Source organism: Mycolicibacterium stellerae (genome assembly GCF_003719305.1).
Classification (GTDB): Bacteria; Actinomycetota; Actinomycetes; order Mycobacteriales; family Mycobacteriaceae; genus Mycobacterium; species Mycobacterium stellerae.
On record NZ_RARC01000039.1, the window covers coordinates 1 to 56,746 of the forward strand.

The window sequence follows — 56,746 nt, forward strand, 5'->3', positions numbered from 1 at the left end:
AAAAGAGGAGAGAAAAGAAGAAAGAAGAGAAGAAGAAGGAAAAGGAGAGAAGAAGAGAGAAATGTGAAAGGAGAAGAAGGCAAACGAGGAGAGGCTGGGTATCGGGGGAAGGGAGATGTGTAAAAGAGGCAACCTCGCGGCATTCGGTTCGGATATTCCCCGAGGGACCCCGACGCCACCCACACCGTCGACGCCCACCGTCGCCGCCAGCGGCGCGGGCGGGGGCGCGGGCCTGCCTTCGGGCGCTGCTTCGGCGGCCATCTCCTCGACCGGCGTGCCACCGAGCGTGCTGGCCACATCCGGCATCGCCGCCACCGGCACCGGCGCAGCAATAGTCAGCTCCGAAACCCAGGACCAACATCTCGACGACGCCATCCAGCTCGCCTACGAACTCCTGCACGCCTCTCGGATGTATCCCGGCCTGCACTGGTGCGTCGGCATTTTCAAGGTCGCGACCGGTGTCGAGACCATCATTGTCAGTAACGACGGTGCGAGCTACATCCCGCCCGGTGTCTACGTACCGCGTTCTGCCCGAGTGCTTTTCGCCGATCCCGAACTGAGCTCCGGCTTCCAAGCCAAGTTTTTCGGCTGGGTCAACCCCACCGTGACAATGGTCGCCTACGCCGCCGAGCGTGCCGTGCTCGATCCCAACGTCGAGTTGTACGCGCTCGCCGCGACCACCGACCCAGGCGGCTCATCTGTGCTTCCCGCCCGCCGCGCCGGCGTGCCCCACTACCAGGACTGCGACTCGACGCGTTCGCCCATCGATCCCGCCACGCCCGCACCCGAACTCGACGAGTCACGACTGCACCGCTTGGCCGTGATGTCCCCTCAGAGTTACGAGCAACTCGTCGACGCCACCCTGCCTCCAACTGAACGGCGGTCGGCGGCATGGGAGGCGACCGCCGGTGCCGTAGCGACCGCCCTCGCAGGTGTCGAGCCGCTTCGTATCGAAGTGGCGCCCGTCATCCGTGAGGTTCTCGGCGGTCTCGCGAGCGGCTCGCCCATCTCAGACGAACAGTGGTCTGCCCTGGCCGAGGTGCGCCTCTACGGCAAGTCGCTGTTCATGCGCCCGGGATTCATCGAGGTCGAACCGTCCGGTGACCCGAACACCACCGTGCTCTACCGCGCCCATCACAACCTGGACCGTGCCGTGGAGGCACTTTCGCTGTGGCGTGGCGACAACCCGGACTATGCCGATATCGTCTATGCCACTGAGCAGGTCGCAAAGGAGGGACAGCTATGGCCGCTAAGGACATAAAGCTCAACCCTGAAGAGACGCTCGGCCACGTCAGCAAGATTGCTGCGACGATGGCCGAGGTCTCAGTGCCAGGCCCGGTGCCGCCGCTATCGCCGCCGACCAGTCCCATCGACGTGGCGCTGAACGCGGTAGCCGCCGCGGCCGCCGAGAAGGCGGCAGCCTCGTCGGAAGCACTGGCGACCCGCGGTACCGAGCACAGCGCCGCATCCACCCGGGCAGTGGCAGCCATGCAGGCGCAGGAAGAGAAAAACACCGGCAAGATCACCGAGATCCAAAGCCAGGTGCTGCAGGCGGGTATCACCAACCTCTAGGGCGCACAGCGGCCGTCGGTATGGTGAGCCGATGCGCACATTGGTGACGGGGGCAGCCGGATTCATCGGATCCACGCTGGTCGACCGCCTTCTCGCCGACGGACATGCTGTCATCGGCCTCGACGACCTCAGCTCAGGCAACAGCGTCAATCTCGGCGAGGCCGACCGGCACTCCGACTTCGAGTTCGTCAAGGCCGACATCGTCGAGGCCGACCTGATTGATCTTCTTGCCGACATTCGGCCCGAGGTCATCTTTCACCTCGCTGCCCAGATCTCCGTCAGTCATTCGGTCCAAGAGCCGCAATTCGACGCGGCCGTGAATGTCGTCGGCACAGTGCGTCTAGCCGAGGCCGCCCGCCGCGCCGGAGTCCGCAAGATCGTGCATACCTCGTCGGGCGGATCCGTGTACGGCACACCGCCGAGCTATCCGACGAGCGAGGACGCACCGATCAACCCGGCCTCGCCCTACGCCGCGAGCAAGGTGGCCGGTGAGGTGTACCTCAACACCTTCCGTAACCTCTACGGCATCGAGTGCTCACACATTGCACCCGCGAATGTCTATGGGCCGCGCCAAGATCCGCACGGTGAGGCCGGTGTGGTCGCCATCTTCTCGCGCGCACTCCTCGCCGACCGGCCGACGAAGATCTTCGGCGACGGCAGCGACACCCGTGACTATGTTTTCGTCGATGACGTCGTCGACGCCTTCGTCCGAGCGTCCGGTGACGACGGCGGCGGCCAGCGCTTCAACATCGGCACCGGCGTGGAAACGTCTACCCGGCAGCTACATTCGGCGATCGCAGCCGCGGCCGGTAAGCCCGACGAGCCAGAATTTCACCCGCCACGGCTCGGGGACTTGCGTCGCTCCTGCCTCGATATCAGCCGCGCTGAGCGGGTTCTCGGCTGGACGCCAAAGGTCAAACTCAACGACGGCATCGCTAGGACCGTAGCGTTCTTCGCTGAGGAACAGATCGCCCAATAGCCGTCGGTGTCACGGATCGGCACCCGCGACTAATCGAATCCGAGTTCGCGCAGTTCGCGTCTAGCGCGAATCGCGCACTCCCGGAGTTGTTCGTCGTCGAGGTCCGCCGGCTCTGTTCTGAGTTCCGGGTAGGCGACGTAGGTGTCGGCGTCTCCGAATAATCTTTGAATGACGGGAAAAATCGGAGCGCCAAAGACCCTTTGCTCTGATTTCATGGTCGACAGATAGGATTTCTGAAACTCAGGAGCACTGATAACGTTGGTGATGAAGTTGTCGATTAGGCCAACGTAGACTCGAAGGTCCGGCCGTTCATTTGGCCGCTTGCTCATTGAAGTCTCCCTCCCTCCCTCCAAGACGACGCCACCCGCCATCGCACCGGTATCACCCAAAATCTGGACATTGACCGCGAATGCGTCATACACGACGTTCTCATCGAAGTGCACTGCTCTCAAGTAGAATTCGCGCGTCGTCACCCGTGTAACGGCAGCTGACCGGCGGTGACATCGACGCGCAGTTCGTCCATGATCGACTCGACCCGGATCGTCAACCCGTCGACGCATAGCAGCACGCCGACGATTACCCCAAAATTTTCGATGTGGCCCTCGGCAACGGCTTCCGCCACAGGGAAGCCTTCTGCCTCCAGTTGCTCCTTCAGGTGAATCTCTGCGATGCGCGCAACGCGTCTACCACAGACGTCGGCGAACGGATGCTCGCCGGAAACGTCGAACAGGGACCACTTCCCGTGCTCTGCGACGTAAGCACGGTTTTCTTCGGATAGTTCACCAGCGAAAGGATCACGCCATGGCGTCGATCTGACGGTGAGGTCTCGTCCGTTGGCTCCCGACTGAAACAGAACGACGGATCCGTCGTTGAACTCGAGCTGCAATGGTCCTTCATTCCGCTCGACAACGTCACCGATGGCGTAGAACACGCGCTGTAATGAACGGATCGTTTTGCCAACCAGTCCTTCGAGATCACGGTGCACTTGTGCTGTGTCCTGCGTCGTCATCGAGGTGCTGCCTTTTTGAACCAGTCGCTATCGGCGCCGTTCTTGAAGATAGAGACGAAGTCGCCGTTCTCCTTGGTGATTACGATGTCGTCCCCTAGTCGATAGAACCAAAAGTTCGCGCCCCCGCCAGTCTGTGGATGGTATACACCTTGCCGGACCTCATCCGGGTTGTTAAAGATGTCTTCAATGTGTTGCCGCACCCAAGCGCGAGCATCTGGGTCGTTCGGTTTCAAGCCGTAATCTTCAGCGTGCTTGCCCACCTTGTGGCCGAATTGCGCGCTATCGACCTTCAGCTCCGGACCTACATCGCGCAGCAGCGGTTTCGGCTCCTCGGGTTGTTCCCTGCGCGCGAGGTTTTGATGCGTTCCAGGCGTTTGCGCACGCCGGCGATGTCGTGGGCCCTTTTGACGCCTTGGCTGATGTGTTTGGAGATCTTCCAGGCGCTGATGGCCGAGCGGATGGTGCCGGCGAATTTGGTGATGGTGTGGGCGGCTTTGGCGGTGCCTGCGGCGGCGCCGACTCCGAAGCTGACGCATGCGGCGAAGATGGAGATCACTGCGGTGGCGGCCAGTTCGACCGCCAGGTCGGTGAGGATGTCTCCCAACTGCTGGCGCAGGTCGTCGAGGGCGGCCTTGTAGTCCCGGCACGACTGCGCCAGCTCGCTGCAGCCGGCCAGAATCGCCGACGTCGCATCCCGCAACTCGCGCAGATCGCTGGTGAGGTATTCGACCTCGGGGGACTGGGTGTCGCTAAACGCGCGGGCGTTGACGTCGAGCGCCTCCACGACGGTAACGGTCTGATACACCGTGGCCAGCCGGTCCCAGGCGTGGGCGGCGGTGTCGACCTTGACGGTGTCGCCGTCGGGCACCGGCACGCCGACCTGCTCGACGAGGCCCAGCGCGTCATCCCACAAGCCCTGGCCGGGGCCGCCCGCCGACGGCGGCGCCGAAAGAACGCCGGCCACACTGGCTGGATCGGGTGGGCGCTGCGGCGGCGCGCCCCGCTGCCCTGGTGTGGCGTTGTATTCGGCGACGGCGTGGTTGTAGCCGGCTTGGATGATCACTCCGCCGTAGTTCTGCAGCGCCGTGGTCAAATCGTTGACCGAATCCAAGACTTCGCGTGCACGCCCGTCGTACGACTGCGCCCACGCGGTGCCGGCATCATCGGTGCCGGCCATCGCGCCGGTATCACCCAGAATCTGGACGTTGACGGCGAACGCGTCGTACACCTCACCGGCCAACTCGTACAACCGGTTGCCGACCGCGTAATAGGTATCGGTGTCGACGTCCTGGGTCATGTCAGCATTGCGACGTTCAGCCGGGCAGCCTCGGTGTAGTTGCTGTGTGCGGCGTGTGCCGCGTGTCGCAACTGTGACAACGCTTCACGCATCTGGTGTGCGGTGCTCATCCACTCCTGGTGCAGGGTGTAGTGCGCGACGGCGCCTTTGCCCTGCCACGACTCGTGCAGCGCGACGACTCGATCGTCGACCTGGGCAGCGATCATGTCGGCTCGCTCGTCGAAGGCGTGAAGCTTGTCGACGAAGGCCAGCAGTTCATCGAGTTCGACTCGGTAGCGCATTACCAGGCGACCTCAGTTGGCACGTTTCGCACCGACCCCGCAGAGGCGCTCTCCTGCTCGTCGTATCCAACCGCGGCCCGCTCGAGCTGCTGTGACGATCCAGCGAGCCTCTCGACGAGCGTGGCCGCAGCGTCGTGCCACTCCTCCCACAAAGCGCCATACGAGGCTGCGGCAGCACCCGACCAGCCCGACACGATGCTGTCCCATTCCCGCGACAGCCTCGCCAGTTCTGCTCGCAACTGCTCGGCATCACCGCCAACGGCGCTCGACGTCTTGAGTGCTTGCGGTACATCAACCCGGATATCGGCGACCACACATCAAGCCTATGGGCCGCGAAGACTCACTCCCGCACCAATTTTGCGGCGGCGGCGTCAGCGTCCGCATGATCGAATGTGCGGATTTGTACGCCTCCTCCGCGTGTCGCGTACGAAACCGCACAGTCGAACCGAGCGCTAGAACCCCCCTCTGGTTCGAGTGGAGTCATCCTCGTTGGCTTGTATCCATCGAATCGCGATCATTGCGTCTCCACTTGGGCGTGCGACGGCACGGTCGGCGCGGGCGCGACGACTGGTCGTCGGGTCTTGCGCTGGCACGCGATCTCCCACGTCTGCGCTCAACGCTGGAAAGAAGACCCGAAAGCTTTGTTTACGCGCACCTCGCTTGATCTTTGGTGCTGCCTTGGTCACGACTAGTTGTATCCGAGTTCTCGAAGTTCGCTTCGAGCGCGGATTGCGCACTCCCGGAGTTGTTCGTCGTCGAGGTCCTCTGGCTCCGTTCGAAGTTCCGGATAGGCGACATATGCGTCAGCATCTCCGAATAGTCTCTGAAGAACATCGAAGATTGGAACCTCGAGACCTCTGTTCTCCAATTTCAGAGCAGAGAGGTATGCCTTCTGAAAATCAGGCGCGCTCATGCGGTCGGCGATGAACTCTTCAATCAGATGGATGTACCAACTGAGATCCGGTAATTCGTCTGGCTGCTTACTCACCGGAGCTTCCCCCAATCTAGAACACCGCTGACCTGGTCGTCGCCTAGTCGCCACCCACTGACGAACTCGCCGTTCGGTTTCTGAATCACGGCGAGTCCAGTGTTCGGGTTGTAGTTAATGATCGCTGGATCCCCCCTGTAGGTGCCGTTGATGTGCAGGGTAGCTGGGTCATCGACCTGGTTCCTGACTGCGCGCTCAAAGGCATTAAACCCGGCTCTGCCGCGTGGCTCGGTCACTCCGAAATCGGCTGCGTGCAGGTCGAATTTCTTTTCGATCTGGGCCCGAGATGTCGTCAGGGGAGTGCTCGGAGTTGTGTGGACGGCGGGTCCGACCGGTTCCTCTGGTTTGCCCGTCCGCCCCAAGCTCTTGATGCGTTCCAGGCGTTTGCGCACGCCGGCGATGTCGTGGGCCCTTTTGACGCCTTGGCTGATGTGTTTGGAGATCTTCCAGGCGCTGATGGCCGAGCGGATGGTGCCGGCGAATTTGGTGATGGTGTGGGCGGCTTTGGCGGTGCCTGCGGCGGCGCCGACTCCGAAGCTGACGCATGCGGCGAAGATGGAGATCACTGCGGTGGCGGCCAGTTCGACCGCCAGGTCGGTGAGGATGTCTCCCAACTGCTGGCGCAGGTCGTCGAGGGCGGCCTTGTAGTCCCGGCACGACTGCGCCAGCTCGCTGCAGCCGGCCAGAATCGCCGACGTCGCATCCCGCAACTCGCGCAGATCGCTGGTGAGGTATTCGACCTCGGGGGACTGGGTGTCGCTAAACGCGCGGGCGTTGACGTCGAGCGCCTCCACGACGGTAACGGTCTGATACACCGTGGCCAGCCGGTCCCAGGCGTGGGCGGCGGTGTCGACCTTGACGGTGTCGCCGTCGGGCACCGGCACGCCGACCTGCTCGACGAGGCCCAGCGCGTCATCCCACAAGCCCTGGCCGGGGCCGCCCGCCGACGGCGGCGCCGAAAGAACGCCGGCCACACTGGCTGGATCGGGTGGGCGCTGCGGCGGCGCGCCCCGCTGCCCTGGTGTGGCGTTGTATTCGGCGACGGCGTGGTTGTAGCCGGCTTGGATGATCACTCCGCCGTAGTTCTGCAGCGCCGTGGTCAAATCGTTGACCGAATCCAAGACTTCGCGTGCACGCCCGTCGTACGACTGCGCCCACGCGGTGCCGGCATCATCGGTGCCGGCCATCGCGCCGGTCCCACCCAGAATCTGGACGTTGACGGCGAACGCGTCGTACACCTCACCGGCCAACTCGTACAACCGGTTGCCCACCGCGTAATACGTATCAGTGTCGACGTCCTGCGTCACCAATCAAGCGTATTGCCGGCTGACAACCCCTCCCGCGGCAATTCTCAACCCTCGTCGGGGACGCGGGCGCCTTGCAGCGCAACAGCTCTGGCCAGCCGCGCATATCGCAACTCTAGCTCCTTGAACCGCATATACGTGCTCAGCGTGGTGAACACGAACGCGATGATCAACACGTAGCCGATCAGGTCCGCACCGCGGTCCACGCCAAGCCAATTCGCGACGACAGTGGTGTCATCCGGCCGCAGGACCGCATACACCGCCGCGATCACGAACAGCACACCACCGACCTTCACCCACGCCTTGGTGCGCGCGCTCGTCCGCGACCGCAACAGGTAGACCAGCAGCGCGACGATCGACAGGATCAGAAGTGCCTGAATCCAATTCATCGGGACAACCTCCCTCGCAGCAGCCCGTCGAACACGATGTTCACCCCGTTGAGCAACGGCTGACCTTTGGACTTCGAGTAATCCGTGTAGAGGATCTCAACCGGCTCTTCGGCTACCCGCCAACGATTTTCGACGGCGAGCGCGATGAACTCGCTTGCGTGGCTCATCCCGCTCATCGTGATGTTGAGCTCGTCGGCCACCTTCTTGTTGAAGACCCGAAGCCCGTTGTGCGCGTCGGTCAACCGCAGTTGCCGGCTGTTCGGGCTCAACAACGCCGCCGCACGCAAGATGACCCGCTTCATGAAAGGCGGCTTGCTCACGTTCGGCTCGGCGAACCGTGTGCCGACCACCATGTCGACGTCGTCGGCGGACAACCGGTCGATCATGGCGACGACGTCTTTCAGCCGGTGCTGGCCGTCCGCATCGAACGTCGCGAACACCTGCGCTCCGGGCTGCCTCCGGGCGTACTCGACGCCGGTCTGAATCGCCGCGCCCTGCCCGAGATTGACCGGATGCGAGACGACGTGGGCCCCCGCGCGCAGCGCCAGATCGCCAGTACCGTCCTTGCTGCCGTCGTCGACGCAGACGACGTTGTCGAAGACCGAGCGAATGTCGCCGATGACGTCGCCGATGACGCTCGCCTCGTTATAGGCGGGGACGACGATCCAAACATCCTGGTAGCGCATATCGATGCGCACTAAAATACACGCTCAGCGTATCGATCCCCTGGCAAGCGCCACCAGGTGCACGGCGATTCCCACCATCGGCCCACACAGCAGTGCGATCACCGTGCGGGTCTGCAGGCCGAGCGGCAGCAGCAACAACAGCATCGACGCCAACGTCGCGCCGATCCAACCCGCCGAATACGCGCGGTGCAGCGCCGCCGCCACCGTCGCCGCCCCCGTCAGCGTCAGCAGTGCGATCGCGATCGCCGCCGCGGTCAGCCATGCGAGCAAGCTACCGCTGGCGCGGTAGTCCTCGCCGAACGCCACCCTCAGCAGCCACGGCCCGAAAGTCCCGGCCGCGGCCACCCCCACCGCGCCCAATCCGGCGACTACCGCGGCCGGTGCCAGCAGGGCCCGCAGTCGCTCCGTGCGCTGGTCGACGAAGTGTGCGATCAGATTGCCCTGCATGGCCGTCAGGGGCACCAGCAGCGGCGCACGGGTCAGCGTCACGGCCAGGATCACCACGCCGCCCGCCGCACCCAGATCACCCGACGTCGCCTTGAGCAGCACCGGAAAACCCATCACCAGGATCGCGCTGGCACCGGCCGCCGCGATCGAATGCGCCGCGCCGCGCAGGAAGGTCACCGTCCCGCCGGGCGTCATCAGCGCCGCCGCCGCCCGCGTCGACGGTGAGGCCATCAACATGATCAGCCACGCCACCGCTCCGCCAACGGTCGCCCACAGATAGCCGACGAGCCCCCAACCGATCACGAAGGTGGTCGCCGCGACCGCCACCCGGATGCCCGCGTCGGTGACCATGAGCGCCCCGTACTGCGTCCACCGCCCGACACCGGCCAGCATTCCCAGCAGGGTGGCGTGCAGACAGAACCCCGCGAGCCCCACACTCAACAGCGCGACGCTGAGCCACCGCGACTCGACGAAGACGTGTCCCGACCACAGCGGCGAACTGGCGGCGATCACCACCGCCGCGACCACACCGACCATCGCCGCCACCCGCATGGGGTGCGTGCGTGGGCCCGACGCGATCTCGACGTAGCCGGTCGCCCGCACTTCGCGCGTCGCTTCCTGCAACAGACCGTTGGCCGCCCCAGTCACCAACCCGAACGCACCCCAGAACACGCCGAACACCGAGAAGCCGGCCGGTTCGAGGTCGCGCGCGGCGAGGTACAACACCGCATACCCACACAGCGCGGTGATGGCGGTGGCGACGCCGACGCGGGCGACGCTGCCGCGGGTGATCGGGCCGGTGGGGGTGGCCGCGTCGGTCACAACGCCGGCACGTCCGTGGAGTACAGCCACGCATCCCACAGCGGGCGCAGTGACACATCTGCGTAATTGGCCGCCAGACCGGTGAAGTCGTCGGTCACTGCGGTCGAGTGGCGGTGCCGCGTCATCCAATCCTGCAGCAGCGCAAAGAAGTCATCGTCACCGATGGCCTGTCGCAGAGCATGAAGGGTGAGCGCGCCGCGCTTGTACACCCGGTCGTCGAACATGTCGCGCGGGCCGGGATCGGACAGCAGCAGATTCTGCGGCGAATCGACCAGCCGCTGGTAGTAGTGCTGCGCCCACTCGTCGGCGGTCTGGCCGCCCGATTCCTCCGACCACAGCCACTCGGCATAACAGGCGAAGCCCTCGTGCAGCCAGATGTCGCGCCACCGCCGGGCAGTCACCGAATTGCCGAACCATTGATGCGCCAACTCGTGGGCGATCAACCGCTCCGAGCCACCGCTGCCGTCGCAATGGTTGGCACCGAAAATCGAAATACCTTGCGCCTCAAGCGGTATCTCCAAATCGTCGTCGGTAACGACGACCGTGTAACCGGTCGACAGCGGATACGGCCCGAAGCGCTTGACGAACAGCTTCATCATCTGCGGCTGCCTGCCGAAGTCATGGTCGAAGTTCCGCTTCAGCCGAGCAGGCAACGCTGCGTGTATCGGCACAGGTGTTTTCTGCAGCCGGTACGACTCGTACACGCCGATCTGAAGGGTGGCCAGATAGGTGGACGTCGGCTCGGCGAGCTCGTAGGTCCATGTCGTCATCGCCGCCCGCGTGCGCCGGGACTTCAACTCGCCGTTGGCAATCGCCCGGTACGGATTCTCAGTGGCGATCTGGATGCGATAGCTGGCCTTCGAGCTGGGGTGGTCGTCACATGGAAACCACGACGCGGCGCCGTTGGGCTGCCCCGCAACCAGCACGCCTTCGGTCAATTCCTCGAAACCGACCTCGCCCCACAGGGACCGGACGGGTCGCGGCGTGCCGCCGTAGCGGACCTCGATGGTCATCGCCGCTCCCGCAGGCAATTTCGAGGACAACGTGATGCGCAGCTTGCCGCTCGAGCAGCTGAATGCGGCGGGCCGACGTCCGTTCACCGACACCTTCGTCACCGCGAGCGCACTGGAGAGATCCAGCGTGAAGGTTCGTAGTTCGGCAAGGGTGACGGCGGTGATCGTCGCCGAGCCCGCGAGCCGGTTGATCGCGACCTTGTACTCCAGATCGAGTTCGTAGCGTGACACCCGGTAGCCGAAGTTGCCGTTGTGGGGCAGATACGGGTCGATGACCGGAACTTTCTTCGCCGCCTTCTTCAATCGGCTCACGCGGCGGTGTCCTCGGGCGCCTTCTCCGGCACGTCGGCACCGCGCTTCTTGCCGAACGCATTCCACGGAGCGATCGGGTTGCCCTGCCACCGGGTCGACGGTGGAACCTCGTCACCGCGCATCACCAACGACGCCGGCCCGACGGTGGATCCGGCACCGAGGCGTGCCGCGGGCAGCGCCACACAATGCGGCCCCAACGTCGAACCCTCCTCGAGAACGACGGTGTCCATCCGCATCACCCGGTCGTGGAACAGGTGTGTCTGCACGACGCAGCCACGGTTGACGGTGGCACCCCGCTCGAGCGTGACGAGATCCGCCTCGGGCAGCCAGTAGGACTCACACCAGACACCCCGACCGATCTTCGCCCCCAGTGCCCGCAGCCACAGGTTCATCACCGGCGTTCCGGTGGCGGCCTTGGCGAACCAGGGTCCCGCGACGGTTTCGACGAAGGTGTCCGAGACCTCGTTGCGCCAGACGAACGCCGACCACAGCGGATGCTCGACAGCCCGGATACGGCCCACCACAACCCATTTCGCAATCACCGCGATGGTACCCGCAACCGCTCCTGCGACCAGCAGAACGACGCCGCTGCCAAGGGTCGCCCACAGGTAACCGAACTCGACGATCAGCGCCTGCAACGCGAAGAGCACGCCAACGCCGATCGCGAACGTCACGATCACCGGCACCAGCCGGCACGTCTCCACGAAGCCCCGCATGACCTTGAGGCGGGTCGGCGGATGGAAGGTGCGCAGCGCATCGGCGGCGGTTGGCTGGCGGCGCAACCGAATCGGTGGGCTGCCCAGCCACGACGACCCCGCCTTCGATTTGGGCGGGGCTGCAGACAACACCGCGACCAGGCCGTCGTCGGGCACCTTGCGCCCGGGCTGCGTGATCCCGGAATTGCCGAGGAACGCCCGCTTTCCGATCGTCGCCCCTGCGACGTGAATCCAGCCGCCGCCGAGCTCGTAGGACGCCACCATGGTGTCGTCGGCCAGGAATGCGCTGTCCTCGATCGTGGTGAACTTCGGCGTCAGCAAGGCCGTGGAGATCTCGGTGCCGCGGCCGACCTTCGCCCCGAGCACCCGCAACCAGGTCGGCGTGAGAAGGCTGGCGTACAGCGGGAACAGGTAGTGGCGGGCGGCATCCATCAGGCGTTCGGTCGCCCATATCTGCCAGCCCGACCGGCTGCGGACCGGGTGGTATCCCTCGTGCAGCCACAGCGAGAGCACCCGCACCCCGACGACTGTCAGCGTCGCGTAGACAACCAGCGCGACAAGCGTCGCGACCGGGATCCACACCAGTGCCCGCATCGCGGCGTCGGTCAGCGACGCGGAGTCTCTGATCGCCCAGCCGATCACGGCCAGCCCACAGCCAAGCGCAGCAAGGGGTAAGGCGCCCAACAGCATCGACGTCACTCCGTAGACCAGCACCCACAGTGGCGCCCTGCCGGGGCGTTCCTCCGGCCACGGATGGCGGGCCTTGCCGGACTTCACCGCGGGCGAACCCTTCCAGTACTGCCCCTTCTTCACCCGGTCGACCACGCCAGAGCCGGGGGCCACGTCGGCGTTCTTCCCGACCGTGGCGCCAGGCAGCAGCGTCGTACGCGCACCGATGGTGCAGTCATTGCCGATCGTGATGGTGCCGACATGGAAATGGTCGCCGTCGATCCAGTGCCCGGACAGGTCCACCTCCGGCTCGATCGAGCTTCGGTGGCCAAGGGTGAGCATCCCCGTCACCGGAGGCGCCGAATGCAGGTCGACGCCCTTGCCTACCTTGTTGCCCAAAGCCCGGGCGTAGTACACCATCCACGGCGCGCCTGCCAGGTTCTCCGCACCGCTGGCGTCGGCGAGCCGCTCGGCGATCCAGACCCGGAGGTGCACCGAACCGCCGCGACGGTACGTGCCCGGTCTCAGGGAGCCGACCAGTATTCGGGCGCACAGCACCGCGATGCCCATCCGCCCCAAAGGCGCGACGAACAATACAAACCCGCCGAGGATCCACCACCAGTTGATGGGGATTAACCACGACACCGGGCTGACGGCCGCTGCGACATTGTTGATCAGCGCCAGCCACACCACCCACTGCAGGCCGGTCAGCGTGGCCAACGGCAGCGACATCGCAACCTGAAAGGCCTGCGACAGCAACGGCATCGGCCGCACCCGCCTCGTCTCGACCTTCGGGGGCGGGGCCATCTCGTCGAGGAAACCGGCCAGCGAACCCAGCCGCGGGTGGTCGTAGAGGTCGGCGACCGTCACCTGCGGGTAGCGCTCGCGCAGCGCGGCGACCAGCTGCGCCGCCGACAACGAGCCACCACCGAGCGCGAAGAAGTCGGCCTCGGGACCGTCGACGGATGCCGCCAGCACGCCGCGCCACAGCCCAGCCAGCCAGCCCATCGTGCCGCCGAGATCAGGTGCCCCCTCGTCGGGACCGCCGGCGACTGGCCACGGCAACGCATCCCGGTCCACCTTTCCCGACGTGCGGGTCGGCAGCTCGTCGAGGAGCACCAGCCGGGGCACCAGCGCAGCGGGCAGGGACTCCGCCAGCGTCGTGCGGGCCGCGGCCAGGTCGAAGGCGGGGTCGGCGCTGGCGATGTAACCGACGAGCAGCGGGGTGCCGCTCGCCGTCCGCCGCACCGCGGCGGCGCCGCCGCTGACACCGGGCAGATGCACCAGCGCCGCGTCGACCTCGCCCAGCTCGATGCGCCGTCCGCCGACCTTCACCTGATCGTCGGCGCGGCCGCAGAAAAACAGGCCGTCACGCTCGAGGCGCACCAGATCGCCGCTGCGGTAGGCGCGGTTCCAGTCCAGCGTGGGCATCGGCGCGTACTTCTCGGCGTCCTTGTCGGGGTCCAGGTAGCGGGCCAGACCGACGCCGCCGATCACCAGCTCTCCGACTTCGCCGACCGCCACCGGCGCGCCGTCCTTGCCGACGACGGCCAGGTCCCAGCCCGGCAGCGGCAGCCCGATGCTGACGGGTCCGGTGCCGTCCAGCCTGGCCGCGCATGCGACGACGGTGGCCTCGGTCGGTCCGTAGGTGTTCCACACCTCGCGACCCGCGGAGTCCGGTCCCGCAGCCAACCGCTCCGCCAGCTCCGGCGGGCAGGCCTCGCCGCCGAAGATCAGCAGCCGCACCGCCTCCAGCGCCTCGGCAGGCCACAACGCGGCCAGCGTCGGCACCGTCGACACCACGGTGATGTCCTTGGATACCAGCCACGGCCCGAGATCCATCCCGCTGCGCACCAGCGAGCGCGGAGCAGGCACCAGGCATGCGCCGTTACGCCAGGCCAGCCACATCTCCTCGCAGGACGCGTCGAACGCCACCGACAACCCGGCCAGCACCCGGTCACCGGGTCCAATTGGATTGTCCTGCAAGAACATCCGCGCTTCGGCATCGACGAACGCGGCGGCGTTGCGATGGGTGACCGCGACGCCCTTTGGGGTTCCTGTCGAACCGGACGTGAAGATGATCCACGCGTCATCGCGACCCAGCGGCGCCGCTGCACGCCAGCCGCGGGACTCGCCCGCTCCTCGGGTCAAGCCCGCCTCGGTGATCACGCCGACGACGTTGGCCTCCCCGAACACCAGGGCGGCGCGTTCGTCGGGGTCGTCGGCGTCGACCGGCACATAGGCGGCACCGGTGGCGAGGGTGGCAAGGATCGCCACGTACAGGGCGTAACTGCCCGACGGCATGCGGATACCGATGCGATCGCCGCGGCCGATCCCGCGGGCCGCCAGCCACGCGACGCTGTCCTCGATGTCGGTGATCAGTTCGCTGTAGGTCAGTTGGACGGAGCCGTCGTCGATGGCGGCCGCGTCGGGGTAGCGCGCCGCCGTGTCGTAGAGGATGTCGACCAGCGTGCGCGGTGCAGGGGCGTACGGCGAGAGCAGGTACTGCTCAGGTACCTCAGGCGGAAAATCCCCAGTCACGCCTACAACGTACTAACCGTCGGCGGCGGCGCGTCCGAGCCTGACGCGGCGCGTGACAAATCGCCCGAAAGTTTCGCGGGGGCCATGCTTGGATTCTCGCTGAGCGCAACCGTTGTCGGCGGGCGATCGCGCTCCTAACGTGTCGGCGTGAGAAGCAGACGTGACCGGGGGCTGCGGCTCTTCGTGGCCGACGCGTCGGGTGACAACTGGAGCGAGCTGACGTCCGGTGACACCGCGGCGGTGCGGATGGCGGCCCCCGACCTGCAGCAGGCCCGACGCGCGCGCGGGCGCATCTCCGACGACGTCGCGGTGATCCTCGATATCACCGTTGCGGTCGCCGCCGACTTCCGCTCCGCGCACGCTGCGATGCCCCTGCTGGACGACGACACCCTGCACTACGCGGGCACCATCGACGGGCTGGCCAGCCTTGTCGCCGACATCTTCATCGCCGAGGTGGCCGACGGCGTCACCTTCATTCCGGCCTCGCCGGAGCAGGACATGCAGCGCGTGGCCGACGCGGCGCTGGACCGCATCGCCCGTCGTCTGCCGCGCTTGGGCGCGGCCTGACCGGTTACGCCTCGAGCTCTCCGGCGAGCTTGCGCTCGATGCTGGCCCTGGTGGCAGCAGGCAGCGCGAGGATCCCCTCGAGCTCGGCCCTGGCCCGGGTGTAGGCGTTCTGCCGCTCCTGGGGCGTCGCGCCGTCGTCCTCGGCCAGCCTGAGCAGGTTCTGGGCCCGCGCGATGCGCTGCTGGTCCTCGCTGGAGAACGTGCTGCGCCGCAGCCGGATCGCCTCGGCCTCTGCGACGTCGAATGAGGTCACGTAGTCGTGCACGGCGTCGCGGTACTCCAGCTGCGCCTCGCGGTCGCCGTCGAGATCGTTGGCATTGTCGGGGCGAAGCAGATCGGCTCGCCGCCGCGCCTTGTGGAATTCGATCGTCAGCGGGTTGCGCATGTCCGTCATCAACGGGAAGTCGAGAAGCTTGGCGACGTCGATCTCGTACTCGAGCCAGCGAGCGTCGGTCTCGCCGTGCTTCTTGATGACCCTCGTCAGCTCGCGCCGGTTCTTGATCTCGTTGGTCTGCGAACGACCGGCGGCTTCGGCGACGGCGATCTTGGTCTGCTGCTTGATCCGGTAACGCTCCAGCCTGCGTTCGGCGCGCCGCTCATTGGCTGCCGCGACCGCCCGCACCCCGCCGCCCACCATGCCTGCGAGCGGAAAGATCAGCCACCAGAAGTGGAAGAGATTCTCCACACGCCCCAGCATGCCACCGTCAGGGAAGCGCCTCGTAGATCAGACGGGCGTACCGCGCGGTGCGCTCGTTGCCGAGCGTGCCCGGCCGCATCTTGTTCATCACGTAGGTGACCGTGGTGTGCCGGTCGGGGTTCATCAGCACCATCGAACCGCCCCAGCCGCCCCAGAAGCAGACCCTCTCTTCGGGTGGCAGGAACGGGGTGACCTCCGGTGTCGAAAGCCCGTATCCGATGCCCATTTTGAGGGGAGCGGCCAACACCAGATCGGGTCCGTGCGATTGCACGTCGAAGATCCGCTCGATCGTCTGCGCCGACAACAACTGCACACCGTTTGCGCTGCCGCCCAAGGATATCGGAGACAGCATCCGCGCCAGCGAGCGCGCGTTGCCGTGGCCGTTGACCGCGCCGAGGTCGGCGTCGCGCCACGCGGTGGTGTGCGCGACGCCGGCTTCAGAAGGGGGATTGGTCAACGTCTTGCGCATCGGATTGTCTTCTGGCAGTCGATCGAAGGGGATCTCGAACGGCGGGGGAGGGGTGAGCTCGGCGATCCGTCCGTAGTCATCGGGCCGTGCGCCGAATTGGAAGTCCGCGTCGAGTGGGCGGGCGATGTCATCGCCGACGAAGTCCTTCAACGACTTACCTGCGACGCGGCGAACCAGCTCACCGATCAGAAAGCCGAAGTTGAGCGCCTGATAACCCGATGCGGTGCCCGGCTCCCACCACGGCGCCTGCGCGGCCAGCAGCGACGTGGCCTTCTCCCAGTCGAAGAGGTCATCGGTGGTCATCGGTTCCTGCCAGCCCGCGACGCCGGAGGTGTGCGACAGCAGATGGCGCACCCTGACGTCCTGCTTGCCGTTGGCGGCGAACTCGGGCCAGTAGGTGGCGACCGGCTCATCGAGGTCAAGCAGACCGCGATCGGCCAGCATCAGCGCGGCCAGACTCGTCACCGTCTTGGTGCACGACCAGACGTTGACGATGGTGTCCTCGGCCCACGGGACCGTCTTGGCCGCGTCGGCGTGCCCGCCCCAGATGTCGACGACGAGCTCGCCGTCGATGTCGACCGCGATCGCGGCGCCGATCTCGGCGCCGGTGCTCAGCTCGTCGGCCAGCGCATCGGTGACCTTGTCGAACCTGGCGTCAGCGTGTCCGTGTACGGCGGAAGTCATGAACTCAGAACTTACGCCGCCGCCCGGAAGGGGTTCACCAGTTGTCGTAGCCGCCCTCTGGCCCCAGCATTCGTTCCAGCCGGGTGCGGTTGATCCGGGCCAACTCGTTGCGGACGACTTTCCGCTCGGTCTCGACATCGTTGTGCATGCGGTCGGCGATCGCGGTCAGCACGTCCTTGGCGCTGTAGCCGTTGACGAACATGACGAAGCCGAAGCCGAAGTGGTCGAGGTACCTCTTCGACGCGGCCGCCAGCTCGTCCATCACCTCGGGGCGTTCGTCGCAGATCGCGCACTGTTCGGCCGCGGACTTCTCGCTGCCGGGCCTGCGGCCGACGTCGGGGTAGGCCTGCAGGATCGAGTCGATGGACTCCTCTGCGAGCCCGAACAGCGACCGGTCGGCCTGCCGGAACAGCGAATCGTGGTCCGCATACGGGCGTCCGCGGGCGAGCTCGGCGGCCAGCGGCACGCTGTAGCAACATTCATAGACCGCGTGCACGGCTCGACGCATCGGCATGTGGTTGAACACGTCCAACCCAACGCCCTGATGCATCAACACAGGTGTCATCATGCGAGCAGCAGGGCACGCGGACGTTACGCCGTGTTACAGCGAAGAAAACTCCTGGGCAACCCCGGTCAGTGACCCTGCGTCTTGAACCTCTCGATCGACCGGTTGACCTCGGCCTCGGCTTCCGCCCGACCCGCCCAGTCGGCGGCCTTCACATATTTGCCCGGTTCCAGGTCCTTGTAGTGGACGAAGAAGTGCTTGATCGCCTCCAGCTCGAACGTCGGCACGTCGCCCACGTCCTGGATGTGCTCCCACCGCCCGTCACCGGCAGGCACGCACAGCACCTTGTCGTCGCCGCCCGCCTCGTCGGTCATCTGGAACATCGCCACCGGCCGCGCCTCGACGATGCAGCCGGGAAACACCGACTCGGGCAGCAGCACGAGCGCATCGAGCGGGTCGCCGTCTTCGCCGAGGGTGTTCTCGATGAAGCCGTAGTCGGCCGGGTAGCCGAAGGCTGTGTAGAGGTAGCGGTCGAGCTTGACCCGGCCGGAGTCATGGTCGACCTCGTATTTGTTGCGCGAGCCCTTCGGAATCTCGATGACTACGTCGAACTCCACCGTCGCGCTCCTCCGTGCTTTGCCGTTAGGGACGACGTCACCCTAATAGAGGCGCCTACCGTTCTCGGCACCTGCCGCGGCTGACCTGGCACATCCCGGCAGCCGATACCCTTCCTTTGCAGGCCGGAGAGTCAGGAGAACGATGCGTCCCACCCAGTGGCGACGGTCCACCCATGTCGTGATCGGCGTGGCCGTGGTGCTCGTGGTTGCCGCGGTGGTGGTGGTCGCGGCGCTGCTGCGGGGTGGACAGGCCAGCGACGCCAGCGCGATCCCGGCTGCGCCCGCGCCCGCGACGGCCAACCCTGGGATCAAACCCGTGTCCGACTCCGCCGACAAGCCCGTCCCCGACAAGCTGGCCGCGACGCTGGCGCTGACGCTGGCCGATCCGAACCTCGGCGCGTTCACCGGCAGGATCACCGACGCCGCGACGGGCGAACAGTTGTGGACACAGGGCGCAGACGTGCCCATGCAGCCTGCCTCGGTGACCAAGGTGTTGACCACCGCCGCGGCACTGCACGCACTGGACCGCGACGCGCGGCTCACCACGAAGGTGTTGGCATCTAACCGGCGACCCGGCCTCGTCGTGCTCAAGGGCGGCGGCGACCCGACGCTGTCGGCCGCGCCCAAGGGCCAGGACACCTGGTACCGCGACGCGGCACGGGTCAGCGACCTGGCCGATCAGGTGATGCGCAGCGGCACCAAGGTGACCGCGGTGGCCGTCGACGTCAGCGCATTCAGCGGTCCGACGATGGCGCCCGGCTGGGATCCGCTCGACATCGACGGCGGCGACATCGCGCCGATGGAGGCGGTGATGCTCGACGGCGGCCGCACCCAGCCGGTCAGCGTTGACTCGACCCGATCGAAGACACCCGCGCTCGACGCGGGTCGCGCGCTGGCCGTCGCGCTGCGTGTCGACCCGGCCACCGTCACCGTGCTGCCATCGGGGTCCGACGGCGACGAGATCGCTTCGGTGCAGTCACCGCCGCTGATCGAGCGGCTGCGCGAGATGATGAACAACTCCGACAACGTGATGGCCGAATCGATCGGCCGGGAAGTCGCTGCCGCGCAAGGCAAGCCGCAAAGCTTCGAAGGTTCGGTTCGCGCGGTGCTCGGCGAGTTGGACTCCGCGGACATCGACACCAGCGGGTCGCGCCTGATGGATTGCAGCGGCCTGTCCGTCGACGACCGGCTCACCGCGGAGACGCTCGATGAGACCGTCAACGCCGCCGCGGGACCCGACCAGCCCAAGCTGCGGCCGCTAGTGGACCTGCTGCCCATCGCAGGCGGCAGCGGCACATTGTCGAACCGGTTCCTCGACACGGACGCCGGTCGCGCGTCGGCCGGCTGGCTGCGCGCCAAGACCGGATCGTTGACCGGCACCAACTCTCTTGTCGGCATCGTCACCGACGCCAGCGGTCGCGTGCTGAGCTTCGCGTTCATCTCCAACAACGCCGGTCCGTCGGGACGCACCGCCATCGATGCGTTCGCCGCGACCCTGAGGTCGTGCGGGTGCAGCACATGAGCGACTCCACCCCCAAGGTCACCGTCGGCCGCACCGTCGACTGGGGATTCGCCGCCACGGTGGGTGCCAAGCTGGCCAGGCCGGGCCCTGCGGCCACCGACTACACCCGCCGCCAGGTGATCGAGCAGCTGTCCAGCGCCGCGCTGCGCGCCGAGATGCCGGTGCGTGAAGTGACCGGGCTGAACGAAGGCGGCGAGGTGGCCGACGCCCGCATCGTCGATCGTGCCGAATGGATCGGGGCGGCCTCAAAATCGATGCGGGTGATGACGGGCGGCAGCGAGAACGACGACAGGCCGCACCCCATCACCGGTCGCATCACCGGTGCACAGACGGGTGCGGTGCTCGCCTTCATCTCGTCGGCCATCCTTGGCCAGTACGACCCGTTCGGGGACAACGGCGGCGAGCTGCTCCTGGTGTATCCCAACGTGATCGCGGTGGAGCGCCAGCTACGGGTGCCACCCGCCGACTTCCGGCTCTGGGTGTGCCTGCACGAGGTCACCCACCGAGTGCAGTTCCGCGCCAACCCATGGCTGTCCGAACACATGTCCGGTGCGCTCGCGGTGCTGACGCAGGAAACCGGTGAGGACGTCACCGAGGTGATCGGGCGGCTGGCCGGCTTCGTCCGCGACCGCCGCGAAGGTATTCCCGCCGAACCGAATTCGACCGGGGTGCTTGGAGTACTACGCGCCGTTCAGTCCGAGCCGCAACAGCAGGCGCTCGACAAGCTGCTGGTTCTCGGCACGCTGCTTGAGGGCCACGCCGACCATGTGATGGACGCGGTCGGGCCCGCCGTGGTGCCGTCGGTGGTGACCATTCGGCGCCGGTTCAACGAGCGGCGCAGCCGTAAGCAGCCCCCGCTGCAACGGCTGCTGCGAGCGCTCCTCGGTGTCGACGCGAAGATGGAGCAGTACACCCGCGGCAAGGCGTTCGTCGACCACGTCGTCGACCGGGTCGGGATGACCCGGTTCAACACCATCTGGTCGGGGCCCGAAACACTGCCGCTGCCAACCGAAATCGAAGAGCCGCAGCGATGGATCGACAGGGTGCTGTAGGCACGTTGCGCGCCGCGGTGTCGGCGTACGGCCGCGGTCACATCGCCGCGGACAACCGGTGGTGCGTCGCGTTATCGGGTGGGCCGGACTCACTGGCGCTGACGGCCGTCGCCGCCGATGTGAAGCCGACGACCGCGCTGATCGTCGACCACCGACTGCAGCAGGATTCTGCCCGCGTCGCGGCCACCGCCAAAGAGCAGGCCATGGCGTTGGGATGCGTTGATGCGCAGATCCTTTGCGTCGACGTCGGCACGACGGGCGGACCAGAGGCCGCCGCCAGAACGGCTCGCTACCGTGCGCTGGACGCGGCACGCGCAGGCGCCCCGGTGCTGCTCGGACACACGCTCGACGACCAGGCCGAGACCGTGCTGCTTGGCCTGGGCCGCGGATCGGGCGCCCGCTCGATCGCGGGGATGCGACCCTACGATCCCCCGTGGTGTCGCCCGCTGCTGGGTGTCCGGCGCGCCGTCACCCACCAGGCGTGTGACGAGCTGGGCATCCAGCCGTGGCACGACCCGCACAACTCCGATCGCCGCTACACCCGCACCCGGCTGCGCGCAGAGGTGCTGCCCCTGCTCGAGGATGTACTCGGCGGCGGCGTGGCCGAGGCACTTGCCCGCACCGCGACCGCGCTGCGCGAGGACACCGAGACGCTCGACGAGCTGGCGCAGTGCGCGCTGGCCGCCGCAGCCTCGGGCGACGGCCTCGATACGGCACAGCTGACGGTCCTTCCGGAGGCCGTCAGGCGCAGGGTGATCCGCGGCTGGCTGCTTGCCGGCGGCGCCAGCGATCTGACCGACAAACAGATTCGCGGCGTCGACACGCTGGTCACCGATTGGCGCGGCCAAGGCGGGGTGGCGGTCGGCTCCCCGCTGCGTAGCGAACGGCTGTTCGCCGGGCGCCGCAACGGCAAGCTGACCATGTACCGCGAACCCGTCCATCGCGGTTAGGACGAGCTCACGTTGGTCGGGGGCGGTCACACATGGCACTCTGTGGACGTGCCATCAGAGGAGCTGTACCCGGGCGACATCAAGTCGATGTTGCTCTCCGAGGATCAGATCCAGACACGGGTCGCCGAGTTGGGTGCGCAGTTGGGCGCCGAATACCGCGACACCATCGCCGCCAACGGCCAGGACCTGCTGCTGGTCACGGTGCTCAAGGGCGCCGTCTTCTTCGTCACCGACCTGGCCCGCGCGATTCCGGTGCCGACGCAGCTGGAGTTCATGGCGGTCAGCTCCTACGGCTCGTCGACGTCGTCGTCGGGGGTGGTGCGAATCCTCAAGGACCTCGACCGCGACATCAACGATCGCGACGTGCTGATCGTCGAGGACATCGTCGACTCGGGCCTGACGCTGTCGTGGCTGCTGCGTAACCTCGCGACCCGGCATCCGCGGTCCCTGCGGGTGTGCACGCTGATGCGCAAGCCCGACGCGGTGCGCGACGACGTCGACATCACCTACGTCGGCTTCGACATCCCCAACGAGTTCGTCGTCGGCTACGGGCTGGACTACGCCGAGCGCTACCGCGACCTGCCCTACATCGGCACGCTCGACCCGAAGGTGTACGAGGAGTACTAGCGACATGACCGCGACAGCGCTGCGCATCTGCCCGTTCTGCGAGGCCACCTGTGGCCTGACGCTGACGATCGAGGACGGCCGGGTGACCGGGGCGCGCGGCGACCGCGAGGACATCTTCAGTGCCGGGTTCATCTGCCCGAAGGGGGCGAGCTTCGCCGAACTCGACAACGATCCCGACCGGCTGTCCCGGCCGATGGTGCGGCGCGACGGCGTGCTGACCGAGGCGACGTGGGATGAGGCGTTCGCCGTCGTCGCGGACCGGCTTGGTCAGGTCATCGGGGAGCACGGCGGGGCGTCCGTCGGCGTTTATCTGGGCAACCCCAACGCTCACACGGTCGCGGGCAGCCTGTACCCGCCGCTGATCATTCGCGGGCTCGGCACCCGACAGGCGTTCTCCGCCAGCACCCTGGACCAGATGCCCAAACACGTTGCGCTGGGCCATATGTTCGGCAGCCCGATCGCGTTCACGGTGCCCGACCTGGACCGCACCGACTATCTGGTGGTCATCGGCGCGAATCCCCTTGTGTCCAACGGAAGTCTGGCCACCGCAGCCGATTTTCCCGGCAAGCTGCGGGCCCTGCGCAAGCGCGGCGGCAGGCTGACCGTGATAGATCCGGCCCGCACCCGCACCGCCGAATTGGCCGACCGGCACATCGCTCCTCGGCCAGGGACCGACGGTGCCCTCCTGTTCGCTGTTGTACATGTGCTGTTCGAAGAGGGCCTTGTCGCAACGGATCTCGGCGGCATCGCAGAGTATGTCAACGGCCTCGACGACATCCGTAGCCTGGCGGGCGGGTTCTCCCCGGAGGACGTCAGTGACCACTGCGGTGTGCCCGCCGACGACATCCGGGCGCTCGCCCGCGAGCTGGCCGCCGCACCGACGGCTGCCGTGTATGGCCGAATCGGCACTTCGACAGTCGAATTCGGCACGCTCGGCAGCTGGTTGGTCGACGTCATCAACATCCTGACCGGAAACCTCGACAGACCCGGCGGGGTCATGTTCCCGCTTGGACCCGCGGTGCCTGCACCACGCCCGCCGAAAGCGGGACGGGGCTTCAAGACCGGCCGCTGGCACAGCCGAGTGTCGGGTTATCCCGAGGCACTGTCCGAAATACCCGCTGCCGCACTGGCCGAGGAGATCGACACCCCCGGCGAAGGGCAGATCAAGGCGATGATCACCATCGCGGGGAACCCCGTTCTTTCCGCACCCGACGGGGACCGGCTCGACAAGGCGCTCGACGGCGTCAAGTTCATGATCTCTATCGACCCCTACCTCAACGAGACCACGCGGCACGCGGACGTGATCCTGCCGCCGCCGCCGCCGTCGCAGAGTCCCCATTTCGATTTCGCGCTGAACAACCTCGCAATACACAACAACGTTCGCTATTCGCCGCCTGCGCTACCGCTCGACGGCCGGCCCGACGAGGCGGAGATCCTTTCGCGCATCGCGTTGATCATCTACGGCATCGGCGTCGACGGTGACCCTTCGCTGGTCGACGACCAGGTCATCGCGACGACGTTGGCCAAGGAGACCGCCGACGCCAACTCGCCGGTGGCGGCCCGCCCGGTCGACGAGCTGACCGCGATGCTGGTGGCAGGCCCCGGCTACGAACGCCGCCTCGACATGATGCTCCGGCTCGGACCGTACGGCGATGCCTTCGGCGCACGGCCCGACGGCCTCACCCTCGAACGGCTCAAAGCCGCACCGCACGGCATCGACCTCGGCCCGCTGCAGCCTCGGCTGCCGGAAATACTCCGAACACCCAGCGGCCGAATCGAACTCGCACCCGAGCCGCTGATCGCCGATGCGACGCGGCTTCGCGAGTCGCTCGGAAGAGACGCCGACAGGTTCGTTCTGATCGGCCGACGCCACCTGCGGTCCAACAACAGCTGGATGCACAACGTGCCCGCGCTGGCCGGCGGCACCAACCGATGCACGCTGCAGATGCATCCAGACGACATCGCCGAACTCGGATTGGCCGACACCGCGAAGGTCAAGGGCCCAGGCGGCGAGGTGCTGGCGCCGATCGAACCGATGCCGGGGATCCGGCGTGGAGTGGTCTCGCTGCCGCACGGATGGGGCCACGACCGAGCAGGCATGCGGCTGGGTGTCGCGTCGGCCGCGCCCGGCGTCAACGTCAACCAGCTCAACGACGGAAATATGCTCGACCCGATGTCCGGCACGGCGGTGCTCAACGGCATCCCCGTCGACATCGCCCCAGCGGACTAGGTCAGTTCCCAGATCACCGTCACCGAGAAGGTGACGCTCTGCTGGCCCGGCTCCAGCGGCACGGCCTCCATCGCCGCTCGAGGCATCGGCGTCGGCGGCGGGATCGGCGGCGTCGTACCCGCCGACTCGGATATCGAAATGACCTTGCCCAGAGTCAGTCCGGCCAACAGGGCGTACTGCTCGGCGCGGTCCTTTGCGTCGTCGAAGGCGCGCGTGCGGGCATCCTTGACGAGCTGGGAATCGTCCTCGATCGAGTAGCTGACCGAGTTGATGCGGGTGGCGTCGCCGCCCGTGGTGCCGATCAGACCCAACGTCTGCGACGCGGAGTCCAGCCTGCGGATCTTCACGTTGATCGAGTTGTTCGCCTGATACGCGATGATCGTCGGGGTGTCGCCGCCGCCGAACTGCGGCTGCAGGGTGACGTTCGTCGTGCTGATGTCCGCCTTGTCGATGCCCGAGCCGACCAGCGCGTCGATGACGGCCTGCTGACGGGCGCTGGCCTGATTCATCGCCGCGGTGGCGTCCGGCGTGGTGAACTCGACCGAGGCGTTCACCGTCAACGTGTCGGGCCTGCCCTGCACCTCGCCCGTACCGACGACGGTGACCTGACGGGTGTCGGCGTCGGCCGTGGGAATTATCGACGGCCCCGACTTCGACTGTGCGTCGCACCCCGAGAGGCCGGCGACGGCGATCACTGTCGCGGCGAGGACGATCAATCGGGTCGCAAGTTTCGCTCTCGCTGCGATCGGCATGCCTGGCAGCCTAGAACACCGTTGCGTCAGACCAAGCCAAGGCGTTCCAGGTCGGTCGCGTACTTGGCGATCAGTGACTGCGTGATGTGGGGGATGTCCCCGTCGGCGCCCACCCCGGCCGCACGCACGGCGGCGTGGAATCCGTCAGCCGGTGCGATGGCGCCGAGGACCGGCCGCTCCGGCTTGCGGTACGCGTCCAGCAGCGGCAGCACACTGTGTCGCCGCTTGGCCTCGGGCAGCGCGGTCAACGCCGTTTCGAACCGGTGGAACCAGTCGTCGTGGTCGTCGATGCGGGCGATCGGATGGCCGGCTTCGATGAGCCAGTCGACGTACGTGTCCAGCGAGACGCCGTCGTCATACGGGTTCATCACATCGAACGAGCGGTAACCGTCCGTCGTCTTCGCGGCCAGCGCGACGATCGACTCCGCCACGAAGTCGACCGGCAGGCCGTCGTAATGGGCCCGCTGCGGCCGCCCGCCGGCGTCGCGCTCGTAGAACGAGCCCGGTGCGATGCCGGTCACCAGAACGCTCTGCAAAAGCCGCGTGAAGGCGTCCGGCACATTGAGCTGTCCGGCGTATCTCGTGTGGGCGAGGATCATGTCGGAGCGGAACACCGCGACCGGAAGGCCGCACAGGTCATGCGCCTCCCGCAAGAGCACCTCGCCCGCCCACTTGCTGTTCGCGTACCCGTTCGCATACGAGCTGTCCACGGGGCGCACCGGGCTGACCTCGCGGATGTCGCCGTCCTCGACGAAGTCGCTGGCCGCGACCGACATCGCGACCGCAACGGTCGACAGATACGTGACCGGCTTGATCTGCGCGGTGATCGCCAGCCGGATCACCTCGGCCGTGCCCACCACGTTGGGGCCGAACTCTTCGCTGTAGGGCAGCACGTGGTTGACAAGTGCCGCCGGATGAACAATTTGATCGACGTTGTGTGCCAGGCGATCCCACGTCGCAACGTCCAGGCCTAGTTTCGGCTCGCCGATATCGCCCGCGATGACCTCGAGGTGATCGGCGGCCAGGCGACGGTACCGCTCGAGAAGATCCGGGTCGCCGCTGTCAAAGGCGGCATCGAGCCGTGCGCGGGCGGCTGCCTCGTCGTGCCCACGCACGACGGTGATCACGGTGCCGCCGGTCTGCGCGGCCCGCTCGAGCAGCTCGAGTGCAAGGAAGCGTCCCAGCCAGCCGTTGGCGCCTGTCAGCAGAACGGTTCTGGGTTCGCCGGTCACGTAGGCGGTGGTCGGGGCTGCCGCCAGCGTCTCCGCGTCGATGAACTTGTCCAGCGTGAGTTCGTCCGCGCGCACCGACGTGGCTCCCCGCCCGTGCACGCTCGCGAATGTCGGTCGCTTCGAGCCGAATTCGCGTTCGGCCTCGATGTAGTCGGCGAGCTGTCGAAGGTTACTGGTCGGACCGACGATGACGCTGACGGGTACGTCGACTTCGAGGATGTCCCGCAGCAGGTTGGCGAACGTCAGTGCCGATAGCGAGTCGCCACCGAGGTCGGTGAAGTGGTCCTCTGGTTGGACCTCGACGTCACTGGACCCCAGTACCGTCTGGGCGGCCCGCACGACGCTGTCGATCACCGGGCAGTTCCCCGCGTTCTCGCGTAGTGCACGTAACTCGTCGACACGGGCCGCGGCCAGCTCGCCGTAGAGCTGCTCGAGCCGCTCACCGTAATGGTCTTTGAGCCTGGGGCGCAGAATCTTTCCCACGCCGGACAGCAGCCCGTTGGCGGCGGAGAACGGTTGGGTCTCGATCAGGAAGTCGGCAGGCACCTCATAGGACTGCAGCTCTGCGGCGCGCGCCGTCTCCCGCAGCGAGTCGGTCAGTGCCGCCTTGAGTGCGCCGGTGTCCGCTGCGAACCGCTCCAGCGCTTCGGGCGTCGGCACGATCACGGCGAGCAGGTTCGCCCGCTCGCTGTTGCCGTAGACGAAGATCTGACGCACCAGTGGAGCGCCTGCGAAGATCGCTTCCAGATTCGCGACGGCGACGAACTCGCCCTGGGACAGCTTGAGCACGTTCTTGCTTCGGTCGACATAGGCGAGGTGGTCCGGTGCGATCTCGGCCATCACATCGCCGGTCCGGTAGTACCCGTCGGGGTCGAACACCTCGGCCGTGACGTCGGGCCGCTTGTAGTACCCGGGCATCATCGTCTGTGTCTTGACGAGCAATTCACCTCGCGGATAAGGCTTGTCGGTGCGGAAGTAGCCGAGTTCGGGGACGTCGACGAGCTTGTAGTCGATGACCGGCGGGCGCATCACCACGCCGTCTCTGGTGAGCGCGCCGACTTCGGTCGTGCCGTAACCATCGGCGATGTGCACGTCGACGACGGTGTCGATGAACGTTTTCATCTCAGCGGCCAGTGGCGCGGTTGACACGAAGCCTCCGATGACCCGTCCGCCGAGAACAGTTTCCCGCATCTCGACGGCGGCGGCAGCTTCGGCGTCATGGTCGGCGAGGCCTTGCGCTGCGATGCGGTCGACTGCGCTGCGGTACCGCTGGAAGAGCATGTCGACCACCCGCGGCACAAGCGGCAGGTCGGTCGGACGCACGAGCGCCCAATCCTCGAACAACGTCGACAGATCGGACTCGGGGACGAAATAGCTGGTTCCGCCAGCCAGAAATGCGGTCAGGATGGGCAGCCGGCCGCCAATGTGGTTAAGCGGCATGAAGTTGACGTTCAGCACCGCTCCGCCGCTGCGCTCGGTGAAGTTCGAGGTCCACAGCTTGCCGACGGTGCGCTCGGTCAGCATGGCGCCCTTCGGAGCGCCAGTGCTGCCCGACGTGTACATGATGATCGAGAGTCGGTCGTCGCTCTGGCCAGTGTCGGCGGGCGTTCTGGGAAGCCGACGCCCGCGCTCGATCACATCGGCCAGCATGTCCACGACGACAGGTTTGTCCGCATCCCGTAGCCGGGTCCGGGCCCGCTCGATGATCTCCCGATGGTCGTCGACGGCTGGGTCGAAGTCGAATACCAGCAGGTGCCGCAGCGATGTGCTGTCCAGCGCCGATTCGACGGCCAGCTCCAGATACCGGACTCCGGCCGCGAGCACCGTGGGCTCGGTCTCGACGATGATCGGCCGAAGCTGGGAGACCGGCGCGTTGTGCTGAAGGGGCACCGACACCAGGCCGAGGTACGCGCACGCCATATCGATGGAGAAGTAGTCGGGGCTCGCGAAGCCGATAGTGGCGACGAAGTCGCCCGGGTAAACCGGGGCGGCGGGATCGTTGTGCAACGCGGTCGCGATCGCGCTGACCCGGTCCCACACCTCGCGATAGCTCACCGTTTCGAAACGCGGCAGCAGGCGTGTGGTGGTTCGGCCGGTCGTGTCGTCGGTCACCAGCTCCCGCGCGCGCTGGCCGAGGGCGGGGCGGTCGGCATAACCGTCGAAGAGGGTCTGGAGTATTTCTGCCAGCCGAAGATCGGGCCTGCTTGCCGCTTCGATGACTTCTGGTAGCGGCCGGGCATCTCGAAACTGCGGGTCGTCGGCGTAGAGGTCGGCGATTCTCGTTGTCTGGTCGGTCATCATCTAGCCTTTCGCATGCAGGTCTAAATGACGGAACGCGGCGCCCCGCTACTGGATTCCGTTGCACGCCTGTGAGGCCGGGTACACAGCGGAATTCCAGGAAGGCTCAGGGAGTTACCAGGATTTTGCAGTGCGCGTCGGGGTTGGCGAGGTCGTCGAATGCGGCGCCGACACCGTCGAGTCCGACCTCGCCGGTGACCATCGGTGCGACGTCGATTTCGCCGTCGGCGATCGCCCGCAGAGACTCGGAGAACTCTTCTGCGGTGTAGGTGCTGACGAACTGCACGTTGATTTCTTTGGCGATGCCGAACAGCGGCAGGATCGGGTCGGATTCCATGCAGACCCCCGCGACCACCAACCGCGTGCCCATCGGCGCCCGCCGCAACACGTCGTTCACGATTCCAGGCACGCCGACGGCTTCGAAGACCACCGCTGGTTTGGCCGCGTCGAACGGCGACCCTTGTGCGGGATCCACGACCTGGTGTGCGCCCATAGTCTTCGCCAGTTCGCGCCGCTTCTCCGAATAGTCAGCAGCCACAATGTGTTCCACGCCCCGATGGCGCAGCGCGGCGACGATCGCGAGGCCGATGGGGCCGGACCCGATCACCAGGGCCACGTCGCCAGGCTGGATCGACGACTTGTTCACCGCGTGCAGGCCGACCGCCATCGGCTCGGTGAGCGACGCAAGACGCGGGTCGAGGCTGTTGGGGATCTTCAACAGCAGCGGCGCCGAAAGCAGCATCCGTTCCGCATATCCGCCGATCGTGGTGTTGCTGGACAGAATCGGCTCGAAACCCTTCGGGGACAACAGGACTGGAAGCGATGTCACCACTGTTCCGGGAGGTGGCGCATCGGTGTCGGGTCCCGCTTCGAGCACCTCCGCGCTGAACTCGTGGCCCATGAACACGTCCTCGGCCAGGTCGACAGGAAGCCCGCCCTCGAACGGCATACCCTTCATCTCGCGGGTCAGCCTGACCATCTGGTCGCCGTGGCTGGCGAAGTGCAGATCCGAGCCGCAGATTCCGCATGCCTTCACGCCGACGAGCACCTGGCCGGTCTGGGGCGCCGGCTCGGCGACGTCATCGCGCAGCACCATCCGACCGGCGCGCAGCACCGCGGCGCGCACTACTGCTCCTCGCAATCGCGTATGAACCCCAGCAGGATTCGGTTGACCTCGTCGGGGCGCTCCTGCTGCACCCAATGCCCGGCGCCCTCGACCCATTGTTCGGTGTACGGCCCCGCAGCAACCTCGCGTGCGTGTGCGGGGTTCATCGTCGGGCCGATCGGGTCGGCAGTGCCGCCGACGAACAGCGCGGGCACGGCGATCTGCGCGCAGGCGAGTTGTGGCGTCGACTCCCAGTTGCGGTCGTAGTTGCGATACCAGTTCAGCCCACCGGTGAATCCGGTCCTGCTGAACTCGCTCACGTAGTAGTCGAACTCGTCGGCACTGATCCAGTCGGGCAGAGGCGCGTCCCCGGCGCCCAGCCCGGCGAACATTCCGCGCATGGTCGTGGCGACGTCGGCAGCCATCTCGGCGTCGGCGAGGCCGGGCTCCTGGAAGCGCAACATATAGAAGTCGTCGCCGAACTTCTGCCGCCAGCGTTCGGTGGGCCGCGACCTGGCCCGGGGGATGGGCGGCACGGACAGGCCCGCGACGGCACGGACCCGCTGCGGATGCAGCAGCGCGGCCTGCCACACCACCAACGCGCCCCAGTCGTGGCCGACGAATATCGCCTGCTCGGCACCGACGTCGGCCAGCAGTCCGACGAGGTCGCCGGTCAGTGCGTGGATGTCGTAGTCCTCGACGGCGTCGGGCCTGCTTGAGCCTCCGTAGCCGCGCTGGTCGGGCGCGAGCACGTGGTAGCCGGCGTCGGCCAGCACTGGGATCTGGTGCCGCCAGGAGTAGGCCAGTTCGGGGAAGCCGTGGGCCAGCACGATCACCGGGGCTCCGCGTTCGCCCGCCTCGATCACCCGCAGTCGCACGCCGTTGGTCTCGACGAACCGCTCGGTGGAGGTGAGCACGAATTCAGCCAAGCACAGGCCGGGGCGCCGCGGAAGCGCGCCGGGCGTCGGAGCACCGTCGGGAACCGCCGCGCGTTGGTCTAGCGGTAGCCTTGACATTTCCAGCTGCACGTATTGGAAGGACGTGGCCCTGCAGGGCCGATGCTCAATGAACCGGAAAAATGTAATCCGCACGCTCACCGTCATCGCGGTGGTGTTGTTGCTGGGCTGGTCGTTCTTCTACTTCAGTGACAACACTCGCGGATACAAACCCGTCGACACCTCGGTGGCGATGGCCCAGATCAACAGCGACAACGTCAAGAGCGCCCAGATCGACGACCGCGAGCAGCAGGTGCGCCTCGACCTGAAGAGCGGCAACGGCGACACAGAAGACAGCGACAAGATCATCACCAAATACCCGACTGGTTTCGGGGTAGACCTGTTCAACGCGCTGAGCGCCAAGAACGCCAAGGTCAACACGGTGGTGAACCAGGGCAGCATCCTCGGGTCGCTGCTGATCTATCTCCTGCCGCTGCTTCTGCTCGTCGGCCTGTTCGTGATGTTCTCCCGCATGCAGAGCGGCGGCCGAATGGGCTTCGGGTTCGGCAAGTCGCGGGCCAAGCAGCTGTCCAAGGACATGCCGAAGACCACGTTCGCCGATGTGGCGGGCGTCGACGAGGCGGTCGAAGAGCTCTACGAGATCAAGGACTTCCTGCAGAACCCGACGCGCTACCAGGCGCTCGGCGCCAAGATCCCCAAGGGCGTGCTGCTCTACGGCCCGCCCGGCACCGGCAAGACACTGCTGGCCCGAGCCGTCGCAGGCGAGGCAGGCGTGCCGTTCTTCACGATTTCGGGCTCCGACTTCGTCGAGATGTTCGTCGGCGTCGGCGCGTCCCGCGTCCGTGACCTCTTCGAGCAGGCCAAGCAGAACAGCCCATGCATCATCTTCGTCGACGAGATCGACGCGGTCGGCCGCCAGCGTGGCGCCGGGCTCGGCGGCGGGCACGACGAACGCGAGCAGACGCTCAACCAGCTGCTCGTGGAGATGGACGGATTCGGCGAGCGCCAGGGCGTCATCCTGATCGCGGCCACCAACCGGCCCGACATTCTCGACCCCGCGCTGCTGCGGCCCGGCCGCTTCGACCGACAGATCCCGGTGTCCAATCCTGATCTGGCCGGCCGGCGCGCGGTGTTCAAGGTGCACTCGCAGGGCAAGCCGATCGCACCCGACGCCGACCTCGACGGGCTGGCCAAGCGCACCGTCGGCATGTCCGGCGCCGACCTGGCCAACGTGATCAACGAAGCTGCGCTGCTGACCGCCCGCGAGAACGGCACCGTCATCAGCGGCGCCGCGCTCGAGGAGGCCGTCGACCGCGTCGTCGGCGGTCCGCGGAGGAAGAGCCGCATCATCAGCGAGCACGAGAAGAAGATCACCGCCTACCACGAAGGTGGGCACACGCTCGCCGCGTGGGCGATGCCCGACATCGACCCGATCTACAAGGTGACCATCTTGGCGCGCGGTCGCACCGGCGGGCACGCGATGTCGGTGCCCGAGGACGACAAGGGCCTGATGACCCGCTCGGAGATGATCGCGCGGCTGGTGTTCGCGATGGGCGGACGCGCCGCAGAGGAGTTGGTGTTCCGCGAGCCGACCACCGGCGCCGTGTCGGACATCGAGCAGGCCACCAAGATCGCCCGCGCGATGGTCACCGAGTACGGCATGAGCAGCAAGCTGGGTGCGGTCCGGTACGGCACCGAGCACGGCGACCCGTTCCTTGGCCGCACGATGGGTACGCAGGCGGACTACAGCCACGAGGTCGCGCAGATCATCGACGACGAGGTGCGCAAGCTCATCGAGGCCGCACACACCGAGGCATGGGAGATCCTCACCGAGTACCGCGACGTGCTCGACACGTTGGCCGGCGAACTGCTCGAGAAGGAGACGCTGCACCGCGCCGAACTGCAGGCGATCTTCGGTGACGTGAAGAAGCGCCCGCGGCTGACCATGTTCGACGACTTCGGCGGACGCATCCCGTCCGACAAGCCGCCGATCAAGACCCCGGGCGAACTCGCGATCGAACGAGGCGAACCGTGGCCGAAGCCGGTACCCGAGCCCGCGTTCAAGGCCGCGATCGCCAAGGCGTCGGCCGCCGCCGCCGAAGCATCCCAGGCCAACGGCTCCAATGGCGCCGGCAGCAACGGAAGTCCGAACGGCCCAACGCAGCCCGACTACGGCGCACCCGCCGGATGGCACGCGCCAGGCTGGCCGCCGCAGCCTCCGCCGCCGGGCCAGTACCCGCCGCAAGGTCAGTGGTATCAGCCGCCCCCGCCACCGCCGAGTGGCTGGCAGCCGCCCAATGTCGCCGCCGGTGCGGCTCCGCCGCACTATCCGCCCTATCAGCACTATCCCTATCCCGGCCCACACCAACCGCCGCACGGCGGCCCGACCGGAGCGCCCCCGCCCGACAACGAGGACGCGGGCCAGGAATCCAACCGGCCTAACCCGCCGGCCAATGGCTGATACTCAACGGAGGCTCCGATGACGCGGCCGCACAACAACTCTGCGATGACCTTCTCCACCCGGGAGTTCGACCAACCGCGCGCCGAGGCGGCGATCCGCGAACTGCTCATCGCCGTCGGCGAAGACCCCGATCGGCACGGTTTGGAGGAGACTCCGGCCCGTGTTGCCCGCGCCTACCGGGAGATGTTCGCCGGGCTGTACACCGATCCGGATACGGTGCTGAACACCACGTTCGACGAGCAGCATGACGAATTGGTGTTGGTGAAGCAGATCCCGCTCTACTCCACCTGCGAACACCACCTGGTGGCATTCCACGGGGTGGCCCACGTCGGCTACATCCCGGGTGTGGATGGCCGGGTGACGGGGCTGTCGAAGATCGCCCGCCTTGTCGACCTGTACGCGAAACGACCGCAGGTGCAGGAACGGCTCACCGCGCAGATCGCGGATGCGTTGATGCGCAAGCTGGATCCGCGCGGCGCCATCGTCGTCATCGAGGCCGAGCACCTCTGCATGTCGATGCGCGGCGTGCGCAAGCCAGGGGCCACGACAACGACCTCTGCCGTGCGCGGACAGTTCAAGTGCGATGCGGCATCCCGGTCCGAGGCGCTGGATCTCATCTTGCGGACGTGAGCTCTACACAAGTGCGGGTCATGGGAGTCGTCAACGTCACCGACGACTCCTTTTCCGACGGGGGGCTGTTCCTCGACCGTGACCGCGCTGTCGAACATGGAATGGCGCTTGCGGCCGACGGCGCGGCGATCATCGATGTCGGCGGTGAGTCGACGCGCCCCGGCGCTGCCCGCATCGACGCCAGGGTGGAGTCTGCCCGCGTGCTACCGGTGATCAAAGAGCTTGCAGGCCTTGGACTTACCGTCAGCATCGACACGATGCACGCGGATGTCGCTGCTGCGGCACTCGAGAACGGGGCGCAGATCGTCAACGACGTATCCGGTGGGCGCGCCGACGCGAACATGGCCGGCGTGGTGGCCGACGCCGGGGTGCCCTGGGTGCTTATGCACTGGCGCTCGGTCAGCGCGCAGCGGCCGCACGAGGTGCCGCCATACGACGATGTGGTGGCAGAGGTTCGCGCCGAACTGCTCGGGGCCGCCGACGCCGCGGTGAAGGCGGGTGTGGATCCGGCCAATCTGATCATCGATCCAGGCCTCGGGTTCGCCAAGACCGGCGAGCACAATTGGGCGCTGCTGCGTGCGCTGCCACAATTCGTCGACACCGGCATTCCGGTGCTCGTCGGGGCGTCGAGAAAGCGCTTCCTCGGGGCCCTTCTTGCGGACGTCGACGGCGAACCTCGCCCGCCGGACGGCCGCGAGATCGCTACCGCCGTGCTCTCCGCGATCGCCGCCCAACAGGGTGTGTGGGGGGTGCGGGTACACGATGTGCGGGCATCGGTGGACGCGTTGAAGGTCATCGAGGCGTGGACGAATCCGGGGTGCGATGGCTGACCGAATCGAATTGCGCGGCTTGATCGTTCGCGGCAACCACGGCGTGTTCGCAGAAGAGCGTCGGGACGGTCAGGACTTCGTCGTCGACATCACGGTGTTGGTCGATCTGACGAAGGCTGCGGCCACCGACGACCTCGCCGACACGCTCGACTACGGCGCCCTCGCCCAGCGGGCCGCCGACATCGTGGGGGGGCCGGCGCGCAACCTGATCGAGACGGTGGCCGGCGAGATCGCCGATGATGTGATGGCCGACGAGCGCGTGCACGCCGTCGAGGTGGTGGTGCACAAGCCCGCCGCCCCCATCCCGCTGAACTTCGCCGACGTCGCCGTCGTCGCCCGACGGTCCCGTCACGGAGGCCGTGGAGGTACGAGTTGAGGGTGGTGCTGTCCATCGGGTCGAATCTCGGAGACCGACTGGCCCGGTTGCAGTCGGTCGTCGACGGGCTCGGACCGGCTCTGCGTGCGGTGTCTGCGGTCTACGAGACAGCCGCGTGGGGCGGCGTCGAGCAGGGCCCGTTCCTCAACGCCGTGCTGATCGCCGACGACCCGCAACGCGACGCCCACGGCTGGCTGCGTCGCGCGCACGACTTCGAAAGCGCAGCCGACCGGGTTCGCGATCAGCGTTGGGGTCCGCGGACCCTCGACGTCGATCTCGTCACGTGTCATGACGGTGAAGCCGAGGTGATCCTCCGCGACGAGGACCTCACGCTGCCACACCCATATGCACACCAGCGGGCCTTCGTCCTGGTTCCGTGGCTGGACGTCGACCCGGACGCCGAACTGACCGTGGCAGGCGAGCACCGACCCGTCGGAAACCTGGTTGCCCGGCTCGACCCCGCCGAACGCGACGGGGTGCGTCTGACCGGCCTGGTGCTCGCCTGATGGGCCCGACCCGCAACCGTGATCTGACGGCCGCGACGGTGATCGCAGCCGTCATCGGATTTGTGCTGGTGACCGTGCTCTATCGATGGTTTCCGCCGATCACGGTGTGGACCGGCCTTTCGTTGTTGGCGGTTGCCATCGCCGAGGGTGGCTGGGCGTTCTACGTGCGGTCGAAGATCAACAACGGTCAGATCGGCGACGGGCCGGGCTGGCTGCATCCGCTGGCCGTCGCCCGCTCGGTGATGATCGCCAAGGCGTCGGCGTGGGTCGGCGCGCTGGTGCTGGGGTGGTGGGTCGGGGTGCTTGTCTACCTTTTGCCGCGGCGGGGCACGCTGCGGATCGCCGGCGAGGACACTGCAGGAGCAGTCGTTGCGGCGGTGAGTGCGCTCTCCCTGTTGGTCGCCGCGCTATGGCTACAGCATTGCTGCAAGTCGCCCCAGGAGCCACCGGAGAACGGCGAAGGCGCCGCGGAGTAGCTGGACAACGATAGCGGACCGCGAATCGCCGCAAGGCACGACACGCGCAGTGACCTGTGACGGGTACAGTCGGCCCATGACCGTCTCGACCCGTGGTGCCCGGTCGCGGCGCAGCGGTCGCAGGCCGGGTTGGCTGCTGTTAACGGTGTTGCTGGTACTCGCAATTGTGGCGAGTTCGGCACTGGTGTTCACCAGCCGTGTGGAATTGCTGAAGCTGGCGGTGATCCTCGCGTTGTGGGCCGCGGTGGTGGCCGCGTTCGTGTCGGTCATCTATCGGCGCCAGAGCGACATCGACGCGGCCAAGGCTCGCGACCTCAAGCTGGTTTACGACCTGCAGCTGGATCGTGAGATCTCCGCGCGCCGCGAATACGAGCTGACGGTCGAGACCGAGCTGCGCCGCGAGCTCTCGACCGAGATACGCGCACAAGCCGCCGATGAGGTGGCCGCGCTGCGCGCCGAGCTCGCCGCGCTGCGGGCCAATCTCGAATACCTGTTCGACGCCGACCTGAGTCACCGGCCGGCGATCGAGACCGAACAGGGGGCCGCCCGTCCCGGCCGGATCACCAGCAGCAGGATCGACACCGACGAGGGGCCGAATCTTCGGACCGAAGAGAACCCGATCATCGACGTCTCCGCCGAACCCGATGCGCCAGAACATGAGTGGTCGTCGACGGCGGTGTTCGGCGGCGCCCATCGCAGGGCTGCGGAAGCCGAGCCGACCGCGGAGGAGCGGCTGGCCTGGGCGGCCGAGCAGCGGGCAGCAGAACACCGCGCCGCCGAGGAACGCGCGGCCGCCGAGCAACGCGCAGTGGCCGAACAACGGGCAGCCGAGCAGCGCGCCGCTGCCGAGCAGCGGGCCGCAGAGATGAGGGCGGCCGAAGAGCGGGCGGCTGAGCAACGCGCGGCTGAAGAGCGGCGGGCAGCCGAGCAGCGAGCGGCTGAGCAGCGCGCGGCCGCCGAGCGTCGTGCGGCGGAGCAACGTGCTGCAGAAATACGGGCTGCCGCCGAGCAGCGCGCCGCAGAGCAGCGGGCGGCAGAGCAGCGGGCGGCAGAGCAGCGGGCGGCAGAGCAGCGCGCCGCAGAAGAACTCGCCATCGCCGAGCAGCGCGCGGCCGCACAGCGCGCCGCCGACGAGGAAGCCGCCAGGCAGGCCGCGGCGGCCCACTGGCAGCCCGCGCCTGCCGATGGCGAGTGGCTGCCACCTGGCACTCCCGGCAGCAACTGGTCGCCGTCGTCGGAGGAGAACGGGTCCGAAGGCGAATACGTCGGAAGGCGACGCGCCGCCGAGCCTGCGATGTCGACGCCGCCGGCAGACGCGCACCGTGGACGCCATTCCGCGCCTGCCGACGCCACCGATCCCGGGCGACCGGCACCACCGCCGCCCACGCTGGCGGCACCTCCTGCTGCTCCACCGCCCGCGCCGCCCCAACCCGCTGCGTCAGCGGACGACGCCGCACCGCGTCACCGCAGTCTCGATGAGGCGGAGTCGACCGGTGGCCACTCCGTCGCCGAGTTGTTGGCGCGACTGGAAGTCGGCTCGTCGGGCGGCGGCCGTCGTCGCCGGCGTGAGGAGTGAGTTAGTCTCTTTGCGACCGTCCGGTACCCGCAACGCAGGACTGGAACGAAACACAGATCTCGCGAGGCCCTCTGCAATGGAGCAGTCCCCTACGCACGAGTGGGGTCCCCACGACGGACCTATGCGTCCAGCCCGGCTCTCGGTCGGAATCATCTCCGCGGGCAGGGTCGGCACCGCGCTCGGCGTGGCTCTGGAGCGGGCCGACCACGTGGTGGTGGCGTGCAGCGCGATATCGCACGCCTCCCTGCAACGGGCGGAGCGCCGGCTGCCCGACACTGCGGTTCTACCCGTGCACGAGGTCGCCGGCCGGGCGGAGCTGCTGTTGATCGCCGTCCCCGATTCCGAACTGGCTTCCGTGGTGTCCGGCCTGGCCGCCACACATGCGGTGCGACCCGGAACGATCGTCGTGCACACCTCGGGCGCCAACGGCATCGCGGTGCTGAGCCCGCTGACCGAACAGGACTGCATCCCGTTGGCCATACACCCGGCGATGACGTTCACCGGCGCCGACGAGGACATCTCCCGATTGCCCGACACCTGCTTCGGCATCACCGCCGCCGATGACGTCGGCTACGCCGTTGCGCAATCGCTGGTGCTCGAGATCGGCGGCGAACCGTTCAGGGTCCGCGAGGACGCCCGGCCGCTGTATCACGCGGCGCTCGCGCACGCCAGCAATCACGTGGTGACCGTGGTGCTCGACGCCGTCGAGGCGCTGCGGGCCGCCCTATGGGGACAGGAGCTACTCGGTCAGGAGCTCGTCGGCGACGGCCCAGGCGGCATCGCAGAGCGAGTGGTCGGTCCGCTGGCGCGGGCAGCACTGGAGAACGCACTGCAGAGGGGCCAGGCCGCGTTGACCGGACCGGTCGCACGCGGTGATGCAGACGCGGTCGCCAACCATCTGCGTGCCTTGGCGGAAGTGGATCCCGAACTGGCGCAGGCATATCGGTCGAACTCATTACGTACCGCGCAGCGTGCACACGCTCCCGACGACGTATTCGCCGTGCTAGATGAGACGGGGTCGGCGTGACTGTTCGAAAGCCACCGAAATTCGCCGCAGGCGAGCTCAACGTCTACCGCTCGCCCCGCCAGGTAGCCGACGTGACGCGCGCGCTTCGCCAAACCGGACGACGCGTCATGCTCGTGCCGACCATGGGCGCCCTGCACGACGGGCACATGACCCTCGTGCGGGCCGCCGCGCGGGTGCCAGGCTCGGTCGTCGTGGTGTCGATATTCGTCAATCCGCTGCAGTTCGGCGCGAACGAAGATCTCGACAAGTATCCGAAGACGCTCGACGACGACCTTGCCAAGCTGCGCGCAGAGGGGGTCGAGATCGCATTCACCCCGACCGCGGCACAGATGTATCCTTACGGACCGCGTACCTCGGTACAGCCCGGCCCGCTGGGTGCTGACCTGGAAGGCGCCTCGCGGCCAACACATTTCGCGGGTGTGCTGACCGTAGTCCTCAAACTTCTCCAGATCGTGGGACCGGACAGGGCGTTCTTCGGGGAGAAGGACTATCAGCAGCTCGTGCTGATTCGTCAGATGGTCGACGACCTGAACGTCGACACCGTGATCGTCGGCGTGCCGATTGTGCGCGAACCCGATGGACTGGCGATGTCGTCGCGCAACCGGTACCTCAGCGACGTCGAACGTGAGCAGGCCGGCGCATTGTCGGCCGCCCTGCTGGCCGGAATGTATGCGGCAGGAGAGGGAACTGCGGCCGCTTTGGATGCCGCCCGAGCCGTTCTCGACGAAGTCCCGGCCATCGATGTCGACTACCTGCAGGTGCGCGATCCCATGCTGGGGCCCGCCCCTGCCGAAGGGGCTGGCCGCATACTCGTGGCCGCTCGGCTGGGCAGGACCAGATTACTGGACAACATCGCCATCGACATCGGAACGCCGTCTGGCCCCGGGCCGAATGTCGAGTACGACGAGCACGAATTGCCTTGGAGGAATTGATGTTACGAACAATGCTCAGATCCAAGATCCATCGCGCCAGGGTGACGCAGGCCGACCTGCACTACGTCGGATCGGTGACGATCGACGCTGACTTGATGGACGCCGCGGACCTGCTCGAGGGTGAACAGGTCACCATTGTCGACATCGACAACGGTGCCCGCCTTGTCACGTATGCCATCACCGGGGAGCGCGGCAGCGGCGTGATCGGAATCAACGGTGCGGCAGCGCATCTGGTGCATCCTGGAGATCTCGTCATCCTGATCGCCTACGGGACGATGGAGGATGCCGAGGCCCGCAGGTATCAGCCGCGGATCGTGTTCGTCGACGCCGACAACAGGCCCGTCGACCTCGGTCATGATCCCGCCCACGTCCCAGCGGACGCGGCCGATCTGCTATCTCCGCGGTGAGCTCGTGCTGTTAGCAATCGACGTCCGCAATACCCACACGGTCGTCGGCCTGATTTCGGGATCGGGCGATCACGGCAAGGTGGTGCATCAGTGGCGGATCCGCACCGAAGCCGAGGTGACGTCTGACGAGCTGGCCTTGACCATCGACGGCTTGATCGGCGACGACTCCGAACGCCTCACCGGCGCGGTCGGGCTGTCGACCGTTCCTTCGGTGCTGCACGAGGTGCGCGAAATGCTGGACCAGTACTGGCCGTCGGTGCCTCACGTTCTGATCGAGCCGGGCGTGCGGACGGGCATACCACTGCTGGTCGACAACCCGAAGGAAGTCGGGGCCGACCGGATCGTCAACTGCCTCGCGGCATTCCACAAGTACAAGACGGCCGCGATCGTCGTCGACTTCGGGTCGTCGATCTGTGTCGACGTCGTGTCGGCCAAGGGTGAGTTCCTCGGCGGCGCGATCGCACCTGGCGTGCAGGTGTCATCCGATGCAGCGGCCGCGCGGTCGGCGGCCTTGCGCCGTGTCGAGCTGACCCGACCACGGTCGGTCGTCGGCAAGAACACCGTGGAATGCATGCAGGCAGGCGCGGTGTTCGGCTTCGCAGGCCTTGTCGACGGGCTGGTGTCGCGGATCCGGGACGACATCGACGGATTCGGCGGCAACGACGTCGCGGTGGTCGCGACCGGACACACGGCCCCTCTGCTGCTTCCGAACCTGCATACCGTGCGGGACTACGACCGCCATTTGACCCTCGATGGTCTGCGGCTGGTGTTCGAACGCAACCGTGACAGCGACCGCGGCAGGCTCAAACAGGCGCGCTAACCTCGCTAAAAGAAGGTGCGGATCAGGTCGACGACGCGGTCGTCCTCGTCGAGCACGGGGATCATCTGCCACTTGTCGAACGTGGTGCAGGGATGGGAGATCCCGAACCGCAGCCACCTGCCCACCTCGACGGCGCCCTGGTCCTCCTGGCCGAGCATCAGGTATGCGTGCTGATCGTTGAGTTTGGTGACGATGCTGTCCGAGAGCTCCAGCGGCGCCGGCATGCCCTGGTCGAACGACACGTCGCGGCGGCCCATCGTCAGCAGCGCCAGATTGCGCTCGGGTCGTGACATCACCTGCGCCCACACTTCGAACGCGGGCCGCAGTCCTTCGCGGAGCGGCGACGTCCGCGCGTACAGCCCGTGGTCGTGGGTGAGATAGCAGCCGCTGCGGACGATAGTGCGCACCCGCCGACCCGCGACCGAACCGATGGTCAGCACATCGGCAACCGCGTCGAAGTAGGTACTGCCGCCCGCCGTCACCACGACGCTGTCGGTCTCGAACAGGTCGGCCAACCGTTCGACGGCCGACCGAAGCTGCGACAGATACGCGGTGACGCGGGTGAGCGCCTCCTGCGAAATGTCGTGGCCGAGCGCGGCCTCGTATCCCGCAACGCCGACGAGCCGCAGTGCGGGACACTCCGCGGCGGCACGCGCCACCTCTTCTACGGCAGACGTTTCGCGCCCGCCGGTGCGCCCCCCGGCGAGGCCGATCTCCACACAGACATCGACGGGGCGGCTCACCCCTTCGAGCGTGGACGCCATGTGCTGCACGCCCGCGACCGAATCCACCCAGCACATCAGGTTGAACTCGGGATCGCCATCCAGCTCCGCGGCGACCCAGCGCAGCGCGGCGGCATCCACCAGCTCGTTGGCGACTATGAAATCGCGCACCCCGAATGCCCGGTAGATGCGTGCCTGGCTGATGGTGGCGACGGTGACGGCGGACGCCCCCGACTCGAACTGGCGGGCCAACAATTGCGGGGCCATGTGGGTCTTGCCGTGGGGTGCGAGCTCGACGTCGCGGTCACGACACCAGCCGGCCATCACCGCGAGGTTGCGCGAAAGGGCTTCGGCGCGCAGCACGCACACCGGCCCCAGCGCGTCCTCGTAGACGAATTTGGCAGCGGCGGCGCAAATCTCTGCAGGCGTGCGGCCCCACCACGAACCGGGCAATCCCTTGAACCGCCAATCCAGCGGCTCGCCCGCCAGAGCCGTCACCGCGGCCGCGTTGATGGGTTCGACCATGAGTTCATTTAAGCTGGCACGTCGTGACCTCTTCTGATCCGCCCGATATCGAGGCCGACATCCCAGAGCAGTTCCGGATTCGTCAGGCCAAGCGCGAGCGACTCCTCGCCGAGGGCCGCGAACCGTACCCGGTCGAGGTTGCGCGTACTCACACCCTCGCCGAGATCCGCGCCGCCTACCCTGACCTGCCGGTCGACACCGAGACTGGCGACGTCGTCGGCGTCGCGGGCCGCATTGTGTTCGCCCGCAACTCCGGCAAGCTCTGCTTCGCCACCCTGCAAGAAGGCGACGGCACCCAGCTGCAGGCGATGATCAGCCTGGCCAAGGTGGGGCAGGATTCCCTTGACCGATGGAAGTCGGATGTCGATCTCGGCGACATCGTCTTCGTCCACGGCGAAGTGATCAGTTCCCGGCGCGGTGAACTATCTGTGCTTGCCGATTCCTGGCAAATAATCTCCAAGGCGCTCCGGCCGCTTCCGGTTGCCCACAAAGAGATGAGTGAGGAGTCGCGGGTACGGCAGCGTTACGTCGACCTGATTGTGCGACCCGAGGCCAGGACGATTGCGCGACAGCGGGTCGCGGTCGTGCGCGCGGTGCGGTCCGCGCTGGAGCGGCGCGGCTTCCTCGAGGTGGAGACCCCGATGCTGCAAACGCTGGCAGGAGGGGCCGCCGCTCGCCCGTTCGTAACGCATTCCAATGCGCTCGACGCCGACCTCTACCTCCGCATCGCACCGGAACTGTTCCTCAAGCGTTGCTTGGTCGGTGGTTTGGAGAAGGTTTTCGAACTGAATCGTGTGTTCCGAAACGAAGGTGCCGATTCAACGCATTCACCTGAATTCGTGATGCTCGAGACATACGAGGCGTACGGGACGTATGACGATTCGGCGAGAATGACTCGCGAAATAATTCAAGAAGTTGCCGATGAGGCCATCGGCACCAGGACAGTGCCATTGCCTGATGGCACGACCTACGACCTCGACGGCGAATGGGCGACGATCCAAATGTACCCGTCGTTGTCCGAGGCGCTCGACGAAGAGATCACCCCACAAACGCCCGTGGCGCGGCTGCTGGAGTTCGCCGACGGACTTGGTGTCGAGATACCCCGTGACCGCGGCTACGGGCACGGGAAAATGGTGGAAGAGCTCTGGGAGCACACCGTCGGGGACAAACTCTGGGCGCCGACGTTCGTCCGCGATTTCCCCACCGAGACCACGCCGCTTACCCGTGCTCACCGCAGCATTCCCGGGGTCACGGAGAAGTGGGATCTCTACCTACGTGGTATCGAACTCGCGACCGGATATTCCGAACTCATCGACCCGGTCGTGCAGCGAGAAAGATTCGCTGCGCAGGCTCGCGCCGCGGCGGCCGGAGACGATGAGGCAATGGCTCTGGACGAAGATTTCCTCGCCGCACTCGAGTATGGGATGCCGCCGACGACCGGAACGGGAATGGGTCTCGACAGGTTGTTGATGGCGTTGACAGGACTGTCAATTCGAGAGACGGTTTTGTTTCCGATTGTTCGTCGACAGACCAACTGAACGCCCTATACCAACCCCTCTTGTTGAATGGCCTGCGCCGATATGGCACATTGGTGCAGGGTTTCAACAAGGAGCTTGGCACTATGTGCCAGTCAGAAGGGTCGTGTGGGCTAATGGCAAAAAAGGTGACCGTCACCCTCGTCGATGATTTCGACGGGGAAGGCGCGGCCGATGAAACGGTTGAATTCGGCCTCGACGGCGTGAGCTATGAGATTGACCTTTCGTCAAAGAATGCCTCGAAACTGCGGGCCGATTTGAAGCAGTGGGTCGAAGCGGGGCGTCGGGTCGGCGGTCGCCGCCGGGGGCGGACGGCAGGCACGGGCAGGGGCCGCGCGGCGATCGACCGCGAGCAGAGCGCAGCAATCAGGGAGTGGGCGAGGCGCAACGGCCACAACGTGTCTACCCGCGGTCGCATCCCCGCCGACGTCATCGACGCGTTCCACGCTGCGACGTAGATCAGGCAACAAAATGCGCTGTTGCCAAAACACGATCCGCCCGTCCTGGGCGGATCGTGCTTTCGCTAGCGGCGAACTGGTCGGAGCCACGCCCGGGAAACGAATAGTCGGTGCCGGGCGTTGCTCATCTACGTCATAGGGTGCAGGGCGAACAGCGCCGAATAGCGCGACTCGATCTCTTGTTGGCCAACGACAGCCAAGCAAGGCACCCGGGGCGGCCGCCCATTACAGTGGATGGCAGGTACGCCGCGGCGTTTTGCCACACGCGCACCGACCTAGATGGAGAGCAGGTAACCACCGATGTTTGAGAGATTCACCGACCGCGCCCGCAGGGTCGTCGTCCTGGCTCAAGAAGAAGCCCGGATGCTCAACCACAACTACATCGGCACCGAGCACATCCTGTTGGGACTTATTCACGAGGGTGAAGGTGTAGCCGCCAAGTCATTGGAGTCGCTGGGCATCTCGCTGGAAGGCGTGCGCAGCCAGGTCGAGGAGATCATCGGCCAGGGACAGCAGGCTCCGTCCGGCCACATCCCCTTCACCCCGCGCGCCAAGAAGGTTCTCGAGCTGAGCCTGCGCGAGGCACTGCAGCTCGGCCACAACTACATCGGCACCGAGCACATTCTGCTCGGCCTGATCCGCGAGGGCGAAGGCGTGGCCGCCCAGGTCCTCGTCAAGCTGGGCGCCGAGCTGACCCGCGTGCGTCAGCAGGTCATTCAGCTGCTGTCGGGCTATCAGGGCAAGGAGACCGCCGAAGCCGGTACGGGTGGCCGTGGCGGCGAGGCGGGCAACCCGTCCACGTCGCTGGTGCTCGACCAGTTCGGTCGCAACCTGACCGCCGCAGCGATGGAAGGCAAGCTCGACCCCGTCATCGGCCGCGAGAAGGAAATCGAGCGGGTGATGCAGGTGCTGAGCCGGCGCACCAAGAACAACCCGGTGCTGATCGGCGAGCCCGGCGTCGGCAAGACCGCCGTCGTCGAGGGGCTCGCGCAGGCCATCGTGCACGGCGAGGTGCCCGAGACGCTGAAGGACAAGCAGCTCTACACGCTTGACCTCGGCTCGCTGGTCGCCGGCAGCCGCTACCGCGGTGACTTCGAGGAGCGCCTCAAGAAGGTGCTCAAGGAGATCAACACCCGAGGCGACATCATCCTGTTCATCGACGAGCTGCACACGCTTGTCGGTGCGGGTGCCGCCGAGGGCGCCATCGACGCCGCTTCGATCCTTAAGCCGAAGCTGGCCCGCGGCGAGCTGCAGACGATCGGCGCAACCACACTCGACGAGTACCGCAAGTACATCGAGAAGGATGCCGCCCTGGAGCGCCGCTTCCAGCCGGTGCAGGTGGGTGAGCCGACCGTCGAGCACACCATCGAGATCCTCAAGGGCCTGCGCGACCGCTACGAGGCGCACCACCGCGTCTCGATCACCGACTCGGCGATGGTGGCCGCGGCCACCCTGGCCGACCGGTACATCAACGACCGGTTCCTGCCCGACAAAGCGATCGACCTGATCGACGAGGCGGGCGCGAGGATGCGCATCCGCCGGATGACCGCTCCGCCGGACCTGCGTGAGTTCGACGAGAAGATCGCCGACGCCCGCAGGGAGAAGGAGTCCGCGATCGACGCGCAGGACTTCGAGAAGGCCGCCAGCCTGCGGGACCGCGAGAAGCAACTGGTCGCGCAGCGCACCGAGCGCGAGAAGCAGTGGCGCTCAGGTGATCTCGATGTGGTCGCCGAGGTCGACGACGAGCAGATCGCCGAGGTGCTTGGCAACTGGACCGGCATCCCGGTGTTCAAGCTGACCGAGGAGGAGACCACTCGGCTGCTGCGCATGGAGGATGAGATCCACAAGCGGATCATCGGCCAGGAGGATGCCGTCAAGGCGGTGTCCAAGGCGATCCGCCGCACCCGTGCGGGCCTCAAGGACCCCAAGCGCCCGTCCGGCTCGTTCATCTTCGCCGGCCCGTCAGGTGTGGGTAAGACGGAGCTGTCCAAGGCGCTGGCCAACTTCCTGTTCGGTGACGACGACGCGCTCATCCAGATCGACATGGGCGAGTTCCACGACCGCTTCACCGCCTCTCGCTTGTTCGGCGCGCCCCCTGGCTACGTCGGTTACGAGGAGGGCGGGCAGCTCACCGAGAAGGTGCGGCGCAAGCCGTTCTCCGTCGTTCTTTTCGACGAGATCGAGAAGGCGCACCAGGAGATCTACAACAGCCTGTTGCAGGTCCTCGAGGACGGCAGGCTCACCGATGGCCAGGGCCGCACGGTCGACTTCAAGAACACCGTGCTGATCTTCACGTCCAACCTGGGCACGTCGGATATCTCCAAGGCCGTCGGGCTCGGCTTCACCCAGGGCGGTGGGGAGAACAACTACGAGCGGATGAAGCAGAAGGTCAACGACGAGCTGAAGAAGCACTTCCGGCCGGAGTTCCTCAACCGCATCGACGACATCATCGTCTTCCACCAGCTGACTCGCGACGAGATCATCAAGATGGTCGACCTGATGATCGGCCGGGTGGAGAAGCAGCTCAAGGGCAAGGACATGGCGATGGAGCTGACCGACAAGGCCAAGTCCCTGTTGGCCAAGCGCGGCTTCGATCCGGTGCTCGGTGCGCGGCCACTGCGGCGCACCATCCAGCGTGAGATCGAAGACCAGCTGTCCGAGAAGATCCTCTTCGAGGAGGTCGGCCCCGGCCAGTTGGTCACCGTCGACGTCGACAACTGGGACGGCGAGGGTGCAGGCGAGGACGCGGTGTTCACCTTCACCGGGTCCAAGAAGCCGGCCAAGCCGGTCGAGGAAGCCGATCTGGCGGGCGCGGGTGCTGCAGGCGCACCCAGTGCGGTGACGACCACCGAGTAATTAACGGCGACTACGCAAAAGCCCCCGAATGAAAAGATTCGGGGGCTTTTGCTATGCACCGGCCCGATCGCCGGGCGCTTTGTTTAGGATGTGCGATGTAACCAGGCGGGCGAAGGAATCTGGTGAGATTCCAGAACGGTCGCGCCACTGTGACAGTCAGACCCGACGGCCGCCACGACCTTCGGACTGGGACGCGAAATCCCGGGAAAGGAATCCCCATGACGTCTTCAGAGGCTCGCAAGAGCGTCGCGCCAGCGCTGGACCTCTCGGCCACCAAGGCAGCGGTGTGGCTTTCCGTCACAGCGTTTCTCGCCCTGCTGGTGCTCTACTTCGTCGGCATGGACCAGGGTGCGACTTCGGTGTTCGGAAGCAACACCTACGTGCATGAGTTCACCCACGACGCCCGCCACCTGCTCGGCTTCCCCTGCCACTGATTCGCCGAGTCAGACACGCAAATGGAAAAGCGAATAATCGCGCGCGGGCTGCTGTCCGGCGCAATCGCAAGCGTGGCGGCGTTCATCTTCGCCCGCACGTTTGTCGAACCGGTGATCGCCAAGGCGATCGCATACGAGGAAGCTCAAGAGGCTGGCCACGAGCACGGGGTCGAACTGTTCACCCGGGGTGTGCAGGCCAACATCGGCATGGGGTTCGGCGTGCTGGCATACGGGGTCGCGATGGGGGCGTTGTTCGCGGTTGCGTACTGCGTCGTGTACGGCCGCGTCGGGAACCTGTCCCCGCGACTGCTGTCCGTGCTGCTGGCAGGCGGAATGTTTCTGTCGCTCTATGTGATTCCGTTCCTGAAGTACCCAGCCAGTCCGCCCGCGGTCAGCCTCGATGAGACGATCCGGCAGCGCACCCTGCTCTACCTGATGATGGTGGTGCTTTCGGTAGTGCTGCTCGCCGCTGCCGTATGGTTGGGCCGCAATCTGACGGAGCGGTACGGCGCGTGGAGCGCAACACTCGTCGCGGCCGCGGCCTATATCGTTGCCGTCGCGATCGTGATGCTGCTGCTGCCCACCATCGATGAGACGCCTGGCGACTTCCCGGCCGAGGTCCTTTACGAATTCCGGCTCTATTCGCTTGGCACTCAGTTCGTTTTGTGGGCGATCATCGCGGTGGTGTTCGGCTCGACCGTGCAACGACTGCTCGGTGAGCCAACGCGGCAGGAGACGTTCACGTCCGTATGAGTGAGGTCGTCCGGCTGACACTCGTGTCGCATGCCATGACCGACGCGATGTCGGCCGGACGATTCCCTACCGATGAGCCGCTGAACTCGGTGGGGCACCGCCAGGTCGACGCATCAATCGAGCTTGGAGTCACCGACAGCGCCTTCTGCGGGCCCGAGAAGCGCGCCAGGCAGACCGCGGAGCTCCTCGGCCTGCAGGCGAGCATCGAGCACCGGCTGGCCGACCTGGACTGCGGCCGATGGCGTGGCGATGTGCTCGGTGGCGTGCGGCCAGCGGACCTCGCCATTTGGCTCACCGATCCGGGTCGGGCGCCGCACGGTGGCGAATCCATCGTCGAGCTGGTCAGCCGCGTGCGTGACTGGATGGACACGTTGACCACCCGTCACAGCCGGCTGGTTGCCGTCACACATCCCGCTGTCGTACGCGCCGCAATCCTGGTGGCACTAGATGCGCCGCCGAAGTCGTTCTGGCGCATCGACATTGCGCCGGTGAGCCGAACTGTCATGCACTTCCGCGGTCACGCGTGGAACCTGCGCACCACAAAGTGAATCAGCCGGCGGGTACCAGATCGAAGGTCTGGTGCACGATCGACAGCAGCCAGGCCGCCGCGGTCTGACTCCGGAACTTGGGCCAATTCAGCTGGAAGCTGACGACATACGGTTGTCCGGTGCGATCGACGGCATACCAGCTGAACGTCAGGTCACCGGGCAAGTTGCCGCCCTTTGCGCCGATATACGGCCACTTGTCGCGATCCAGATCGATTCCGGGGATGGCCGAAAGGATCTGTTTCACCGGTGCCGCCGCGCCGACCGCTGAAGCCTGAAGCGCGGCATGCACCCGGCAGATGTCGGCCGCAGAGCCGTACCATTCGGCGCCGATGTCCGACGCCGGGGTGTGGGTTCGTTGCGGATCCGGGTCGTAGGGGCGGGAATTCGTCTGGTTGAACAGTTGTGCGCGCCCCGTCGACGATGACGACACCCTCTGCCACTGGTCGCGCAGATTCGGCTTGCCCCAACCGACCGAGAACAACTCGTGGGTGGTCGGAAACGGTGTCATGCTGCCCGGATCGTGGTGTCCCGCGGTGATCAGCGCACGCTCGACGGCACCTGGGCCGAGCCGTTGGATCAACAGGTCGGTGGCCATGTTGTCGCTAGCGGAGATCATCTGCTGCGCGGCCGTCCGCACCGAAACCGTGCTGCCGTTGGGTACTTCGTCGAGACCGGCGGCGCCGACGAGTTTACCTTCCTTTGTCACCGTGAGCTGGTCGTCCCAGCTGACGGTGCCGGCCTTTACTGACTCTGAAACGGCAAGCAGCACATAAAGCTTGAAGATCGATGCCAGCGGAAGTGACAGGTCGGTGTTGGTGCCCGCAATCGGTACGCACTTCCCGGCTGACCCGTTCGCGATGACCTTCGAAACCTGATAGGAGTATTTCGCACCCGTCTTGGAGATCTCGGCGTCGATGTCCTTCCACGACTTGATGACGGGCTCCACCAGCGACACGTTGAACCGGTCGACGAGGCCTTCGTCGTTGGTTCGGAGCTCGATGGTCTGGCCCACCTGGTAGGAGGTCAGCACGTGAAGCGTGGCGTGCCCGGCGCCGACCTCCAGACCGGTAAGCGCAAATGGACGGTCCCACCAGATCTTGTCCATCGTCACGCCGACGTCGTCCACGATCTTCGGCGCGGCCAGGGTGCGGACTCCGGTGGGCCCGATCGGCCAGTCGGAGTTGAGCATGTCCATGATCTGCTTGGCGCGCAGACCCTGCGGCGTGTTGGTGTCGATGTGGATGGTCTGCGCGGCCCCTGCTGGGCCGGCGTCGGCGCAACCGCAAGCCAGGGCGGCAACCAGCGTGAAGACGACCGACAACGAGGTCGCCAGGCGGCTCACCCTGCTCGCGTCAGGCCTCCGCGTTTGTCCCCGCAACGTCCAGCACAACCTCGAACTCCAGAAGTGACGCGCCGGTGGCGACCGGATTGGCACGCTGTCCTGCGTGCGCCTCGACGGCAGGACCGCTCGCCCACGCCTGGAACGCCTCTTCGGAGTCCCACTGCGTTACGACGAAATAGCGATCTTCACCCTTGACCGGCCGCAGCAGCTGAAAGCCGAGGAAGCCGGGCTGATTGTCGACGGCGTGTGCACGGTGTGCGAACCGCTTCTCCAGTTCCGGACCGGCGTCCGGCGGGACCTCGATTGCGTTGATCTTCACCACGGGCATGCGGCAAGGCTACCGCCTGCACGAAGACCATCCGACGCACCTAGGGTTCCAGTCATGATTCGGGGTCGCCTCGAGCAATTCGCGCTGCTCACGCGCCGAGGTGGTCACGGCGAGCCGCTCGTGCTCGTGCATGGCCTGATGGGCCGCGGAACCACCTGGACGCGGCAGCTGCCGTGGCTGACCCGGCACGGCGAGGTGTACACCTACGACGCGCCCTGGCACCGCGGTCGCGACGTCGTCGATCCGTATCCGATCAGCACGGAGCGATTCGTCGAGGACCTCGGCGAGGCGGTGGCGGCGCTGGGCAGGCCCGCCACCCTCATCGGCCATTCGATGGGCGGCCTGCACTCGTGGTGCCTCGCGGCATCGAAGCCCGAGCTGGTGACGGGCCTCGTCGTGGAGGACATGGCCCCGGACTTCCGCGGTCGCACCACCGGTCCATGGGAGCCGTGGTTGCACGCCCTTCCGGTCGAATTCGCATCGGCCCAACAGGTTTACGACGAGTTCGGGACCGTGGCCGGTCAGTACTTCCTCGAGGCCTTCGACCGTGTCGAGACCGGTTGGCGGCTGCACGGGCACACCAAGGTCTGGATCGACATCGCCGCTCAGTGGGGTACGCGTGACTACTGGGCTCAGTGGCGTGGCGTTCGAGTGCCCGCCTTGCTCATTGAGGCTGGTAACTCCGTGACGCCACCGGGGCAGATGCGCGAAATGAATGAAACCGGTCACCGGACAACGTATTTGCACGTGCCCGGTGCCGGTCATCTGGTCCACGACGAGCGGCCGCAGATCTATCGCGACGCTGTGGAGTCTTTCCTAGCGACGCTCGCCGGTGGCGCCTGAAGCGGGCCAGACCGGCTGCTTCTCGAACCGGGTGCGGATCGCGTCGACGTCGTGCGCGACGCGGAACCCGTCACGGTCGTCCTCGAACAGCCTGCCGACCAACGGTGCGGACCACCGGAACTGGTCGAACCGGATTCGAAGCGAGTCGGAACGGTGCGCGGCCCAGCTCAGCGTCGCGGCAACCGCAAAGGGTGCGATCAGGATCAGAAATGTGATTGCTGTACTCATGGCAGTAATGCTTCACTGATGCATATCCCGCCAACAGTGGCAGCAGCGACAGCGTACGATAAGATACTGCCATGGCAATTGAGAAGGTATCGGCGCTGGTGCTGGACCGCCTGGCTGTCTTCGAGTTCGGCGTGATCTGCGAGGTGTTCGGAATCGACCGGTCCGCCGACGGGGTCCCCAACTTCGATTTCAAGGTGTGCGGGCCCGAGGCCGGCAAGCCGATCAGCACCTCGGTGGGCGCGTCGCTCACCCCTGACCATGGCCTCGACGGTCTCATCGGCGCAGACCTGGTCGCGATCCCGGCGATCGCCGGGTCGGAATACCTGCCCGAAGCGCTGGAGGCGGTCAAGGCCGCGGCCGACGCGGGCGCGATCATCCTGACCGTGTGCTCGGGGGCTTTCGTCGCGGGAGAGGCCGGGCTGTTGGACGGCCGCCCCTGCACCACCCACTGGATGCACGCCGACGAGTTGGCCCGCCGGTTCCCGACCGCCAAGGTGGACCGCAACGTGCTGTTTGTCGACGACGGCAACCTGATCACCAGCGCAGGCACGGCGGCGGGCATCGACGCGTGCCTGCACCTGGTCCGTCGCGAGCTCGGCAGCGAGGTCACCAACAAAATCGCCAGACGAATGGTGGTCCCGCCTCAGCGTGACGGCGGCCAGCGGCAGTACATCGATCAGCCCATCCCGGTCCGCTGCTCGGAAGGCTTTGCGCCGCAACTGGACTGGATCCTGGCCAATCTCCACACACCGCACACCGTTGCCGGGCTTGCGCGTCGCGCGAACATGTCGGCGCGCACCTTTGCACGACGATTCGTCGATGAGACCGGCACGACGCCGATGCAGTGGGTGACCGACCAGCGCGTGCTCTACGCCAGGCGGCTGCTCGAGGAGAGCGACCTCGACATCGACCAGATCGCCGACCGGTCGGGTTTCGGCACCGCGACGCTGCTGCGTCACCACTTCCGCCGGATCATCGGCGTCACACCGTCGGACTATCGGCGCAGCTTCGCCTGCAGCGTGGACTCGGAGTGCGCCAAGACTGCCTAGCCGAATCGGCCGGCGCCAAAGCTACGTGGAAGAATCGGCCCGTGGCGGGCAATTCTGCTGCGGCCTATGCACGTTTCGAGCTGAACCGCGTCCGGGACGACCCAGAGGCGCGGTTCTTGCTGATGCGCCGACTCTACGAGGTCCCGCGGGAATTCGACCGGGGATACCTCCCGTATCGGCGCGCAACATCGGCATTCATGAACTGGCAACTCCGACGCGGACTTCTGAACCCACCAAGCCATCGGCGGCCCGGCAGTCCGTGGTGGCGGGCGTTGAACGAGGCGTTGTTGCGCGACACCGCAGAAGCCCGCGCATTGGCGTTCGGTTACGACGGCGAACCCAGCCGGAACGCGGTGGCCGCGCACCTCGATTTCATCAACCGACCCACCGCGCGCAACTGGTACCGCGCACACAACGCCAGCATCGCAGCGGGCTACCTGGACAACGAGGCGCTCGCCGCAGAGGAGGACCGGGTGGAACGCTTCTTCATCAACGTCGTCCTGGTGCGGGTGCTCTTCGCGCATGCACTTGTGGCCGCACCCCAGCTTGCGTTGGGCCGACTCGCGCCGGTGGGTCGCCCGGCGGGAGATCCCCGCGTCGGCATGACCGGCATCTTCCTGTCCCTGTCGCGAGTGCTACCCGACACGTATCCGCTCGGCGACGACGTCGAAACCTACGTGGCGATCGAGCACGGATTCGGGCACATGCTCGACATCGGCATCATCGCGCCGAGGTTCACCCGCCTCTACGACTGGTCCGCGGACGTTCTTTCGCTGCCAGGGCTTCGGGGCTTGGTGGACGGCAGCACGCCAACGTATGCATGGGATTCGAAAGACGACGCCGATGTGTGGGACTTCAAGCCGTCGAGGCTCGCACGACTTGTCCGGCGCATCGTTCCCGCCGGTTAGCCGCCTTCGCCCGCAAGCGCGAAGCGGCCGTCGGCCGTCTGCTCGACCAACCCGTCGACAAGCAGTGAGTCCAGCGCGCGGTCACGCTGAGCCGTGTCGGTAAGCCAGGCGATATCGAGTTCGGCACGGGTTACCGGAGAGTCGTTGCCGCGCAGAACATCCAGCAGTCGTCCGCGCACTTGCCGGTCGGTGCCCGCATAGCGCTGGGTGCGCCTGCTCTGCGTGGTGGCGGCCGGATAGCCTGCCGACCGCCACGCGCACACGCTCAGCGGGCAGATGCCGCAGCGCGGCGACCGTGCGGTGCACACCGTCGCGCCCAGCTCCATAAGAGCGATCGAAAAGCGCGGCGCGTCAGCATCATCGGGCAGCAGGGCGGCGACGTCGTCGAGATCGCGAGCCGACGACGCGGAGTCGGCCCTGCCGTGCACGGCCCTGGCGACCACGCGACGCACGTTCGTGTCGACGACCGGCACCCGCTGCCGATATGCGAAGCACGCGACCGCACGCGCGGTGTATGCGCCGATCCCCGGCAGCGACAGCAGGGTTTCGACGTCCGATGGCACGACGTCGTCGTGCTCGCCCACGATCGCGACCGCGCATTCGTGCAGCCGCTTCGCCCTGCGCGGATAGCCAAGCTTGCCCCATGCGCGTAACACGTCGGCCGCGCTCGCCGCTGCGGTGGCCGACGGTGTTGGCCAGCGCGCCACCCAGGCCTGCCAGATCGGCTCGACCCGGGCTACCGGTGTCTGCTGCAGCATGAACTCGCTGACCAGCACCTGCCATGGCGTCACGCCGGGCCTGCGCCACGGCAGGTCGCGCTGCTCGCGCTCATACCAACCCAGAAGCTCGGTCGACGGGATCATGCACCCGCACTCCGGCACAATGTCGGGCATGCCCAATACAAATCCGTTGACCGCATGGAAGGCACTCAGGGAGGGTAACGAGCGATTCGTCGCGGGAAAGCCCGAACATCCCAGCCAGAGCATCGAGTATCGGGCGGCACTTGCCGAGGGCCAGAAGCCGACGGCGGTGCTCTTCGGGTGCGCAGACAGCCGGGTGGCCGCCGAGATCATCTTCGACCAGGGCCTCGGAGACATGTTCGTGGTGCGCACCGCCGGCCACGTCATCGACTCGGCGGTACTGGGCTCGATCGAGTACGCGGTCACCGTGTTGAACGTTCCGCTCATCGTCGTGCTGGGCCATGACAGCTGCGGCGCGGTCAAGGCGACGATGACGGCTCTCGACGACGGTGTGGTGCCCGCAGGCTACGTCCGCGATGTGGTGGAACGGGTAACGCCGTCCATCCTCATCGGCCGCCGCGAGGGACTGACCAGCCCCGACGAGTTCGAGGCCAGACACGTCACCGAGACGGCGGCACAACTGCGTGCCCGGTCGACCGCGATCGCCGAACGCCTCGAGGCCGGGACGTTGGCCATCGCCTGCCTCACCTACCGCCTCGCCGACGGGCGAGCCGCTCTGCGGGACCATCTGGGTGACATCGGCGACGGCTGACCCCCGGCCCACTTCGTGAAAGCGCGCGGCCGACACGCCGGGTCACCTCGAACGATTGTGCGTGACCTGGCCTTACCGTGAGTCTGTGCTGGATCTAGAGCCGCATGGCCCACTACCCACCCAGATCTACTGGCGCCGCAGGGCACTTGCCATCGGTATCGCGGTCCTCGTCGTCGGCGTCATCGCCGCGGTCGTGGTGATGATCGTGATGAACACCGGCACCGAGGCGAAGAACGCCGACAAGCCGTCACCAGCGCCCGCCGCAGCGCCGACACCGCTGCCGGGAGAAAACCCTGAGGTCAAGACGCCGGTCGTGCCACCCGCCGTCAGCGCACCCGCCCCGACGCCGACTCCGACGGCTGCCGTCACCCCACCGCCAGTGCTGGAGGAGGGCGACGACTGCCCGGACTCGACGTTGGCCGTCAAGGGCATCACCAGCCAGCCGGAATACGTGGTCGGCGATCAGCCGAAGTTCACCATGGTCGTCACCAACATCGGCCTGGTGGCCTGCAAACGTGATGTCGGCGCCGCGGTGCTGGCCGCATACGTCTACGGCCTCGACAACACCCGGCTTTGGTCGAACCTGGACTGCGCGCCGTCGAACGAGACGCTGGTCAAGACGTTCAACCCCGGTGAGCAGGTGACCACCGAGGTGACGTGGACGGGGATGGGCTCGGCGCCTGGATGTCCGCTGCCTCGCCAGCCGATCGGGCCCGGCACGTACAACCTGATCGTCCAACTGGGCAATCTGCGGTCTGCGACCATGCCGTTCATCCTCGCTGCGCCCGCACCGCAGGCAGAGGCCCCGGCACCCGCAGAAGGCGCTCCCGCGCCCGAGCAGGCGCCCGCACCGGCCGGCTAGGCCAACCGGTCGGCGATCGTCGACTCCGCCAGCTGCGACAGACCCTCGCGGATGTGGCGCGCCCACATCGATCCGATGCCTTCGACGGACTGCAGATCGTTCGCGCTGGCGGCCAGCAGCCCCTGCAGTGACCCGAACGACCGCACCAACAGGTCGACGTGGGCGAACTGCAGACGGGGAATTCCTGCCATCGCCCGGTACCCGCGCGAACTCATTGCAGAATCCTGTGCCTCAGCGGTTGACGGGTAGCCGAAAACCCTTGCCAGCGTGGTGAAGTCGAGCAGTTCGGTATCCGAAAGCCCGTCGAGTTCCTCGAGCGTCGCAGTCACCTGCGATGCGGTCGGCGGGTCAGGGTTGGCGTGGTAGTCGCGCACGATCAGCTCGCGGGCGTTGTCGTTGTCGCCGACCAACTCCTCCAGCTGGAGTTTCAGCTGGCGGCCGTCGGTGCCGAGTTCGACGACATCGGAGTCGATTTCGAGGCTGATCCGGCGGACCATCTCCAGCCGCTGCGCCA

58 protein-coding genes (1 of these 58 cut by a window edge) are annotated in these 56,746 nt (G+C 66.6%); 31 read left to right on the top strand and 27 right to left on the bottom strand.

Annotated features, from left to right (window positions below; all coding sequences use genetic code 11):
- The first annotated feature begins 115 nt into the window (after positions 1–115).
- Genes D6M19_RS30355 through D6M19_RS30365 form a run of 3 tightly spaced genes read left to right on the top strand, consistent with a single transcriptional unit; the run spans position 116 to position 2,551 of the window.
- Positions 116–1,261, top strand: coding sequence for an EspK C-terminal domain-containing protein (locus D6M19_RS30355; protein WP_164478771.1), 1,146 nt, complete (start codon positions 116–118; stop codon positions 1,259–1,261).
- Complete coding sequence (locus D6M19_RS30360) at positions 1,243–1,572, top strand: hypothetical protein (protein WP_164478772.1); 330 nt, start codon at positions 1,243–1,245, stop codon at positions 1,570–1,572. Before D6M19_RS30355 ends, D6M19_RS30360 begins: the two co-directional genes overlap by 19 nt.
- A gap of 31 nt (positions 1,573–1,603) precedes the next feature.
- Positions 1,604–2,551, top strand: coding sequence for a GDP-mannose 4,6-dehydratase (locus D6M19_RS30365; RefSeq protein ID WP_123029012.1), 948 nt, complete (start codon positions 1,604–1,606; stop codon positions 2,549–2,551).
- Positions 2,552–2,580: 29 nt separating this feature from the next.
- Here D6M19_RS30365 and D6M19_RS30370 read toward each other — a convergent pair whose 3' ends face one another.
- From D6M19_RS30370 to D6M19_RS30430, 13 genes are all read right to left on the bottom strand, one after another.
- A complete protein-coding gene (locus tag D6M19_RS30370) occupies positions 2,581–3,024 on the bottom strand; it encodes a colicin immunity domain-containing protein (protein ID WP_164478773.1) in 444 nt (147 codons plus the stop codon).
- Complete coding sequence (locus tag D6M19_RS30375) at positions 3,021–3,560, bottom strand: hypothetical protein (RefSeq protein ID WP_123029014.1); 540 nt, start codon at positions 3,558–3,560, stop codon at positions 3,021–3,023. The genes D6M19_RS30370 and D6M19_RS30375 overlap by 4 nt, the downstream gene beginning before the upstream one ends.
- The gene (locus D6M19_RS30380; protein WP_164478770.1) at positions 3,557–3,820 is read right to left on the bottom strand and encodes a hypothetical protein; all 264 of its coding nucleotides are present in this window, start codon (positions 3,818–3,820) and stop codon (positions 3,557–3,559) included. The genes D6M19_RS30375 and D6M19_RS30380 overlap by 4 nt, the downstream gene beginning before the upstream one ends.
- Before the next feature lie 41 nt (positions 3,821–3,861).
- A complete protein-coding gene (locus D6M19_RS30385) occupies positions 3,862–4,857 on the bottom strand; it encodes a WXG100-like domain-containing protein (RefSeq protein ID WP_206428678.1) in 996 nt (331 codons plus the stop codon).
- Positions 4,854–5,138, bottom strand: a complete 285-nt coding sequence (locus D6M19_RS30390; protein ID WP_123029015.1) for a WXG100 family type VII secretion target — start codon at positions 5,136–5,138, stop codon at positions 4,854–4,856. The genes D6M19_RS30385 and D6M19_RS30390 overlap by 4 nt, the downstream gene beginning before the upstream one ends.
- On the bottom strand, positions 5,138–5,452 hold the full coding sequence (locus tag D6M19_RS30395; protein ID WP_123029016.1) for a WXG100 family type VII secretion target: 315 nt from the start codon (positions 5,450–5,452) through the stop codon (positions 5,138–5,140). The genes D6M19_RS30390 and D6M19_RS30395 overlap by 1 nt, the downstream gene beginning before the upstream one ends.
- Positions 5,453–5,826: 374 nt before the next feature.
- Positions 5,827–6,126, bottom strand: coding sequence for a Psi4 family immunity protein (locus D6M19_RS30400; RefSeq protein ID WP_123029017.1), 300 nt, complete (start codon positions 6,124–6,126; stop codon positions 5,827–5,829).
- Positions 6,123–7,433, bottom strand: coding sequence for a colicin D domain-containing protein (locus D6M19_RS30405; protein WP_123029018.1), 1,311 nt, complete (start codon positions 7,431–7,433; stop codon positions 6,123–6,125). The genes D6M19_RS30400 and D6M19_RS30405 overlap by 4 nt, the downstream gene beginning before the upstream one ends.
- A 44-nt stretch (positions 7,434–7,477) precedes the next feature.
- Positions 7,478–7,819: a DUF2304 domain-containing protein gene (locus D6M19_RS30410; protein WP_123029019.1), complete on the bottom strand. Its 342-nt coding sequence runs from the start codon at positions 7,817–7,819 to the stop codon at positions 7,478–7,480.
- Positions 7,816–8,505 carry a polyprenyl-phospho-N-acetylgalactosaminyl synthase PpgS gene (locus D6M19_RS30415; protein WP_123029064.1) on the bottom strand — a complete coding sequence of 230 codons (690 nt, stop codon included), beginning with the start codon at positions 8,503–8,505 and terminating at the stop codon, positions 7,816–7,818. The genes D6M19_RS30410 and D6M19_RS30415 overlap by 4 nt, the downstream gene beginning before the upstream one ends.
- 24 nt (positions 8,506–8,529) lie before the next feature.
- A complete protein-coding gene (locus D6M19_RS30420) occupies positions 8,530–9,804 on the bottom strand; it encodes a hypothetical protein (RefSeq protein WP_407665425.1) in 1,275 nt (424 codons plus the stop codon).
- Positions 9,771–11,099, bottom strand: a complete 1,329-nt coding sequence (locus D6M19_RS30425) for a M1 family metallopeptidase (RefSeq protein WP_123029021.1) — start codon at positions 11,097–11,099, stop codon at positions 9,771–9,773. Before D6M19_RS30425 ends, D6M19_RS30420 begins: the two co-directional genes overlap by 34 nt.
- Positions 11,096–15,025 carry a Pls/PosA family non-ribosomal peptide synthetase gene (locus D6M19_RS30430; protein ID WP_123029022.1) on the bottom strand — a complete coding sequence of 1,310 codons (3,930 nt, stop codon included), beginning with the start codon at positions 15,023–15,025 and terminating at the stop codon, positions 11,096–11,098. Before D6M19_RS30430 ends, D6M19_RS30425 begins: the two co-directional genes overlap by 4 nt.
- Positions 15,026–15,196: 171 nt before the next feature.
- Between D6M19_RS30430 and D6M19_RS30435 the strand changes: the two genes are divergently transcribed.
- Positions 15,197–15,592 carry a hypothetical protein gene (locus tag D6M19_RS30435; RefSeq protein ID WP_123029065.1) on the top strand — a complete coding sequence of 132 codons (396 nt, stop codon included), beginning with the start codon at positions 15,197–15,199 and terminating at the stop codon, positions 15,590–15,592.
- Between the two features lie 4 nt (positions 15,593–15,596).
- Here D6M19_RS30435 and D6M19_RS30440 read toward each other — a convergent pair whose 3' ends face one another.
- The 4 genes from D6M19_RS30440 to D6M19_RS30455 form a co-directional block, all read right to left on the bottom strand.
- Positions 15,597–16,289 (bottom strand): hypothetical protein, encoded by a 693-nt coding sequence (locus D6M19_RS30440; protein WP_123029023.1) that lies wholly within the window; start codon positions 16,287–16,289, stop codon positions 15,597–15,599.
- A gap of 7 nt (positions 16,290–16,296) precedes the next feature.
- On the bottom strand, positions 16,297–17,442 hold the full coding sequence (locus D6M19_RS30445) for a serine hydrolase domain-containing protein (protein WP_123029024.1): 1,146 nt from the start codon (positions 17,440–17,442) through the stop codon (positions 16,297–16,299).
- A gap of 34 nt (positions 17,443–17,476) precedes the next feature.
- Positions 17,477–17,998: a 2-oxo-4-hydroxy-4-carboxy-5-ureidoimidazoline decarboxylase gene (locus tag D6M19_RS30450; RefSeq protein WP_206428679.1), complete on the bottom strand. Its 522-nt coding sequence runs from the start codon at positions 17,996–17,998 to the stop codon at positions 17,477–17,479.
- Between the two features lie 77 nt (positions 17,999–18,075).
- On the bottom strand, positions 18,076–18,564 hold the full coding sequence (locus D6M19_RS30455; protein ID WP_123029025.1) for an inorganic diphosphatase: 489 nt from the start codon (positions 18,562–18,564) through the stop codon (positions 18,076–18,078).
- A 142-nt stretch (positions 18,565–18,706) separates the two neighbouring features.
- On the opposite strand from D6M19_RS30455, the gene dacB reads away from it, so the two are divergent.
- The 5 genes from dacB to D6M19_RS30480 all read left to right on the top strand — a co-directional run bounded on the left by dacB (position 18,707) and on the right by D6M19_RS30480 (position 24,945).
- Positions 18,707–20,086: a D-alanyl-D-alanine carboxypeptidase/D-alanyl-D-alanine endopeptidase gene (gene dacB, locus D6M19_RS30460; protein WP_123029026.1), complete on the top strand. Its 1,380-nt coding sequence runs from the start codon at positions 18,707–18,709 to the stop codon at positions 20,084–20,086.
- Positions 20,083–21,138: an Rv3626c family coenzyme F420 biosynthesis-associated protein gene (locus D6M19_RS30465; protein WP_123029067.1), complete on the top strand. Its 1,056-nt coding sequence runs from the start codon at positions 20,083–20,085 to the stop codon at positions 21,136–21,138. The genes dacB and D6M19_RS30465 overlap by 4 nt, the downstream gene beginning before the upstream one ends.
- Positions 21,117–22,088, top strand: a complete 972-nt coding sequence (tilS, locus tag D6M19_RS30470; protein WP_123029027.1) for a tRNA lysidine(34) synthetase TilS — start codon at positions 21,117–21,119, stop codon at positions 22,086–22,088. Before D6M19_RS30465 ends, tilS begins: the two co-directional genes overlap by 22 nt.
- An 87-nt stretch (positions 22,089–22,175) precedes the next feature.
- Positions 22,176–22,715, top strand: coding sequence for a hypoxanthine phosphoribosyltransferase (gene hpt, locus D6M19_RS30475; protein ID WP_234835124.1), 540 nt, complete (start codon positions 22,176–22,178; stop codon positions 22,713–22,715).
- A 4-nt stretch (positions 22,716–22,719) separates the two neighbouring features.
- On the top strand, positions 22,720–24,945 hold the full coding sequence (locus D6M19_RS30480; protein WP_123029029.1) for a molybdopterin-dependent oxidoreductase: 2,226 nt from the start codon (positions 22,720–22,722) through the stop codon (positions 24,943–24,945).
- Here D6M19_RS30480 and D6M19_RS30485 read toward each other — a convergent pair.
- The 4 genes from D6M19_RS30485 to D6M19_RS30500 form a co-directional block, all read right to left on the bottom strand.
- Entirely contained in the window at positions 24,942–25,697 is a 756-nt protein-coding gene (locus tag D6M19_RS30485) for an SIMPL domain-containing protein (RefSeq protein ID WP_123029030.1), read from the bottom strand. The genes D6M19_RS30480 and D6M19_RS30485 overlap by 4 nt on opposite strands.
- A gap of 26 nt (positions 25,698–25,723) precedes the next feature.
- The gene (car, locus tag D6M19_RS30490; RefSeq protein ID WP_123029031.1) at positions 25,724–29,230 is read right to left on the bottom strand and encodes a carboxylic acid reductase; all 3,507 of its coding nucleotides are present in this window, start codon (positions 29,228–29,230) and stop codon (positions 25,724–25,726) included.
- 103 nt (positions 29,231–29,333) lie between these two features.
- Positions 29,334–30,353, bottom strand: a complete 1,020-nt coding sequence (locus tag D6M19_RS30495; RefSeq protein ID WP_123029032.1) for a zinc-binding dehydrogenase — start codon at positions 30,351–30,353, stop codon at positions 29,334–29,336.
- Entirely contained in the window at positions 30,353–31,249 is an 897-nt protein-coding gene (locus D6M19_RS30500) for an alpha/beta fold hydrolase (RefSeq protein ID WP_206428681.1), read from the bottom strand. Before D6M19_RS30500 ends, D6M19_RS30495 begins: the two co-directional genes overlap by 1 nt.
- Before the next feature lie 148 nt (positions 31,250–31,397).
- On the opposite strand from D6M19_RS30500, the gene ftsH reads away from it, so the two are divergent.
- The 11 genes from ftsH (at position 31,398) to D6M19_RS30555 (ending at position 41,329) form a co-directional block, all read left to right on the top strand.
- Entirely contained in the window at positions 31,398–33,749 is a 2,352-nt protein-coding gene (gene ftsH, locus D6M19_RS30505) for an ATP-dependent zinc metalloprotease FtsH (RefSeq protein ID WP_123029033.1), read from the top strand.
- Positions 33,750–33,767: 18 nt separating this feature from the next.
- On the top strand, positions 33,768–34,379 hold the full coding sequence (folE, locus tag D6M19_RS30510; protein ID WP_123029034.1) for a GTP cyclohydrolase I FolE: 612 nt from the start codon (positions 33,768–33,770) through the stop codon (positions 34,377–34,379).
- Between the two features lie 20 nt (positions 34,380–34,399).
- Positions 34,400–35,209 (top strand): dihydropteroate synthase, encoded by an 810-nt coding sequence (folP, locus tag D6M19_RS30515; RefSeq protein WP_407665427.1) that lies wholly within the window; start codon positions 34,400–34,402, stop codon positions 35,207–35,209.
- Positions 35,202–35,585, top strand: coding sequence for a dihydroneopterin aldolase (folB, locus tag D6M19_RS30520; RefSeq protein ID WP_123029036.1), 384 nt, complete (start codon positions 35,202–35,204; stop codon positions 35,583–35,585). Before folP ends, folB begins: the two co-directional genes overlap by 8 nt.
- 2 nt (positions 35,586–35,587) lie before the next feature.
- A complete protein-coding gene (gene folK / locus D6M19_RS30525) occupies positions 35,588–36,091 on the top strand; it encodes a 2-amino-4-hydroxy-6-hydroxymethyldihydropteridine diphosphokinase (RefSeq protein ID WP_123029037.1) in 504 nt (167 codons plus the stop codon).
- Positions 36,091–36,567, top strand: coding sequence for a DUF3180 domain-containing protein (locus D6M19_RS30530; RefSeq protein WP_123029038.1), 477 nt, complete (start codon positions 36,091–36,093; stop codon positions 36,565–36,567). Before folK ends, D6M19_RS30530 begins: the two co-directional genes overlap by 1 nt.
- A gap of 76 nt (positions 36,568–36,643) precedes the next feature.
- Positions 36,644–38,143: a DUF6779 domain-containing protein gene (locus D6M19_RS30535; protein WP_123029039.1), complete on the top strand. Its 1,500-nt coding sequence runs from the start codon at positions 36,644–36,646 to the stop codon at positions 38,141–38,143.
- A 76-nt stretch (positions 38,144–38,219) separates the two neighbouring features.
- Complete coding sequence (locus D6M19_RS30540) at positions 38,220–39,170, top strand: Rossmann-like and DUF2520 domain-containing protein (protein ID WP_123029040.1); 951 nt, start codon at positions 38,220–38,222, stop codon at positions 39,168–39,170.
- Entirely contained in the window at positions 39,167–40,102 is a 936-nt protein-coding gene (gene panC / locus D6M19_RS30545; protein WP_123029041.1) for a pantoate--beta-alanine ligase, read from the top strand. The genes D6M19_RS30540 and panC overlap by 4 nt, the downstream gene beginning before the upstream one ends.
- Positions 40,102–40,509, top strand: a complete 408-nt coding sequence (gene panD / locus D6M19_RS30550) for an aspartate 1-decarboxylase (RefSeq protein ID WP_123029042.1) — start codon at positions 40,102–40,104, stop codon at positions 40,507–40,509. The genes panC and panD overlap by 1 nt, the downstream gene beginning before the upstream one ends.
- Before the next feature lie 4 nt (positions 40,510–40,513).
- On the top strand, positions 40,514–41,329 hold the full coding sequence (locus D6M19_RS30555; protein WP_123029069.1) for a type III pantothenate kinase: 816 nt from the start codon (positions 40,514–40,516) through the stop codon (positions 41,327–41,329).
- Positions 41,330–41,334: 5 nt separating this feature from the next.
- On the opposite strand, the gene D6M19_RS30560 is transcribed toward D6M19_RS30555, so the two are convergent.
- Positions 41,335–42,576, bottom strand: coding sequence for an alanine racemase (locus tag D6M19_RS30560; protein ID WP_123029043.1), 1,242 nt, complete (start codon positions 42,574–42,576; stop codon positions 41,335–41,337).
- A 23-nt stretch (positions 42,577–42,599) separates the two neighbouring features.
- On the opposite strand from D6M19_RS30560, the gene lysS reads away from it, so the two are divergent.
- From lysS to D6M19_RS30590, 6 genes are all read left to right on the top strand, one after another.
- A complete protein-coding gene (lysS, locus tag D6M19_RS30565; RefSeq protein WP_123029044.1) occupies positions 42,600–44,114 on the top strand; it encodes a lysine--tRNA ligase in 1,515 nt (504 codons plus the stop codon).
- 113 nt (positions 44,115–44,227) lie between these two features.
- Positions 44,228–44,569, top strand: a complete 342-nt coding sequence (lsr2, locus tag D6M19_RS30570; RefSeq protein ID WP_123029045.1) for a histone-like nucleoid-structuring protein Lsr2 — start codon at positions 44,228–44,230, stop codon at positions 44,567–44,569.
- 300 nt (positions 44,570–44,869) lie between these two features.
- Entirely contained in the window at positions 44,870–47,425 is a 2,556-nt protein-coding gene (gene clpC1, locus D6M19_RS30575; RefSeq protein WP_123029046.1) for an ATP-dependent protease ATP-binding subunit ClpC, read from the top strand.
- Positions 47,426–47,643: 218 nt separating this feature from the next.
- A complete protein-coding gene (locus D6M19_RS30580) occupies positions 47,644–47,859 on the top strand; it encodes a CbtB domain-containing protein (protein WP_123029047.1) in 216 nt (71 codons plus the stop codon).
- 21 nt (positions 47,860–47,880) lie between these two features.
- A complete protein-coding gene (locus tag D6M19_RS30585; RefSeq protein WP_123029048.1) occupies positions 47,881–48,612 on the top strand; it encodes a CbtA family protein in 732 nt (243 codons plus the stop codon).
- Positions 48,609–49,160 (top strand): histidine phosphatase family protein, encoded by a 552-nt coding sequence (locus D6M19_RS30590; protein WP_123029049.1) that lies wholly within the window; start codon positions 48,609–48,611, stop codon positions 49,158–49,160. Before D6M19_RS30585 ends, D6M19_RS30590 begins: the two co-directional genes overlap by 4 nt.
- A 1-nt stretch (position 49,161) precedes the next feature.
- Here D6M19_RS30590 and D6M19_RS30595 read toward each other — a convergent pair whose 3' ends face one another.
- On the bottom strand, positions 49,162–50,502 hold the full coding sequence (locus D6M19_RS30595) for a serine hydrolase (RefSeq protein WP_234835123.1): 1,341 nt from the start codon (positions 50,500–50,502) through the stop codon (positions 49,162–49,164).
- Positions 50,503–50,512: 10 nt separating this feature from the next.
- Positions 50,513–50,830, bottom strand: a complete 318-nt coding sequence (gene mhuD / locus D6M19_RS30600) for a mycobilin-forming heme oxygenase MhuD (RefSeq protein WP_123029051.1) — start codon at positions 50,828–50,830, stop codon at positions 50,513–50,515.
- A 54-nt stretch (positions 50,831–50,884) separates the two neighbouring features.
- On the opposite strand from mhuD, the gene D6M19_RS30605 reads away from it, so the two are divergent.
- Positions 50,885–51,673, top strand: a complete 789-nt coding sequence (locus tag D6M19_RS30605; protein WP_123029052.1) for an alpha/beta fold hydrolase — start codon at positions 50,885–50,887, stop codon at positions 51,671–51,673.
- Here D6M19_RS30605 and D6M19_RS30610 read toward each other — a convergent pair.
- Entirely contained in the window at positions 51,647–51,901 is a 255-nt protein-coding gene (locus tag D6M19_RS30610; RefSeq protein ID WP_123029053.1) for a hypothetical protein, read from the bottom strand. The two genes, D6M19_RS30605 and D6M19_RS30610, sit on opposite strands and share 27 nt — an antisense overlap.
- A 71-nt stretch (positions 51,902–51,972) precedes the next feature.
- On the opposite strand from D6M19_RS30610, the gene D6M19_RS30615 reads away from it, so the two are divergent.
- Positions 51,973–52,950: a GlxA family transcriptional regulator gene (locus tag D6M19_RS30615; RefSeq protein WP_123029054.1), complete on the top strand. Its 978-nt coding sequence runs from the start codon at positions 51,973–51,975 to the stop codon at positions 52,948–52,950.
- A gap of 41 nt (positions 52,951–52,991) precedes the next feature.
- A complete protein-coding gene (locus tag D6M19_RS30620) occupies positions 52,992–53,858 on the top strand; it encodes a hypothetical protein (RefSeq protein WP_123029055.1) in 867 nt (288 codons plus the stop codon).
- On the opposite strand, the gene D6M19_RS30625 is transcribed toward D6M19_RS30620, so the two are convergent.
- Complete coding sequence (locus D6M19_RS30625; protein ID WP_407665426.1) at positions 53,855–54,751, bottom strand: iron-sulfur binding domain-containing protein; 897 nt, start codon at positions 54,749–54,751, stop codon at positions 53,855–53,857. The two genes, D6M19_RS30620 and D6M19_RS30625, sit on opposite strands and share 4 nt — an antisense overlap.
- Here D6M19_RS30625 and D6M19_RS30630 point away from each other — a divergent pair.
- Both D6M19_RS30630 and D6M19_RS30635 read left to right on the top strand, forming a co-directional pair.
- The gene (locus D6M19_RS30630) at positions 54,750–55,370 is read left to right on the top strand and encodes a carbonic anhydrase (RefSeq protein WP_123029070.1); all 621 of its coding nucleotides are present in this window, start codon (positions 54,750–54,752) and stop codon (positions 55,368–55,370) included. The genes D6M19_RS30625 and D6M19_RS30630 overlap by 2 nt on opposite strands.
- Before the next feature lie 85 nt (positions 55,371–55,455).
- A complete protein-coding gene (locus D6M19_RS30635; protein ID WP_164478775.1) occupies positions 55,456–56,232 on the top strand; it encodes a hypothetical protein in 777 nt (258 codons plus the stop codon).
- On the opposite strand, the gene disA is transcribed toward D6M19_RS30635, so the two are convergent.
- A protein-coding gene (gene disA / locus D6M19_RS30640; protein ID WP_123029057.1) for a DNA integrity scanning diadenylate cyclase DisA crosses the window boundary here: on the bottom strand, positions 56,229–56,746 show its end. It continues 592 nt past the right edge of the window; only the last 518 of its 1,110 coding nucleotides appear in the window; its start codon lies beyond the right edge, outside the window — the gene reads right to left on this strand; the stop codon is at positions 56,229–56,231. The two genes, D6M19_RS30635 and disA, sit on opposite strands and share 4 nt — an antisense overlap.

Excerpts from the sequence above, each read along its gene's own strand:
- mhuD (WP_123029051.1), bottom strand. The coding sequence starts at position 50,830 with ATGCCCGTGGTGAAGATCAACGCAATCGAGGTCCCGCCGGACGCCGGT.
- D6M19_RS30630 (WP_123029070.1), top strand. The coding sequence starts at position 54,750 with ATGCCCAATACAAATCCGTTGACCGCATGGAAGGCACTCAGGGAGGGT.
- D6M19_RS30615 (WP_123029054.1), top strand. The coding sequence starts at position 51,973 with ATGGCAATTGAGAAGGTATCGGCGCTGGTGCTGGACCGCCTGGCTGTC.
- D6M19_RS30560 (WP_123029043.1), bottom strand. The coding sequence starts at position 42,576 with ATGGTCGAACCCATCAACGCGGCCGCGGTGACGGCTCTGGCGGGCGAG.
- panD (WP_123029042.1), top strand. The coding sequence starts at position 40,102 with ATGTTACGAACAATGCTCAGATCCAAGATCCATCGCGCCAGGGTGACG.
- dacB (WP_123029026.1), top strand. The coding sequence starts at position 18,707 with ATGCGTCCCACCCAGTGGCGACGGTCCACCCATGTCGTGATCGGCGTG.
- D6M19_RS30535 (WP_123029039.1), top strand. The coding sequence starts at position 36,644 with ATGACCGTCTCGACCCGTGGTGCCCGGTCGCGGCGCAGCGGTCGCAGG.
- D6M19_RS30440 (WP_123029023.1), bottom strand. The coding sequence starts at position 16,289 with ATGCTGGGGCGTGTGGAGAATCTCTTCCACTTCTGGTGGCTGATCTTT.
- D6M19_RS30590 (WP_123029049.1), top strand. The coding sequence starts at position 48,609 with ATGAGTGAGGTCGTCCGGCTGACACTCGTGTCGCATGCCATGACCGAC.
- D6M19_RS30375 (WP_123029014.1), bottom strand. The coding sequence starts at position 3,560 with ATGACGACGCAGGACACAGCACAAGTGCACCGTGATCTCGAAGGACTG.
- D6M19_RS30465 (WP_123029067.1), top strand. The coding sequence starts at position 20,083 with ATGAGCGACTCCACCCCCAAGGTCACCGTCGGCCGCACCGTCGACTGG.
- car (WP_123029031.1), bottom strand. The coding sequence starts at position 29,230 with ATGATGACCGACCAGACAACGAGAATCGCCGACCTCTACGCCGACGAC.
- D6M19_RS30485 (WP_123029030.1), bottom strand. The coding sequence starts at position 25,697 with ATGCCGATCGCAGCGAGAGCGAAACTTGCGACCCGATTGATCGTCCTC.
- hpt (WP_234835124.1), top strand. The coding sequence starts at position 22,176 with ATGTTGCTCTCCGAGGATCAGATCCAGACACGGGTCGCCGAGTTGGGT.
- D6M19_RS30540 (WP_123029040.1), top strand. The coding sequence starts at position 38,220 with ATGGAGCAGTCCCCTACGCACGAGTGGGGTCCCCACGACGGACCTATG.
- D6M19_RS30625 (WP_407665426.1), bottom strand. The coding sequence starts at position 54,751 with ATGCCCGACATTGTGCCGGAGTGCGGGTGCATGATCCCGTCGACCGAG.
- D6M19_RS30580 (WP_123029047.1), top strand. The coding sequence starts at position 47,644 with ATGACGTCTTCAGAGGCTCGCAAGAGCGTCGCGCCAGCGCTGGACCTC.
- D6M19_RS30605 (WP_123029052.1), top strand. The coding sequence starts at position 50,885 with ATGATTCGGGGTCGCCTCGAGCAATTCGCGCTGCTCACGCGCCGAGGT.
- lsr2 (WP_123029045.1), top strand. The coding sequence starts at position 44,228 with ATGGCAAAAAAGGTGACCGTCACCCTCGTCGATGATTTCGACGGGGAA.
- D6M19_RS30385 (WP_206428678.1), bottom strand. The coding sequence starts at position 4,857 with ATGACCCAGGACGTCGACACCGATACCTATTACGCGGTCGGCAACCGG.
- D6M19_RS30355 (WP_164478771.1), top strand. The coding sequence starts at position 116 with ATGTGTAAAAGAGGCAACCTCGCGGCATTCGGTTCGGATATTCCCCGA.
- D6M19_RS30365 (WP_123029012.1), top strand. The coding sequence starts at position 1,604 with ATGCGCACATTGGTGACGGGGGCAGCCGGATTCATCGGATCCACGCTG.
- D6M19_RS30445 (WP_123029024.1), bottom strand. The coding sequence starts at position 17,442 with ATGACTTCCGCCGTACACGGACACGCTGACGCCAGGTTCGACAAGGTC.
- D6M19_RS30390 (WP_123029015.1), bottom strand. The coding sequence starts at position 5,138 with ATGCGCTACCGAGTCGAACTCGATGAACTGCTGGCCTTCGTCGACAAG.
- clpC1 (WP_123029046.1), top strand. The coding sequence starts at position 44,870 with ATGTTTGAGAGATTCACCGACCGCGCCCGCAGGGTCGTCGTCCTGGCT.
- D6M19_RS30415 (WP_123029064.1), bottom strand. The coding sequence starts at position 8,505 with ATGCGCTACCAGGATGTTTGGATCGTCGTCCCCGCCTATAACGAGGCG.
- ftsH (WP_123029033.1), top strand. The coding sequence starts at position 31,398 with ATGAACCGGAAAAATGTAATCCGCACGCTCACCGTCATCGCGGTGGTG.
- folE (WP_123029034.1), top strand. The coding sequence starts at position 33,768 with ATGACGCGGCCGCACAACAACTCTGCGATGACCTTCTCCACCCGGGAG.
- D6M19_RS30480 (WP_123029029.1), top strand. The coding sequence starts at position 22,720 with ATGACCGCGACAGCGCTGCGCATCTGCCCGTTCTGCGAGGCCACCTGT.
- D6M19_RS30610 (WP_123029053.1), bottom strand. The coding sequence starts at position 51,901 with ATGAGTACAGCAATCACATTTCTGATCCTGATCGCACCCTTTGCGGTT.
- D6M19_RS30360 (WP_164478772.1), top strand. The coding sequence starts at position 1,243 with ATGGCCGCTAAGGACATAAAGCTCAACCCTGAAGAGACGCTCGGCCAC.
- folB (WP_123029036.1), top strand. The coding sequence starts at position 35,202 with ATGGCTGACCGAATCGAATTGCGCGGCTTGATCGTTCGCGGCAACCAC.
- folP (WP_407665427.1), top strand. The coding sequence starts at position 34,400 with ATGGGAGTCGTCAACGTCACCGACGACTCCTTTTCCGACGGGGGGCTG.
- D6M19_RS30410 (WP_123029019.1), bottom strand. The coding sequence starts at position 7,819 with ATGAATTGGATTCAGGCACTTCTGATCCTGTCGATCGTCGCGCTGCTG.
- D6M19_RS30585 (WP_123029048.1), top strand. The coding sequence starts at position 47,881 with ATGGAAAAGCGAATAATCGCGCGCGGGCTGCTGTCCGGCGCAATCGCA.
- D6M19_RS30530 (WP_123029038.1), top strand. The coding sequence starts at position 36,091 with ATGGGCCCGACCCGCAACCGTGATCTGACGGCCGCGACGGTGATCGCA.
- tilS (WP_123029027.1), top strand. The coding sequence starts at position 21,117 with ATGGATCGACAGGGTGCTGTAGGCACGTTGCGCGCCGCGGTGTCGGCG.